The 55,702-nt window shown below is 60.0% G+C and carries 57 protein-coding genes and 5 tRNA genes (2 of these 62 cut by a window edge); 16 read left to right on the forward strand and 46 right to left on the reverse strand.

Annotated features, from left to right (window positions below; all coding sequences use genetic code 11):
* Together C4J89_RS17115 and C4J89_RS17120 are read right to left on the reverse strand one after the other, a co-directional pair.
* Positions 1-1,343: the 5' portion of an ATP-binding protein gene (locus tag C4J89_RS17115; protein ID WP_124415115.1), read on the reverse strand. The gene continues 3,001 nt to the left of window position 1, outside the view; the window shows 1,343 of its 4,344 coding nt (coding positions 1-1,343); it begins with the start codon at positions 1,341-1,343; the stop codon falls past the left edge of the window.
* A 300-nt stretch (positions 1,344-1,643) separates the two neighbouring features.
* Positions 1,644-2,468, reverse strand: a complete 825-nt coding sequence (locus C4J89_RS17120) for a TM0106 family RecB-like putative nuclease (protein ID WP_124415116.1) — start codon at positions 2,466-2,468, stop codon at positions 1,644-1,646.
* Between the two features lie 214 nt (positions 2,469-2,682).
* On the opposite strand from C4J89_RS17120, the gene C4J89_RS17125 reads away from it, so the two are divergent.
* Positions 2,683-3,588: a hypothetical protein gene (locus C4J89_RS17125; protein WP_038859127.1), complete on the forward strand. Its 906-nt coding sequence runs from the start codon at positions 2,683-2,685 to the stop codon at positions 3,586-3,588.
* 256 nt (positions 3,589-3,844) lie between these two features.
* On the opposite strand, the gene C4J89_RS17130 is transcribed toward C4J89_RS17125, so the two are convergent.
* From C4J89_RS17130 to thrS, 9 genes are all read right to left on the reverse strand, one after another.
* Positions 3,845-3,921 (reverse strand) — tRNA-Pro (locus tag C4J89_RS17130).
* Positions 3,922-4,011: 90 nt separating this feature from the next.
* A complete protein-coding gene (locus tag C4J89_RS17135; RefSeq protein WP_003219935.1) occupies positions 4,012-4,368 on the reverse strand; it encodes a MerR family transcriptional regulator in 357 nt (118 codons plus the stop codon).
* Positions 4,349-4,651 (reverse strand): integration host factor subunit alpha, encoded by a 303-nt coding sequence (gene ihfA, locus C4J89_RS17140; protein ID WP_002553164.1) that lies wholly within the window; start codon positions 4,649-4,651, stop codon positions 4,349-4,351. Before ihfA ends, C4J89_RS17135 begins: the two co-directional genes overlap by 20 nt.
* 3 nt (positions 4,652-4,654) lie before the next feature.
* Complete coding sequence (pheT, locus tag C4J89_RS17145; protein ID WP_124415117.1) at positions 4,655-7,033, reverse strand: phenylalanine--tRNA ligase subunit beta; 2,379 nt, start codon at positions 7,031-7,033, stop codon at positions 4,655-4,657.
* Positions 7,034-7,059: 26 nt separating this feature from the next.
* Positions 7,060-8,076 (reverse strand): phenylalanine--tRNA ligase subunit alpha, encoded by a 1,017-nt coding sequence (gene pheS / locus C4J89_RS17150; RefSeq protein WP_034099107.1) that lies wholly within the window; start codon positions 8,074-8,076, stop codon positions 7,060-7,062.
* A 109-nt stretch (positions 8,077-8,185) separates the two neighbouring features.
* Positions 8,186-8,542 carry a 50S ribosomal protein L20 gene (gene rplT, locus C4J89_RS17155; protein WP_005789679.1) on the reverse strand — a complete coding sequence of 119 codons (357 nt, stop codon included), beginning with the start codon at positions 8,540-8,542 and terminating at the stop codon, positions 8,186-8,188.
* 29 nt (positions 8,543-8,571) lie between these two features.
* Complete coding sequence (rpmI, locus tag C4J89_RS17160; protein WP_002553160.1) at positions 8,572-8,766, reverse strand: 50S ribosomal protein L35; 195 nt, start codon at positions 8,764-8,766, stop codon at positions 8,572-8,574.
* Between the two features lie 60 nt (positions 8,767-8,826).
* Complete coding sequence (infC, locus tag C4J89_RS17165) at positions 8,827-9,378, reverse strand: translation initiation factor IF-3 (protein WP_015884933.1); 552 nt, start codon at positions 9,376-9,378, stop codon at positions 8,827-8,829.
* Complete coding sequence (thrS, locus tag C4J89_RS17170) at positions 9,378-11,300, reverse strand: threonine--tRNA ligase (protein ID WP_124415118.1); 1,923 nt, start codon at positions 11,298-11,300, stop codon at positions 9,378-9,380. Before thrS ends, infC begins: the two co-directional genes overlap by 1 nt.
* A 364-nt stretch (positions 11,301-11,664) precedes the next feature.
* Here thrS and C4J89_RS17175 point away from each other — a divergent pair, with 364 nt between their 5' ends.
* Positions 11,665-11,979 carry a hypothetical protein gene (locus C4J89_RS17175; RefSeq protein WP_124415119.1) on the forward strand — a complete coding sequence of 105 codons (315 nt, stop codon included), beginning with the start codon at positions 11,665-11,667 and terminating at the stop codon, positions 11,977-11,979.
* Between the two features lie 289 nt (positions 11,980-12,268).
* Positions 12,269-12,481, forward strand: coding sequence for a cold-shock protein (locus tag C4J89_RS17180; RefSeq protein WP_003234260.1), 213 nt, complete (start codon positions 12,269-12,271; stop codon positions 12,479-12,481).
* Between the two features lie 72 nt (positions 12,482-12,553).
* Here the strand turns inward: C4J89_RS17180 and C4J89_RS17185 are convergent, their stop codons facing one another.
* Both C4J89_RS17185 and C4J89_RS17190 read right to left on the reverse strand, forming a co-directional pair.
* The gene (locus tag C4J89_RS17185) at positions 12,554-12,874 is read right to left on the reverse strand and encodes an I78 family peptidase inhibitor (RefSeq protein ID WP_124363571.1); all 321 of its coding nucleotides are present in this window, start codon (positions 12,872-12,874) and stop codon (positions 12,554-12,556) included.
* A gap of 144 nt (positions 12,875-13,018) precedes the next feature.
* Positions 13,019-13,324, reverse strand: a complete 306-nt coding sequence (locus C4J89_RS17190; protein ID WP_124404693.1) for a hypothetical protein — start codon at positions 13,322-13,324, stop codon at positions 13,019-13,021.
* 156 nt (positions 13,325-13,480) lie between these two features.
* On the opposite strand from C4J89_RS17190, the gene C4J89_RS17195 reads away from it, so the two are divergent.
* Positions 13,481-13,687: a hypothetical protein gene (locus tag C4J89_RS17195; RefSeq protein WP_124363573.1), complete on the forward strand. Its 207-nt coding sequence runs from the start codon at positions 13,481-13,483 to the stop codon at positions 13,685-13,687.
* A gap of 33 nt (positions 13,688-13,720) precedes the next feature.
* Here C4J89_RS17195 and C4J89_RS17200 read toward each other — a convergent pair whose 3' ends face one another.
* The 7 genes from C4J89_RS17200 to C4J89_RS17230 are packed head-to-tail and all read right to left on the reverse strand — an operon-like array spanning position 13,721 to position 20,688.
* Positions 13,721-14,749 carry a nucleoside hydrolase gene (locus tag C4J89_RS17200; RefSeq protein WP_124415120.1) on the reverse strand — a complete coding sequence of 343 codons (1,029 nt, stop codon included), beginning with the start codon at positions 14,747-14,749 and terminating at the stop codon, positions 13,721-13,723.
* A gap of 26 nt (positions 14,750-14,775) precedes the next feature.
* Positions 14,776-15,180: a D-ribose pyranase gene (gene rbsD / locus C4J89_RS17205; protein ID WP_124363575.1), complete on the reverse strand. Its 405-nt coding sequence runs from the start codon at positions 15,178-15,180 to the stop codon at positions 14,776-14,778.
* On the reverse strand, positions 15,177-16,094 hold the full coding sequence (gene rbsK, locus C4J89_RS17210; RefSeq protein WP_124415121.1) for a ribokinase: 918 nt from the start codon (positions 16,092-16,094) through the stop codon (positions 15,177-15,179). The genes rbsD and rbsK overlap by 4 nt, the downstream gene beginning before the upstream one ends.
* A 23-nt stretch (positions 16,095-16,117) precedes the next feature.
* On the reverse strand, positions 16,118-17,140 hold the full coding sequence (locus C4J89_RS17215) for a LacI family DNA-binding transcriptional regulator (protein WP_124363577.1): 1,023 nt from the start codon (positions 17,138-17,140) through the stop codon (positions 16,118-16,120).
* 3 nt (positions 17,141-17,143) lie between these two features.
* Positions 17,144-18,121: an ABC transporter permease gene (locus tag C4J89_RS17220; RefSeq protein ID WP_003174987.1), complete on the reverse strand. Its 978-nt coding sequence runs from the start codon at positions 18,119-18,121 to the stop codon at positions 17,144-17,146.
* Positions 18,118-19,671 (reverse strand): sugar ABC transporter ATP-binding protein, encoded by a 1,554-nt coding sequence (locus tag C4J89_RS17225; protein WP_124415122.1) that lies wholly within the window; start codon positions 19,669-19,671, stop codon positions 18,118-18,120. The genes C4J89_RS17220 and C4J89_RS17225 overlap by 4 nt, the downstream gene beginning before the upstream one ends.
* Positions 19,672-19,728: 57 nt before the next feature.
* Entirely contained in the window at positions 19,729-20,688 is a 960-nt protein-coding gene (locus C4J89_RS17230) for a sugar ABC transporter substrate-binding protein (RefSeq protein ID WP_124415123.1), read from the reverse strand.
* 450 nt (positions 20,689-21,138) lie between these two features.
* Here C4J89_RS17230 and C4J89_RS17235 point away from each other — a divergent pair, with 450 nt between their 5' ends.
* The 3 genes from C4J89_RS17235 to C4J89_RS17245 all read left to right on the forward strand — a co-directional run bounded on the left by C4J89_RS17235 (position 21,139) and on the right by C4J89_RS17245 (position 23,338).
* A complete protein-coding gene (locus tag C4J89_RS17235; protein ID WP_124415124.1) occupies positions 21,139-22,227 on the forward strand; it encodes an asparaginase in 1,089 nt (362 codons plus the stop codon).
* Between the two features lie 165 nt (positions 22,228-22,392).
* Entirely contained in the window at positions 22,393-22,644 is a 252-nt protein-coding gene (locus tag C4J89_RS17240) for a DUF1654 domain-containing protein (RefSeq protein ID WP_124404699.1), read from the forward strand.
* Positions 22,645-22,648: 4 nt separating this feature from the next.
* On the forward strand, positions 22,649-23,338 hold the full coding sequence (locus C4J89_RS17245) for an endonuclease (protein WP_124371242.1): 690 nt from the start codon (positions 22,649-22,651) through the stop codon (positions 23,336-23,338).
* Between the two features lie 26 nt (positions 23,339-23,364).
* On the opposite strand, the gene C4J89_RS17250 is transcribed toward C4J89_RS17245, so the two are convergent.
* On the reverse strand, positions 23,365-23,730 hold the full coding sequence (locus C4J89_RS17250; protein WP_124408649.1) for an SPOR domain-containing protein: 366 nt from the start codon (positions 23,728-23,730) through the stop codon (positions 23,365-23,367).
* A 260-nt stretch (positions 23,731-23,990) separates the two neighbouring features.
* Between C4J89_RS17250 and csrA the strand changes: the two genes are divergently transcribed.
* On the forward strand, positions 23,991-24,185 hold the full coding sequence (gene csrA / locus C4J89_RS17255) for a carbon storage regulator CsrA (RefSeq protein ID WP_003192511.1): 195 nt from the start codon (positions 23,991-23,993) through the stop codon (positions 24,183-24,185).
* A gap of 203 nt (positions 24,186-24,388) precedes the next feature.
* Complete coding sequence (locus C4J89_RS17260) at positions 24,389-24,652, forward strand: hypothetical protein (RefSeq protein ID WP_124415125.1); 264 nt, start codon at positions 24,389-24,391, stop codon at positions 24,650-24,652.
* On the opposite strand, the gene C4J89_RS17265 is transcribed toward C4J89_RS17260, so the two are convergent.
* Entirely contained in the window at positions 24,634-25,329 is a 696-nt protein-coding gene (locus C4J89_RS17265; protein WP_124416043.1) for an HAD family hydrolase, read from the reverse strand. The genes C4J89_RS17260 and C4J89_RS17265 overlap by 19 nt on opposite strands.
* A gap of 201 nt (positions 25,330-25,530) precedes the next feature.
* Between C4J89_RS17265 and C4J89_RS17270 the strand changes: the two genes are divergently transcribed.
* From C4J89_RS17270 to C4J89_RS17280, 3 genes are read left to right on the forward strand one after another with little or no spacing between them, the layout of a single operon-like run.
* On the forward strand, positions 25,531-25,791 hold the full coding sequence (locus C4J89_RS17270; protein ID WP_124415126.1) for a DUF2790 domain-containing protein: 261 nt from the start codon (positions 25,531-25,533) through the stop codon (positions 25,789-25,791).
* A 42-nt stretch (positions 25,792-25,833) separates the two neighbouring features.
* Positions 25,834-26,505 (forward strand): heavy metal response regulator transcription factor, encoded by a 672-nt coding sequence (locus C4J89_RS17275; protein WP_124367657.1) that lies wholly within the window; start codon positions 25,834-25,836, stop codon positions 26,503-26,505.
* On the forward strand, positions 26,502-27,902 hold the full coding sequence (locus tag C4J89_RS17280) for a heavy metal sensor histidine kinase (protein ID WP_124415127.1): 1,401 nt from the start codon (positions 26,502-26,504) through the stop codon (positions 27,900-27,902). Before C4J89_RS17275 ends, C4J89_RS17280 begins: the two co-directional genes overlap by 4 nt.
* 12 nt (positions 27,903-27,914) lie before the next feature.
* Here C4J89_RS17280 and C4J89_RS17285 read toward each other — a convergent pair whose 3' ends face one another.
* From C4J89_RS17285 to C4J89_RS17300, 4 genes are all read right to left on the reverse strand, one after another.
* The gene (locus C4J89_RS17285) at positions 27,915-28,361 is read right to left on the reverse strand and encodes an anti-virulence regulator CigR family protein (RefSeq protein ID WP_124415128.1); all 447 of its coding nucleotides are present in this window, start codon (positions 28,359-28,361) and stop codon (positions 27,915-27,917) included.
* 64 nt (positions 28,362-28,425) lie between these two features.
* Positions 28,426-29,055, reverse strand: coding sequence for a pyroglutamyl-peptidase I (pcp, locus tag C4J89_RS17290; protein ID WP_124415129.1), 630 nt, complete (start codon positions 29,053-29,055; stop codon positions 28,426-28,428).
* Between the two features lie 7 nt (positions 29,056-29,062).
* Positions 29,063-30,013 (reverse strand): DUF979 domain-containing protein, encoded by a 951-nt coding sequence (locus tag C4J89_RS17295; protein ID WP_124415130.1) that lies wholly within the window; start codon positions 30,011-30,013, stop codon positions 29,063-29,065.
* Positions 30,010-30,726, reverse strand: coding sequence for a DUF969 domain-containing protein (locus tag C4J89_RS17300; RefSeq protein WP_124415131.1), 717 nt, complete (start codon positions 30,724-30,726; stop codon positions 30,010-30,012). The genes C4J89_RS17295 and C4J89_RS17300 overlap by 4 nt, the downstream gene beginning before the upstream one ends.
* A 156-nt stretch (positions 30,727-30,882) precedes the next feature.
* Here C4J89_RS17300 and C4J89_RS26950 point away from each other — a divergent pair, with 156 nt between their 5' ends.
* Positions 30,883-31,245 carry a hypothetical protein gene (locus C4J89_RS26950; RefSeq protein WP_164487599.1) on the forward strand — a complete coding sequence of 121 codons (363 nt, stop codon included), beginning with the start codon at positions 30,883-30,885 and terminating at the stop codon, positions 31,243-31,245.
* A gap of 35 nt (positions 31,246-31,280) precedes the next feature.
* Here C4J89_RS26950 and C4J89_RS17305 read toward each other — a convergent pair.
* Positions 31,281-31,357, reverse strand: a tRNA-Val gene (locus C4J89_RS17305).
* A gap of 184 nt (positions 31,358-31,541) precedes the next feature.
* On the opposite strand from C4J89_RS17305, the gene C4J89_RS17310 reads away from it, so the two are divergent.
* The gene (locus tag C4J89_RS17310) at positions 31,542-32,825 is read left to right on the forward strand and encodes an FAD-binding oxidoreductase (RefSeq protein WP_124415132.1); all 1,284 of its coding nucleotides are present in this window, start codon (positions 31,542-31,544) and stop codon (positions 32,823-32,825) included.
* 158 nt (positions 32,826-32,983) lie between these two features.
* Here C4J89_RS17310 and C4J89_RS17315 read toward each other — a convergent pair.
* The 19 genes from C4J89_RS17315 to leuC form a co-directional block, all read right to left on the reverse strand.
* Positions 32,984-33,060, reverse strand: a tRNA-Asp gene (locus tag C4J89_RS17315).
* 106 nt (positions 33,061-33,166) lie between these two features.
* Positions 33,167-33,243 (reverse strand) — tRNA-Asp (locus C4J89_RS17320).
* A 56-nt stretch (positions 33,244-33,299) separates the two neighbouring features.
* Positions 33,300-33,375 (reverse strand) — tRNA-Val (locus C4J89_RS17325).
* A gap of 100 nt (positions 33,376-33,475) precedes the next feature.
* Positions 33,476-34,240, reverse strand: a complete 765-nt coding sequence (locus C4J89_RS17330) for an SDR family oxidoreductase (protein ID WP_124367667.1) — start codon at positions 34,238-34,240, stop codon at positions 33,476-33,478.
* An 11-nt stretch (positions 34,241-34,251) separates the two neighbouring features.
* Positions 34,252-35,463 (reverse strand): O-succinylhomoserine sulfhydrylase, encoded by a 1,212-nt coding sequence (locus C4J89_RS17335; RefSeq protein ID WP_124363593.1) that lies wholly within the window; start codon positions 35,461-35,463, stop codon positions 34,252-34,254.
* 66 nt (positions 35,464-35,529) lie between these two features.
* Entirely contained in the window at positions 35,530-37,035 is a 1,506-nt protein-coding gene (gene purF, locus C4J89_RS17340; RefSeq protein WP_124363594.1) for an amidophosphoribosyltransferase, read from the reverse strand.
* A 40-nt stretch (positions 37,036-37,075) separates the two neighbouring features.
* The gene (locus tag C4J89_RS17345) at positions 37,076-37,633 is read right to left on the reverse strand and encodes a CvpA family protein (protein ID WP_003192538.1); all 558 of its coding nucleotides are present in this window, start codon (positions 37,631-37,633) and stop codon (positions 37,076-37,078) included.
* A gap of 247 nt (positions 37,634-37,880) precedes the next feature.
* Positions 37,881-38,540 carry an SPOR domain-containing protein gene (locus tag C4J89_RS17350; RefSeq protein WP_124363595.1) on the reverse strand — a complete coding sequence of 220 codons (660 nt, stop codon included), beginning with the start codon at positions 38,538-38,540 and terminating at the stop codon, positions 37,881-37,883.
* Positions 38,524-39,831 carry a bifunctional tetrahydrofolate synthase/dihydrofolate synthase gene (gene folC, locus C4J89_RS17355; protein WP_124415133.1) on the reverse strand — a complete coding sequence of 436 codons (1,308 nt, stop codon included), beginning with the start codon at positions 39,829-39,831 and terminating at the stop codon, positions 38,524-38,526. Before folC ends, C4J89_RS17350 begins: the two co-directional genes overlap by 17 nt.
* On the reverse strand, positions 39,828-40,748 hold the full coding sequence (gene accD, locus C4J89_RS17360) for an acetyl-CoA carboxylase, carboxyltransferase subunit beta (RefSeq protein WP_005789754.1): 921 nt from the start codon (positions 40,746-40,748) through the stop codon (positions 39,828-39,830). The genes folC and accD overlap by 4 nt, the downstream gene beginning before the upstream one ends.
* Positions 40,749-40,993: 245 nt before the next feature.
* Positions 40,994-41,626, reverse strand: coding sequence for a phosphoribosylanthranilate isomerase (locus tag C4J89_RS17365; RefSeq protein ID WP_124415134.1), 633 nt, complete (start codon positions 41,624-41,626; stop codon positions 40,994-40,996).
* Positions 41,627-41,690: 64 nt separating this feature from the next.
* Complete coding sequence (truA, locus tag C4J89_RS17370) at positions 41,691-42,515, reverse strand: tRNA pseudouridine(38-40) synthase TruA (protein WP_124416044.1); 825 nt, start codon at positions 42,513-42,515, stop codon at positions 41,691-41,693.
* Between the two features lie 167 nt (positions 42,516-42,682).
* Positions 42,683-45,208 (reverse strand): FimV/HubP family polar landmark protein, encoded by a 2,526-nt coding sequence (locus C4J89_RS17375; protein ID WP_124415135.1) that lies wholly within the window; start codon positions 45,206-45,208, stop codon positions 42,683-42,685.
* Positions 45,209-45,369: 161 nt separating this feature from the next.
* Entirely contained in the window at positions 45,370-46,380 is a 1,011-nt protein-coding gene (locus C4J89_RS17380; protein ID WP_124404722.1) for an aspartate-semialdehyde dehydrogenase, read from the reverse strand.
* Between the two features lie 240 nt (positions 46,381-46,620).
* Positions 46,621-47,733, reverse strand: a complete 1,113-nt coding sequence (gene asd / locus C4J89_RS17385; RefSeq protein WP_124363600.1) for an aspartate-semialdehyde dehydrogenase — start codon at positions 47,731-47,733, stop codon at positions 46,621-46,623.
* A gap of 64 nt (positions 47,734-47,797) precedes the next feature.
* A complete protein-coding gene (gene leuB, locus C4J89_RS17390; RefSeq protein WP_124415136.1) occupies positions 47,798-48,880 on the reverse strand; it encodes a 3-isopropylmalate dehydrogenase in 1,083 nt (360 codons plus the stop codon).
* Between the two features lie 53 nt (positions 48,881-48,933).
* A complete protein-coding gene (locus C4J89_RS17395) occupies positions 48,934-49,698 on the reverse strand; it encodes a class I SAM-dependent methyltransferase (RefSeq protein WP_124415137.1) in 765 nt (254 codons plus the stop codon).
* A gap of 124 nt (positions 49,699-49,822) precedes the next feature.
* Complete coding sequence (leuD, locus tag C4J89_RS17400) at positions 49,823-50,464, reverse strand: 3-isopropylmalate dehydratase small subunit (RefSeq protein ID WP_124415138.1); 642 nt, start codon at positions 50,462-50,464, stop codon at positions 49,823-49,825.
* Positions 50,465-50,475: 11 nt separating this feature from the next.
* Positions 50,476-51,894: a 3-isopropylmalate dehydratase large subunit gene (gene leuC, locus C4J89_RS17405; protein WP_124363604.1), complete on the reverse strand. Its 1,419-nt coding sequence runs from the start codon at positions 51,892-51,894 to the stop codon at positions 50,476-50,478.
* 140 nt (positions 51,895-52,034) lie between these two features.
* On the opposite strand from leuC, the gene C4J89_RS17410 reads away from it, so the two are divergent.
* Together C4J89_RS17410 and C4J89_RS17415 are read left to right on the forward strand one after the other, a co-directional pair.
* The gene (locus tag C4J89_RS17410) at positions 52,035-52,925 is read left to right on the forward strand and encodes a LysR family transcriptional regulator (protein ID WP_124363605.1); all 891 of its coding nucleotides are present in this window, start codon (positions 52,035-52,037) and stop codon (positions 52,923-52,925) included.
* 65 nt (positions 52,926-52,990) lie between these two features.
* Positions 52,991-55,702: the 5' portion of an EAL domain-containing protein gene (locus C4J89_RS17415; RefSeq protein ID WP_124415139.1), read on the forward strand. The gene runs 567 nt beyond the window's last position; only the first 2,712 of its 3,279 coding nucleotides appear in the window; it begins with the start codon at positions 52,991-52,993; its stop codon lies off the right edge, out of view.

A 55,702-nucleotide genomic window follows, 5' to 3' on the forward strand; every position in this document is an offset into this window, starting at 1 on the left:
GATTCGGGGTCAGCGTGGTCCAGCAATACGTTGGGCTCGCGATCACGAACTTCGGAAAAAATAGTTGGCTGTGATGCAGCTAGCCATGCCGCGACCGGACGCATTGTCGGCCGGACTACCTTATAGTTCTGTTGAGTCTCAGCGAAGAGCAGTCGCTTGACCGCCTTGATTGGCATTCCCTGGCTCAATCGACGGTCAAGATACTGTGCCGCAAGAAATTCGAGCACCGAGCGGTGATGGAACCGGACTCGACCGTAGCTCGCAAAACCGAACAGCGCTCGCTCCAGCAATGTCTCCCGCTCCTGCGGAGTCCAGTCATGTAGTAGCACTTCGGGTTCTAGCGCCCCACCAGGCTCCCCGCCACGATCTGCCTCCACACTGAGGCGTATGGTCAACTTCCGGGTAAGCAGAGCAGCGAGCGCAAGCCGGCTTGCTCCCTCCAATGCCTTGTCGGGTGAGAGTTGCGCGGGCTCACCACGATCGGTACGAGGCTTGAGTTTGATGCGGATATTTTGCTCCACCTGCTCTCGATGGGTGCGAATGCGGCGGTGCTCGCGCCAATCAGAGCAAAGCTCGACAAGGTCCTGCGGTCGGCGTGCAAAATCCTCCGCGTTCCGCTTACGAATGTCCGCAAGTAGGACATCGGCATCGTTGACCCCCTCAATTACCGCCATCTCACGAATCTGCTGGTCGGACAACGGCATCAATGCGACGTTACGCCATACAGGAGCCACGTCCTCCTTCTTGGCGGAATCACGCCGCAAACGGCCCGTCGCGATGTCTGCGAAATTATCTCCGCTCGATACCAGTTCAACCTGATCAGGGACTGGTAAATATCGCTGGATCAGTTTCTGATCCACAGCGACCGGTCGGGTTGTTATAACAATCTGAACCCTTCCGAGCTGACTGCCAATGGCCTTACCCAAGCGCTTGAGAGCAACCTCAAAAGAACCGAGGGTCAGTTTCAACTCATCAATCGAATCCAGAAAAAACGTGGCAATTTCTGATTGAGCAGCCTGCCAAGCCTCAAGCCGCTCCTCCTCTTCTAGCGACAGTAAGTCCGGTAGATTGGCTGTTGCGAGCTGCGATAGCTCCAGAAAGAACGCAGGCTCGCCTTTCTCCCACAATGCCTGCTGCTGTGCTCGACACTCATAGGTCTTTCCGGCGCCGGCTTCTGAAACAATCAGAACACGCTGCGATTCAAGCAACGTTTCCCAGCCAACATCTTTCGCCCACCCCAATCGCGACAGCAGTGATGCCTGCTCAATGTCGGCGATCTCCTCCTGAGATAGATTGCGGAAGGTACGCTGAATACGCGGGTTGGATTTGTGTGGTGATTGCATCAGCGACCTTTAGCCATTTCAGTTGTACCTGCACGTTTCTGCCAAAAGGTATCGTATTAAATACGAAGACACATTGATGCTAGCCACGATAGTCGGCTGGCAGCGATCTACTGTCATTCACGCGTTCGGCATTTTTCGATTTTCGGTTCCAAGGCGAAGCTCAAGCATCGATTCCAGCGGCGACGCCGCTCCTGGCCCAAAAGCTCACCACTTTTGTCATTTCTGTTAGTCATAAACATAGTCGTTTGACTATCCCTCATCGTAAGAGAGAAACGGTGTCCTGTCTTTCATGGGGCTCATTCATGCCCCGCGCGACGGCCTCCATGGAAGCGGAACCGGCATTGCTGCTAGATCCGTCATGGTTTCTATGCCGTGCCGTTTTAACTCATCGATATGGACTTTGGTGATCCCGGCCACAAGCGAGAGATAGTCATCCTCTCGACGTTTCCGGTCGCAACGACTCTGCCAACGACAGATGTCGCAATGCTCCTTCGGTTCAGGATAGATCACCTCCCCCGCGTGCTCGATAGCAGCTACAAGGCTGCTTTTGACTCGTCGGAAGTACGTTGCGTAATCGTCCATTCGATACATCTGTGGCTCATACCCAGACCATGGGGCAACTACATAGCTATGCGTCGGGCAACCCCCTTGGATGGTGCCGACTAGATCCGCATACAAGCAAAGCTGCAAGACAGTTCCACCTTTGGTCTCACGAGCGAGCTTGGTATCAATCACCTCATAAGACCATGCTCCGAGATCGCTCTCGGCCTCTATTCGCCTGAGGACATCCGTGCGACCCAACCAACCATTCGCGCGAAACGCGCCTTGTACTATGATCTCGTCCCCAGCGACCATGGCGCTCCTTGTGCGCTCGACCGATTCGTCATCAACTCCGACACCATCAATGATTGTGACGGATAGACCTTGAGATCGTGGGTGCTCGACAAAGCCTTGTTCATGTCGCGCGCCACGCTCCCAAAGAATCTGCAGCAATGGGTCCCAGATAGCGGGGCGTTCTAGCTCGCCATTTACCACCGCTAAGTCAAGGCTCGTTAAGTGCCGGCAGTTAAGATGTCCAACCAAGTCAGAAGCACTAAGAAAAATCGAATCGCCTAGCCTTTGCATTTGATTCCGACCTCATCAAAAGTCCATTCAGATGCTCTGTCGTCCAAATGCCAGCTCTAGTGACTTTTAGGATTAGCCAAAGCGAATGCCCGCTCGTCGAGTGTAGTCAATAGTGAAAGATCCACTGCGGATCGAAAAACAGGCACTCAAACATACCCCGTCGTGCGCTACCTTAGAGCTTCATCCTCATCACGACGCGGCTAGGAACCATGGAATGAATCGCAAGCAGTTTCTCGAGCAACCGGACGTGCTCGGCCTCATCGAGTGGCTAATCGAAAACCTCCCCACTCTGCCAGTGCATCTGAAGGTCGCGCGCAGCAGGTTCGTGCGCAAAGCGATCGACTGCAAGGTTCAAGGTATTGAAGCGGTTCAGGCGGAATACCAGTGGGGCGGGAACTGGGAGACGGTCAAGGCGGAGCTGCGCCGGCTGCGCATCCGCTTGCGCCTTGCGGTTCGAGCCCGCGATGAGTTCGCCACGCATGAGGCCTGCGAAGCGATCCTAGCGTGGGGAAATGTCGATGGCGCCGTCGGATTCCTCAAAGAGCAAATGCACGACAAGAACTTGGTGAATTACCTAAAGCAGTGCCAGGCGCTTCTCGCGCTGGACCGCAAGCAGCAGCTCAACCACCTCACCAAGCAGAACATCCTAAGATTCGACTCGGGCATGACTAAGATCCATGCCCTGCTCGACACCACTGGCTCTCCCATCTATGACGGCCGGGTCGGTGCCGCCATCGCGCTGCTCTACCGCCTGTACCGCCAAGGCACCGGCACCACTGCGCCGCAGGCACTGGACTTCGCCTGGGGGCCAGGGATCGGCGACCAGATTCGAAACCCAAAACACTTAAAGCTTGGCTACAACGGTACACCGCAACTCTCCACCACCAGTCGCCACCTTTGGGCACGGCGCCAGCTCCAATTAGGTTGGATCATCCGCGCGGTACTAGAAGGGTCCGAACTATTCGCCAAGCAGCCTCAGCTGGTAGACCGCTGCCACGCCTTTGAAGCTGGATTGTTCATGATGGGCTATGACCTACGCAGTCTAGTCCCCGACGGCTATACGATCCCAGTGCCGCCCAAGCCTAACTACCGGGTACGTAGGATGACCCGAGCGACCTGAGATAAACAAGCTGATGGTTGACCTGTATGTAGTTCTCAATACGCAGGAAAATAGTCTTAAACACTCAAAAACGTCAGGACCTGAAGAGAAAGACCAATCAACATTGGTAAAGAGACCACGCGTGAGCGCCGGAGCCTGCGTCCGCCCACGCGGAAGCCGTGAGGATTCCACCCAGAGCCGGTGGTTTTGTAGGGGTAAAAACGACCAAACATAAAAAAGGGTCGCGAGATAAAATCTCGCAACCCTTTGAAAAATATGGTCGGGACGGAGTGATTCGAACACTCGACCCCTAGCACCCCATGCTAGTGCGCTACCGGACTGCGCTACGCCCCGACTAGGCGTGTTACTGGGTTTGCTTCTTAACGAAGCGAACCGGAATATACCGCAAGCTTTTGAAATGTGGAAGTATTTTTAAAGCCTGAATCACTTCTTCAGCACCACCAGCACATCTTCGAGTTCGGAGATCATCTGGCGGATCATTTGCTTGTATTGGGTGGTGTCGTCTTTGGCTTCATCACCGGACATGCGCTGGCGTGCGCCGCTGATGGTGAACCCCTGGTCGTACAGCAACGCGCGGATCTGCCGGATCATCAGCACATCCTGGCGCTGATAATACCGGCGGTTCCCAGTGCGTTTGACGGGGTTGAGTTGAGGAAACTCCTGCTCCCAGTAGCGCAGCACGTGCGGTTTTACCGCACACAGCTCGCTGACTTCACCGATGGTGAAGTAGCGTTTGCCCGGGATGACGGGTAGTTCGTCGTTATGACTTGGTTCCAGCATAAGCCTCAACTCGGGCCTTCAACTTCTGCCCTGGACGAAAGGTGACCACACGGCGAGCCGTGATCGGGATTTCTTCTCCCGTTTTTGGATTGCGGCCAGGCCGCTGGCGTTTGTCCCGCAGGTCAAAATTGCCGAAACCGGACAATTTGACCTGTTCGTTGTCTTCCAGAGCGTGCCTGATCTCTTCAAAAAACAGCTCGACCAATTCCTTGGCCTCGCGCTTGTTCAGACCCAACTCTTCGTACAGACGTTCCGCCATCTCAGCTTTCGTCAAAGCCCCCATACGTCACTTCCTTAACGTGGCGTTCAACCTTTGTTCGAGCGAGGTGAGGATATTTTGTGTCGTGGTATTCACCTCATCGTCATTAAGAGTGCGCGATGGATGCTGCCAGGTCAAGCCAACCGCAAGGCTTTTTCTATGCGGATCAATGCCTTTACCCTGATAGACGTCAAATAGCCTGAGGTCTGTCAGCCATTCCCCTGCATTTTCTCGGATTACATCCAGAACGGCAGAGGCGGCGACTTCACGGTCGGCGATCAGGGCCAGGTCGCGGCGTACTTCAGGGAAGCGCGAAAGCTCGCTGAATTTGGGCATTTTGCCCGACGCAACTTCAGCCAGGACCAGTTCAAAAACGAAGACTGGACGGTCCAGGCCCAGGGTTTTCGACAGCTCCGGGTGAATGGCACCGACAAAACCGACCAAACGACCTTCGCGCTCGATACGCGCCGTCTGGCCTGGGTGCAGCGCAGGGTGTTTGCCCGGCAGGAACGTGAAGGCGTCCAGCGCACCGGCAAAGCCCAGCACTGCTTCCACGTCAGCCTTGACGTCAAAGAAGTCCACGGCATCGCGGCCTTGTGCCCAGCCTTCCGGCAGGCGGCTACCGCAGACCACACCCGCCAGCATCGGCTCTTGTTTCAAGCCATCGAGCTGACCGACAAAGCGCAGGCCGCTTTCGAACATGCGCACGCGATCTTGCTGACGGTTCAGGTTATGGGACAACGCCTTGATCAACCCTGGCCACAGCGACGAGCGCATGGCCGCCATGTCGTTGGAAATGGGGTTGGCCAGCAACAGCGGCTCGACGCCTGGGTTGAACAGTTCGAACTGTTTTGGATCGATGAAGCTGTAAGTCACTGCTTCCTGATAACCACGCGCAACCAGCAGGCGACGCAGTTCCGGCAGATGTGCACGGGCTTCAGCTTTCGGCTGCGGGGCCAGACGCGCTTGCGGGTAACGAACCGGCAGACGGTTGTAGCCGTACAGGCGGGCCAGTTCTTCGATCAGGTCAACTTCCAGGCTGATATCGAAGCGATGGCTTGGCACTTCAACGTGCCACTGCCCTTCCCCATCCGTCGAAATGGCGAGGCCAAGGGCTGACAGCAGTTGCTCGATCTCGGCAGGCTCGATCACCAGGCCGAGCATTTGCTCAACGCTTTTGGCGCGCAACGTGATTGGCGCAACGGACGGCAGGTACTGTTCGCTGACAGTCTCGGTGATCGGGCCGGCTTCGCCACCGGTGATTTCCAGCAGCAGGCCGGTGGCGCGCTCCATGGCTTCACGGGCCAGTTTCCAGTCCACGCCACGCTCATAACGGTGCGACGCATCGGTGTGCAGGCCGTATGAACGGGCCTTGCCGGCGATGGCGATCTGGTCGAAGAACGCGCTTTCAAGGAATATGTCGCGAGTGGTCGCCGATACGCCACTGTGCTCGCCGCCCATAACGCCGGCAATTGCAAGGGCACGGGAGTGATCGGCGATGACCAGCGTGTCCGCACGCAGGCTGACTTCCTGGCCGTCGAGCAGTACCAGCTTCTCGCCTTCTTCTGCCATACGCACGCGGATGCCGCCATTGATTTCGGCGAGGTCAAACGCGTGCAGCGGCTGGCCTAGCTCCAACATCACGTAGTTGGTGATATCGACGGCTGCATCGATGCTGCGTACGTCAGCGCGGCGCAGGCGTTCGACCATCCACAGCGGAGTCGGCCTGGACAGGTCGACGTTACGGATCACGCGCCCCAGATAACGTGGGCAGGCGTTTGGCGCCAGCACTTCAATCGAGCGCACGTCGTCGTGCACGGCAGGCACGCTGGCAATCACCGGGCGCGTAACAGGCACGTTGTACAGCGCGCCCACTTCACGGGCCAGACCGGCCAGGGACAGGCAGTCGCCACGGTTTGGGGTCAGGTCGACCTCGATGCTGGCGTCTTCCAGCTCCAGGTAAACACGGATGTCCTGGCCCACTGGCGCGTCGACCGGCAGTTCCATCAAGCCGTCGTTACCCTCGCCTACCTGCAGCTCGGCCTGGGAGCACAGCATGCCGTTGGACTCGACGCCGCGCAGCTTGGCCTTCTTGATTTTGAAGTCGCCCGGCAATTCGGCACCGATCATGGCGAACGGAATCTTCAGGCCCGGGCGCACATTGGGCGCTCCGCACACGACCTGGAAGGTTTCGGCGCCATTGCTGACCTGGCACACCCGCAATTTGTCGGCATCCGGGTGCTGCTCGGTGCTCAGCACCTCGCCCACTACCACGCCGCTGAATACACCGGCGGCCGGGGTAACGCTATCGACCTCAAGACCGGCCATCGACAGACGAGCAACCAGCTCGTCGCGATCTACCTGCGGGCTTACCCAGCCACGCAGCCATTGTTCACTGAATTTCATCCTGCTCTCCTAAAGATTCGTTACGACTAGCGAAATTGCGCGAGGAACCGCAAGTCGTTGTCGAAGAACAGACGCAAGTCGTTCACGCCGTAACGCAGCATGGCCAGACGCTCAACGCCCATGCCGAAGGCAAAGCCCGAAAACTCTTCCGGATCGATCCCGGACATGCGCAGCACATTGGGGTGGACCATGCCGCAGCCCATCACTTCCAGCCAGCCAGTCTGCTTGCACACGCGACAGCCTTTACCGCTGCACATCACGCATTCCATATCGACTTCAGCGGACGGCTCGGTGAACGGGAAGAAGGACGGACGGAAACGCACCGCCAGTTCTTTCTCGAAGAAAACCCGAAGAAACTCTTCGATGGTGCCTTTGAGGTCGGCGAAGTTGATATCGCGATCAACCAGCAGGCCTTCGACCTGGTGGAACATCGGCGAGTGGGTAATATCGGAGTCGCTACGGTACACACGGCCTGGGCAGACGATGCGGATCGGCGGCTTGTTCGCTTCCATGGTGCGGACCTGTACCGGCGAGGTATGGGTGCGCAACAACATGTTTGCGTTGAAATAAAAGGTGTCGTGCATCGACCGGGCCGGGTGGTGGCCTGGGATGTTGAGCGCCTCGAAATTATGATAATCGTCTTCGACCTCAGGGCCTTCGGCAATGCCGTAGCCAATGTGGGTGAAGAACTGTTCGATACGTTCCAGAGTCCGGGTGATCGGGTGCAAACCGCCCGAGGCCTGGCCACGGCCAGGCAAGGTCACGTCAATGGACTCGGCGGCGAGCTTGGCCGCAAGATCGGCCTCCTCGAGCGACGCCTTGCGCGCATTGAGAACCTCGGTGACGCGCTCCTTGGCAACGTTGATCAGCGCACCGACCTGCGGGCGCTCTTCAGCCGGCAAATTCCCCAGGGTCTTCATCACCTGAGTCAATTCACCCTTTTTACCAAGGTAGTGAACCCGGATTTGCTCCAGGGCATTGATATCTTCAGCGCTTTGCACAGCCTCAAGAGCTTGAGCGACGAGCGCGTCCAGGTTTTCCATGTACAGACTCCAGATACAAAATAGGGGAAGAGCTTGAAGGCTCTTCCCCTATTTATGACGTTTACCACCTTGGGCTACAGGAGTAACCCAGGGTGACTGTCGGGGGTACTTAAGCCAAAGAGGCTTTAGCTTTCTCGACAATCGCAGCAAACACCGCTTTTTCGTTCACGGCCAGTTCAGCCAGAACCTTACGGTCGATTTCGATGGACGCTTTTTTCAGGCCAGCGATGAAACGGCTGTAGGACAGACCGTTAACACGTGCACCAGCATTGATACGAGCGATCCACAGGGCGCGGAACTGACGTTTTTTCTGACGACGGTCACGGTAGGCGTATTGGCCTGCCTTGATTACCGCTTGCTTGGCAACACGGAATACGCGTGAACGCGCGCCGTAGTAGCCTTTAGCAAGTTTCAGAATTTTTTTGTGACGCTTACGGGCAATGACGCCACGCTTTACACGAGCCATGAGTTACTTCCTCTATTCTTGATCCAAAATTAACGAAGGCGCAGCATGCGCTCGACTTTTGCCACGTCAGACGGATGCAGCAAGCTGCTACCGCGCAGTTGACGCTTACGCTTGGTCGACATTTTGGTCAGGATGTGGCTCTTGAAAGCGTGCTTGTGCTTGATACCGTTAGCAGTTTTCAGAAACCGCTTAGCAGCACCACTTTTAGTCTTCATCTTTGGCATGTTCGGATACTCCGCATTCAGTTGATAAACATAATCAGAAGGCCTGCCGTGCCCTGTTGATTACTTCTTCTTTTTCGGGGCGATGACCATGATCAGCTGGCGTCCTTCCATCTTAGGATGCTGTTCGACCGAACCGTACTCGAGCAAGTCAGCTTCAACCCGCTTGAGGAGTTCCATCCCCAGCTCCTGGTGGGCCATCTCACGGCCGCGGAATCGCAAGGATACCTTGGCCCTGTCCCCATCACTCAGGAAACGTACCAGGTTGCGCAGTTTTACCTGGTAATCCCCTTCCTCCGTCCCTGGACGAAACTTGATTTCTTTTACTTGAATCTGCTTCTGGTTCTTCTTCGCTGCGGCAACCTGTTTCTTCTTCTCGAAGATCGACTTGCCGTAGTCCATCACCCGGCAAACGGGTGGGATTGCATCGGCGGAAATTTCCACCAGGTCCAGCTTGGACTCTTCTGCAATACGAAGCGCTTCATCAATCGAGACGATGCCAATCTGCTCGCCATCAGCGCCAATTAACCGAACCTCGCGTGCCGAGATATTCTCGTTGATCGGGGCTTTCGGTGCAGCTCGTTTATCTTGTCTCATTTCACGCTTAATAATAATTACTCCGAATCTGGGCGACCACGCCGGGAAACCGCTTGCGCGAGGAACTCAGCGAACTGGGCGACGGGCATCGAGCCCAGGTCAGCACCTTCACGAGTACGCACAGCGACAGTCTGCATCTCGACTTCCCGATCTCCGATAACCAAAAGATAGGGAACCTTGAGCAAAGTATGCTCGCGGATTTTAAAGCCGATCTTTTCATTTCTCAAGTCGGACTTGGCACGAAATCCGCTTTCGTTGAGTGTTTTTTCAACTTCAGCGGCAAAATCTGCCTGTTTATCAGTGATATTCATGATCACTGCCTGAGTCGGAGCCAGCCACGCCGGGAATGCACCCTCGTAGTGCTCGATCAGGATCCCGACGAACCGTTCGAACGAGCCGAGGATCGCCCGGTGCAGCATAACCGGGTGTTTACGGCTGTTGTCTTCGGAGACGTATTCGGCTCCCAGACGGATCGGCAGGTTAAAATCGAGCTGCAGGGTACCACACTGCCAGACGCGGCCAAGGCAATCTTTCAGCGAGAACTCGATTTTGGGACCGTAGAACGCGCCCTCTCCCGGCTGCAGGTCGTACGCAAGGCCCGCGCTGTCGAGTGCGGCGGCCAGTGCAGCTTCGGCGCGATCCCAGAGTTCGTCGGAGCCGACGCGCTTTTCCGGACGAGTGGACAGTTTCATCTCGACCTCGGTGAAACCGAAATCGCGGTAAACGTCCATGGTCAACTTGATGAACGCGGCGGACTCGGCCTGCATCTGCTCTTCTGTGCAGAAGATATGGGCGTCATCCTGGGTGAAGCCGCGCACACGCATGATGCCGTGCAGCGCACCCGATGGCTCGTTGCGGTGGCAGGCACCGAATTCGGCCAGGCGCATCGGCAACTCGCGGTAGCTCTTCAGGCCCTGGTTGAACACCTGCACGTGGCATGGGCAGTTCATCGGCTTGATGGCGTAGTCGCGGTTTTCCGACTGGGTGGTGAACATATTGTCGGCGTAGTTGGCCCAGTGCCCGGATTTCTCCCACAGACTGCGATCAACCACCTGCGGGGTCTTGATCTCCAGGTAACCGTTTTCACGCTGAACCTTGCGCATGTACTGCTCGAGCACCTGGTAGAGCGTCCAGCCGTTCGGATGCCAGAACACCATGCCCGGCGCTTCTTCCTGGAGATGGAACAGGTTCAGGCGCTTGCCGATCTTGCGATGGTCGCGTTTCTCGGCTTCTTCGATACGCTGGATATAGGCGGCCAGCTGCTTCTTGTCGGCCCAGGCGGTGCCGTAGATCCGTTGCAGCTGCTCGTTCTTCGCGTCGCCGCGCCAGTAGGCGCCGGACAATTTGGTCAGCTTGAACGACTTGAGAAAGCGCGTGTTCGGCACGTGCGGGCCACGGCACATGTCGACGTATTCTTCGTGGTAGTACAGGCCCATGGCCTGCTCGTCCGGCATGTCTTCCACCAGGCGCAGCTTATAGTCTTCGCCACGGGCGGTGAACACATCGATCACTTCGGCACGCGGGGTGACTTTCTTGATGACGTCGTAATCTCTTTCGATCAGCGCGTGCATGCGCTGCTCGATCGCCGCCAGGTCGTCCGGTGTAAAAGGACGCTCATAGGCGATGTCGTAATAGAAGCCTTCGTCGATGACCGGGCCGATCACCATTTTCGCGGTGGGATACAGCTGCTTGACCGCATGGCCAATCAGGTGTGCGCAAGAGTGGCGAATGATCTCCAGCCCCTCTTGATCCTTGGGCGTGATGATCTGCAGGCTGGCATCGGCGGTGATCAGGTCGCTGGCGTCAACCAGCTTGCCATCAACCTTGCCGGCCACGGTGGCCTTGGCCAGGCCGGCACCAATGGATGCGGCGACCTCGGCTACGGAAACCGAATGATCGAACGAACGTTGACTGCCGTCGGGTAGAGTAATAGTTGGCATGGCGCCTCCTCTCCTAGTGGTGACCCCTACCAAAGGTCACGTGGGTTGGGATGAGCCAGTACAAGATCCAACACCAGGCCGCTCAATGCTGAACGCCTGCCTTACAGCGGCAGGAGCCTTTCGGCCAACCGATAATCGAACCAGAGTGACTGGATTAAAAAAAATAACTTGGCAAGGCGGCAAATGGCGCACCTGGAAAAAGCCAAGCCCAGGATGCTAGCACAGATGAACGGTCATCGCGCCGACACGACCTGCGGTAGAAGTAAATTCGATGCCTTATGGTCGCAAAAGTGAACTTGAGCTGTACGTCACGCCTCAAACACCCCGAGAATCGCCGTTCGTCCTCGACCCAAAGGAGCATCCCATGATGCGTTTTACCTCGACACTCGCCCTCGCCGCTTCCCTGGCGTTCCTTTCGTTTGGCGCGCAAGCCGCAGCACCATCGAACTGGCCGGAAGGCGCCCGTGACGCCTTCGTCAAAGACTGCAGCGCTGCGGCCAGCCAGAACGTGGACGTCAAAACTGCCAAAGATCATTGTGAATGTGGCGCCGACAAGATCAACGCCGAATTGAGCACTGCGGAAATCAAAGAATTGATGACCAACCAGAACGCCAGCCCAGAGCTTAAAAACAAAGCGGTTGCGGCTATTTCGTCCTGCAAAGTGGTCAAGAAAAAGTAAGAACGCTCACTGATCGGGCGTCTTTTTTGCCAGAAAAACAGCCTGAAAACGGCTGTTTCTCACAAATTACGTAGCTTTTACGGCTTTTTTTAACAGCTGATATTTCGCTCCAAAGCCCCGTAGAACGGGGCTTTCAGCCAAAACAGGCACGCAACGCAACGCGATTGATTAGCAAACAATGCCTTGGGGGGGCTCCCAAGCCGAACATTTCGACTATGATAGCCCTGTGTGCCCAGTTGGCCTGAGCAGCACAGCACTACTGAAAATATATGTTTCTTGGAGATACACCATGTCTAATCGCCAAACCGGCACCGTTAAATGGTTCAACGATGAAAAAGGCTTCGGCTTCATCACTCCTCAAGGTGGCGGTGACGACCTGTTCGTACACTTCAAAGCTATCGAAAGCGACGGTTTCAAAAGCCTGAAAGAAGGCCAAACCGTTTCCTTCGTGGCTGAGAAAGGCCAAAAGGGTATGCAAGCTGCACAAGTTCGCGGCGAGTAATTCTCCGCTGAGCTAAAAAAACCCCGTCCATGTGACGGGGTTTTTTATGGATGCTGCAAAAGCCAGAGGCTATCAGCCGCAATTGACCCGCGTAATCACCAGGTTATCGTCGGTGTTCAGGTTCAGGCGGTCGGAGCGATACTCCAGCGTGATCATGTCGTTGGGTTTGAGGATGCGTGCGTTCTGCGCACCGGCACGCGTACGTGCCTGCTCCAGCAGTTGAGGCGAGGCTTTCTGGCCGATCGTGAACTCGGCAGCCTTCGACTCACAGCGGCTATGACCAGCATCGGTCACGGTGGCATCTTTGCCTGGCTCAGAGGCACCCGGGGTGCTGCAACCCGCCAACGCGAGCGCTGCCAACAAAGTACCGAATGATGCGAGCTTCCAAGGCATGAAGCCTCCTATGATTAAAAATGGACAGAGATCGTGCGACAGCGAGTGAGCCGATTGGTTTCAAGACGTTAACGCCTGACGCCCAAGTCTGCCTGAGTCACGCCCGGCAAGCGCCCCGTCAATCGTGACTAGATATGAACATGCTCAGTAGATATCGATGTAGTCAGATGACGGCGTTGGCCAATTCTGCTTGAGCGCGTTGAAAATCTGCATCACCCAGACTTCGTCGTTTGCGGCCACGTTACCCACATAACCGGAACCCTTTGCCCAGGTCTCCAGGCGAAACAGCAAACCACCTATATCAGCGCCCCCGACCACGCCTGAAGAAATGTAGGCAATACCCGCCTTGCTGACCCGCAGCTGGGTGTGCTCATCGTCACTGGCGCTGGCCAGCAGTTGGCGCACAGCGGCCAGCGTAAGACTCTCGGGGTTATTCAAATCGATCTGCACGCAGTGTTTCCCGGCCAATAAACAGGCGGACAGTGTCGCACACCCCCTTCCTCATGCCTAAGTAGCAGTGCCAACTTGCGCGCAAAATGGTTAACTGCGCCCGCTGCAGCCACACGCCAGCGCATTGCCCAGTACCTACAGCCCGCGAGATTTCCCATGACCACCGTAACGCTCCAAGCCGATATCAAAGCCAAATGGCCCCAAGGGCAAAGCTCCTACAGCCCCGGGAGTCCGGAGGAATTGGCGATCATCGGTATCGACCTGCTGGTCAAGGAGCTCGGCACCAAGGGCGCGCAAGCATTCATCAGCCAGGTATTCGAGAAATACCCGGCCGACCACATGGGCGCACCCGAGCGCGAATAAGAACCGGCCGGCGAACGCCGACCGGTAAGGGGGTTACTTCAAACGCGCCAGGCGCTCGGTCAAGAGATCGAAGAAGCCCTGGGCGTCGCCGTTTTCGACCCAGAATGCATTCTTGTCCTGCTTCAGGCCGTCGTACCAATCGACAATGGTCTGGCCGAAGGTCGGGCCTTCCCGGCTGTCGACAACCACATTGACCTGGCGACCGCTGAACAGCGACGGCTTGAGCAGGTAGGCGACCACCGTGGCGTCATGCACCGGCCCGCCAGGAATGCCGTAGTGCTCCATATCGCCTTTGACGTATTCGTTAAGAATATTGCTCACGACCTTGCTTGCGTTGTTGTTCAGGTCGGCAATTTTCTTCAGGCGAGCCTCGCTGGTCAGCACCTTATGGGTCACGTCCAACGGCAGGTAGGTCAACTTCACGCCGCTTTTAAGCACGATCTCAGCGGCCACCGGGTCAGCGAACAGGTTGAACTCGGCCACCGGCGTGATATTGCCGCCATTGAAGTGCGCACCGCCCATCACCACCACTTCCTTGATGCCCTGGGTGATTTCTGGTGCCTGGGTTAATGCCAGGGCCAAGTTGGTCTGCGGGCCGAGCATGGCAATAGTGATGCTGTGGGGCTTGGCGGCCGTCAGGGTCTTGATCAGGTAATCCACGGCGTTGCCGTCCGCCAGGCCTTGTTTCGGCTCGTGCACGGTCACACCGGAAATCCCTTCCTTGCCATGGATATTCTCGGCATAGATCGGCTTGCGCAGCAGCGGTGCCGGAGCTCCCGCGTATACCGGGATGTCCTCGCGCCCTGCCCACTCGCGCGCCAGGCGTGCATTGCGCGAGGTTTTGTCCAGGCGCACGTTGCCGGCCACGGTCGTCAGCGCGCGGATGCTCAGCTCTTCCGGCGACGCCATGGCGAACAGCAAGGCAACCACGTCATCAGCACCTGGGTCGGTATCGATGATCAGGTCGATTTTTTCTGCCGCCTGGGCGCTTGCAGCGGTAAGTGCGGACAAAAGCAGAACACTCCGAAACAGGTTTTTCACGGATGGAAGACCACGTTGCATAAAACACTCCTTGTCGTAGGGGGACTCTAGAAGGTTACGCCGGAGACCAGCGCGATATTGCAGTACGGTTGACATTCGCCGGTGCGCACCACGGCGCGCGCCTTGCCACTCAGTTGCTTGAACGCGTCATGGCTGAGCAGGCGTCGTTCGCCCAGCGCGGCCTGTGCGGTCAACGCATTGAGCTCGGTCAGCGCCGGCGGCTGCTTGAGCAGGATTTCTTCAGCCAGTACGTGGCTTTCCACCTGCATTTCGCTGAGCACAACGCGCAGGGTGCTGATGAAATCCGGGATGCCCTGGGTCAGCGCCAGGTCGATCAACTCGACGCCAGGTGGCACCGGCAGGCCGGCATCACCGATGACCAGGATGTCGCCGTGCCCCAGTGACGCGATCACGCGCGACAGGGCGATATTGAGCAGAGGGGTCTTTTTCATGAGGGCACAAAACCTTGTACGTCGTGCAGGGTAGGAATAGAAGGTTGGGCGCCGGCACGGGTCACCGACAACGCTGCCGCAACCTGGCCAAACCGGATCGCCTCGGCTTCGCTCTTGCCTGCGGCCAATGCCGCAGCAAAACCACCTACGAAGGTATCGCCGGCAGCCGTGGTGTCCACCGCCGTGACCTTGGGCGCGACCAAGTGTTCGAAGCTGTTGCCATCGGCAAACAGTGCACCCTGGGCGCCCAGGGTGATGATGACTTTAGCGGCGCCAGCCTTGATCAGCGCGGTAGCCGCGAGCTTGGCGCTGTCGAGCGAATCAACCGTCACGCCGCTCAAGGCGCTGGCTTCACTTTCATTGGGGATCAGGTAGTCAATCGAGGCATACCACGCGGCCGGCAAGGGCCCACTGGCGGGCGCTGGATTGAGGATCACCGTCTTGCCCAGCCCGCGGCCGCGCTTGAGCGTATGCCCGACGGTTTCCATCGGTACTTCAAGCTGGCAGATGATCACGTCGGCGGCCTGCAACACTGCATCGCAGGCCGTCATCGAGTCCGGCGTCAACTGACCGTTACTGCCCGCCACAATCACAATCGCGTTCTGGCTGCTGTCATCCACCACGATCAGCGCGACACCACTGGAGCCTTCGACGGTGCTGACGGCCTGACAATCGATACCTTCGACCACCAGTGCATCACGCAGTTGGCCGCCGTAGGCGTCAGTGCCGACACAACCGATCATCGCCACATCCGCCCCCAGGCGCGCCAGGGCTACGGCCTGGTTGGCGCCCTTGCCACCGGGTACAGTGGAAAACGTCTGGCCGATCAGTGTTTCACCGGCACGCGGCAAGCGACTGGCGCGGGTGACCAGGTCCATGTTCAAGCTGCCTACTACCACTACTTTTGCTGGCATACATCAGTACTCATCAATTCGGTTCAGCGGTATTGGGCGAACACACCGGCCAATGGCGCCGTCGACTCACGCAAGACAATACTCGGCGTCACGATACGTTGATCGATCGGGCGTTGGGGTGTCGCTATACGTCGCAATAATAATTCAGCCGCTGTCTCGCCCAGTTGCAGGATCGACTGCCCGACCGTGGTCAGCGCCGGATAAACATACCGGCCCATTTGAATGTCATCGAAACCAATCACCGACAGCTCGCCCGGCACGCGGATATTCTGCTCTGCCGCGGCGCGCAGCACGCCGAAACCGATCATGTCGTTACAGGCAAATATCGCACTGGGGGGTTGCTGCGCAAGCAATTGCACAGCGGCGGCATAGCCGCCGGTGCTGGTGAAATCACTTTCCCGAATGCGCTCAGCCGCTATTTCAACCCCGGCTTCGCGCAGCGCACGCCGATACCCTGCCAGACGCATTTGCGCCACGCGAGTATGGGCCGGGCCGGCGATGCAGGCGATGTCGCGATGGCCCAATTCAAGCAAGTGCCGGGTCGCCAGGTAAGCCCCCTCTTCATGATCGATACGCACCAGGTCGACGTCGATACCGTCCAGTGCCCGGTCGACTATCACCATGGGCGTGCGCACCGCACTCAAGCCAGCGGCGAGGCCACTGTCATCGCCGCCCACCGAGGTCACGATCAAGCCATCGACGCGTTTCTCCAGCAACACGCGCAAATAGCTGCGCTGCTTTTCGGCATTGTCGTCGGAGTTGCAGAGGATCACGCAGTAGCCATTGCGCTCGCAATAGTCCTCAATGCCCCGGGCCAGTTCGGCGAAATACGGGTTGAGGCTGTTGGGCACCAGCAGCCCGATCGTCGCGGTGGTTTTGGCCTTGAGTGAGCGCGCGACCGCACTTGGCACGTAGTCCAACTGCTTGATCGCCGCCTCGACCTTGATGCGCACCGGCTCGCTGACCGGGCGCGTCTTGTTCACCACATGGGACACCGTGGTGTAGGAAATCCCCGCCAGCGCTGCCACATCCTTGATCGTTGCCATGGTTCAGCCCCGCCGACTGGCGCGCTGGCTGCGGTAAGTATCAAGGACCACGGCGATCACGATCACCGCACCGGTAATGATGCGCTTGGTCGGTTCTGTCGCGCCGATCTGCGCCAGGCCCGCAGCCAATACCGAAATAATCAGCACACCAAAAAAGGTACTGATGACCGAACCGCGCCCGCCCATCAGGCTGGTACCGCCGATCACCACAGCAGCGATCACTTGCAGTTCCAGGCCCGAGCCGGCATTCGGATCCGCCGCTTCCAGGCGCGAGATCTGGAACAGCGCGGCCACGCCGGCCAGCAGGCCCATCAGGCTGAACACCAGGATCTTGTAGGGCTTGGGGTTGATACCGGCCAGGCGCACCGCTTCTTCGTTGGTACCGATACCGATCAGGTAGCGACCAAACACGGTGCGGGTCAGCACCAACTGAGCGGCGATGATCACCAGCAACGCAATGATGAACGACGGCGAGATCCCGAACGCAATCGGGTTGGACAGCCAGGCAAACGAGTCACCGATATAAGCGGTGCGTGAGCCGGTCATCTGGTAGGCCACGCCCCGGGCCATCTCCAGCACGCCGAGGGACACGATAAAGGAAGGGATCCGCCAGGCCACGGTGATGGAGCCGGTGAGTGTGCCGGCCAATGCGGCGCAGCCCATGCCCAGCACGGCGGCCGGCAATACGCTCCAGCCCCAGCTCAGAATCGCCACGCTGACCGCCGACGCCGCCAAGGCCAGTACCGAGCCCACCGACAGGTCGATGCCACCGATGATCAGGATGAAGGTCATGCCCACCGCCAGTACCATCAGGTCTGGAATCTGGTTGGCCAGGGTGCTGAATGTGTCGTAGGACAGGAAGTGATCGCTGAGCACCGAGAACAGCGCAATCATTGCCAGCAACGCACCTGCCAGCCCCAGGTAGGTACCCAGGCCGTAGAAGTTGCCGCCAGTCTTACCGGGGGAAGTGGTTGTTTTCATGGGGTATTCCTAGGCGCTGCATCGTTGAGCAGCGCATCACGTTTCTGATAGCCGGCAAAAGCGGCGGCGAGCAATTCGTCCTGGGTCCAACTGTCGCGCTCGAAAGTCTCGATCAGGCGCCCGGCGGACAATACGCCGATGCGGTCACAGATCAGCATCAGCTCGCGCAGGTCACTGGAGACCACGACCAGCGCTTTGCCCTGGCGCGTCAACTCGCCGAGCAAGGCATAAATGTCGAACTTGGCACCGACGTCGATGCCTCGGGTGGGCTCATCGAACAGCATCACCGAACAATTACGCTCCAGCCAGCGGCCAATCACCACCTTCTGCTGGTTACCGCCCGACAGTTCGGAAACCAACTGCGCCGGGCTGGAACTGCGGATACGCATGGCGTCGATCTGGCGCTTGGCCAGGGCGGTTTCATCGCGCCTGTTCACCATCCCGCCAGCGGAGATTTCTGGCATGTTGCCCAGAGCGATGTTGGCGCTGATCGACTGGGTCAGCAGCAGGCCTTCACCCTTGCGGTCTTCGGTGATCAGGGCAATGCCATGACCGACCGCATCGACCGGGGAGCGAATGCTCACCACATTGGCATGCGGCCCCAGCGCCACGGTGCCGCTGTCGGCCGGGTCGGCGCCGAAAATCAGGCGCAGCAACTCGGTACGACCGGCGCCGATCAGGCCGGAAATACCGTAGATTTCACCGGCGCGCACCTGGAACGACACGTCACGGACCTTGTCCGAGCGCGTCAGGCCTGTGACCGTCAGGGCCGGTCCGCCGATGGTGCGCGGGCCCAGGTCGATATGCTCGCCCAACTCGCGCCCCACCATCAGCGTCACCAATTGTTCGCTGTTGTAATTGACCATCGGCTCGACACACACCAGCTTGCCATCGCGCAATACCGCAATGCGCTGGGCCACACGGGCCAACTCTTCCAGCCGGTGCGAAATATAAATGATCGCCACGCCTCGGGCCTGCAGGCGAGTGATTTGTTCGAACAGCATCTCGACTTCACGGGCAGTGAGCATCGCCGTAGGTTCGTCGAGAATCAGTACGTGGCAGTCGCCGATCAGGTTGCGGGCAATCTCGACCATTTGTTGATGGCCAATGCCCAGGCTGCCCACCAGCGTGTCCGGGTCGATGGCGTCCAGGCCAACCTGGGCCATGGCTTCGGTCGCGGCTTTGCGCAGCTGTTTGCGGCTGATCCAGCCACCACGGCTGGGCAGGTTATGCAGGAACAGGTTTTCAGCCACCGTCAGCGTTGGCAGCAGGTTGAGTTCCTGCATGACCATGCGCACACCCAGCGCTTCGGCCTGGGTGCGGCTGGCGGGGTGATAGGCCTGGCCATTGAACTGCATGTTCCCGGTGGTTGGCGTGACCAATCCGCCGATGATCTTCGACAAGGTGCTTTTGCCTGCGCCGTTTTCACCGGTCAACGCCAGCACTTCACCGCGATTGAGCGTGAGCGTGATGTCGGACAGAACCGGTTGGGCATAGGTCTTACCGATACCGCTGACCGAGAGGACAGCGTTCGGGGCGGAAGATGACATAGGAAAATCTCCAGGCGCCCGCTCAGGACGAGCGGGCGCTGTTGGCTACTGCCGGGATTACTTCTTGAGGACGAGTTCGACCGGGGTTTCGATCACGCCGTCGATGGAGTCGACCTTCTCGCCCTTGACCAGCTTGAGTGCATTCTGGATGCCGAACACGGCTTGCTGGGCAGCGGCCTGGTCGGCGGTTGCGAGCACGCGACCGTCCTGCAGCATCGGCTTGATGGCTTCGATGTTGTCATAGCCCACCACCAGCACTTTACCGGCCTTGCCTGCCGCACGGACGGCGGAGACCGCGCCCAGGGCCATGTTGTCGTTACCGGCCAGCAGTGCCTTGAGGTCCGGGTATTCGCTCAGCATCGCCGATGCGACTTTCTGGCCCTGGTCGATTTCCCAGTTACCGGATTGGGTGGAGACGATCTTCATGCCGGCGGCATCCATCGCATCCTTGAAACCTGCGGTGCGCTGCTGGGCGTTGGTGGTGGTCGGTACACCTTCGATGATACCGACCTTGTCACCCGCGGCCAGTTGCTTGGCCAGGTAGTCACCGACCAGCTTGGAGCCTTTGCGGTTGTCCGGGCCGACGAAGGGAATGTCGAGTTTTTTGCTTTTCAGCACGTCCGGGTCCAGACGGTTGTCGATGTTGACCACCTTGATGCCGGCATCCGAGGCTTTCTTCAGTACGGTGACCAGCGCTTTGGAGTCGGCGGGTGCAATGACAATGGCGTTGACCTTGGCCAGAATCATCTGATTGACGATATCGATCTGCGCGCTGGTGTCGGTTTCGTTCTTGATGCCGTTGGTGATCATGTCAAAGTCAGCGGCGTGGGATTGCTGGTAATCCTTGGCGCCCTCTTGCATGGTCACGAAAAATTCGTTGGCAAGGGACTTCATCACCAGGCCAACCTTGGGTTTGGCGGCGGCGTCGTCAGCGAAAGCAGAAGAGAGAGGCAGGGCAGCGGATGCGGCGGCAAGCACAGCGACAGCGAGAAGACGTCCTGCAAATGGCAGCTTCATGGGTGTACTCCGATCTTATGATTATTGTGAGCAACGCTCGCGTCGAAGAAACATCTCGCAAACGTTTGCGTTATCAGAACTATGAGAACCTTGTCGAGATTTGTCAACGGCAGTCATTCACCTTTCATCCTGAACACACCCTGCCCTTTCCCCGTTGGTTGAAACGGCAGGCGCAACGACGATCTCATACATAACCTGCGCCAACCCGACCCGGCTTTCGGACAACCGAACAGCGAAGCGCCTTCCGTTCGGAAAGCCGGACGGCGTCGCATCAGCTCAGACTGAAAACTCCAATTAAATTGTTTTAAATCAATAGCTTATTTTATCGATCCGAGCATGATTGGCTTGGTACAAATCCTGCTCTTTCTCAGCACCTCGAGGCGTTCAGAGTCGCCCGGGTGTTCTGGATGAACCTGCTACCGCACTCATCAAAAACCAGAGAGAAAAATAATGAAATCTGCATTGAAGACCTTTGTTCCTGGGGCGCTGGCCCTCCTGCTGCTGTTCCCGGTTGCCGCTCAGGCAAAAGAAGTCGACACCAAGACCAAGCTTTCCAACGTGGTGATCCTCGCCACTGGCGGCACCATTGCAGGGGCTGGCGCCAGTGCGGCCAACAGCGCCACTTACCAGGCCGCCAAAGTCGGCATCGAACAATTGATCGCGGGTGTTCCTGAGCTTAGCCAGATCGCCAATGTACGCGGCGAACAAGTGATGCAAATTGCTTCGGAAAGCATCAACAACGACAACCTGCTGCAACTGGGTCGCCGCGTCGCCGAATTGGCCGACGACAAGGATGTGGATGGCATCGTGATCACCCACGGCACCGACACCCTTGAAGAAACCGCCTACTTCCTCAACCTGGTTGAAAAAACCGACAAGCCTATCGTGGTGGTCGGTTCCATGCGCCCTGGTACCGCCATGTCGGCAGACGGCATGCTCAACCTGTACAACGCCGTTGCCGTCGCAGGCAGCAAGGACGCCCGGGGCAAAGGCGTGCTGGTGACCATGAACGACGAGATCCAGTCGGGTCGCGACGTGAGCAAGATGATCAATATCAAGACCGAGGCTTTCAAGAGCCCATGGGGTCCGCTGGGCATGGTCGTTGAAGGCAGATCCTACTGGTTCCGCCTGCCGGCCAAGCGTCACACCATGGATTCGGAATTCGACATCAAGACCATCAAGAGCCTGCCCGACGTCGAAATTGCCTACGGCTACGGCAACGTGAGCGACACTGCCTACAAGGCCCTGGCCCAAGCGGGCGCCAAGGCGATCATCCATGCCGGCACCGGCAATGGTTCGGTCTCGTCCAAGGTCGTTCCCGCGCTGGTGGAATTGCGCAAGCAAGGCGTGCAGATCATCCGCTCTTCCCACGTCAATGCCGGCGGCATGGTGCTGCGTAACGCCGAGCAACCAGACGACAAATACGACTGGGTCGCCGCCCTTGACCTGAACCCGCAGAAAGCGCGCATCCTGGCGATGGTCGCCCTGACCAAGACCCAGGACAGTAAAGAGCTGCAACGGATGTTTTGGGAGTATTGATTCCAGGCTTTATCTGTAGGAGCGAGTTCGCTCCTACAGTTCCTCGCAAAAAATCCCAGCAAATTTCCAAATTCGCTGTCAGACGGAGTTCTTTGAATTTAAGCAGTTGCGAAATTACCTACAGTTAAATACTGTATGTGCGTACAGCTTACTAAGGAATACTCCGTGGCAAAGCCCTCCTCCGCAGCACCCGCACCGCCAGATGCCTACCAGCGCCTGGCTATTCGCGTCCAAAAAATCATCAACTCGACCAACGCGCAGAAGGCCAAGGCGGCGCTGATCTTCCGCCTGCCGGATGAGCCCGAAGACGAATGGGCGCGCTTGCTTGAAGAGATTGCGGAAAACGACAACGTCACCCTCGCCTACAGGGATGACGGCGGCGTGCAGATTTTCTGGGTTGTGCCGAAGGAAGATTGATTGAATGAGTGTCCGTTTTTTTGCTGTGTGCTGCCTGTTGTTTGCTGTCACCGCCAACGCCCAAGCCCCCCGAACCTTCAGTGAAGCGAAAAAAATCGCCTGGAAGCTCTACGCTCCGCAGTCCACCGAGTTCTATTGCGGCTGCAAATACACCGGTAACCGCATAGACCTGAAAGCCTGTGGCTACATCCCGCGCAAGAACGCCAACCGCGCTGCACGCATCGAGTGGGAACACATCGTGCCCGCCTGGCAGATCGGCCATCAGCGCCAGTGCTGGCAAAATGGCGGGCGTAAAAACTGCACGCGCCATGACGACGTATTCAAGCGCGCCGAAGCGGACCTGCACAACCTGGTGCCGAGCATCGGCGAGGTGAATGGCGACCGCAACAACTTCAGCTTCGGCTGGCTGCCGGTGCAAAGCGGGCAATACGGTTCATGCCTGACGCAAGTAGACTTCAAGGCCAAGAAGGTCATGCCGCGTCCGTCCATCCGTGGAATGATCGCGCGCACCTATTTTTATATGAGCAAGCAATACGGCCTGCGCCTGTCGAAACAGGATCGCCAGCTGTATGAAGCCTGGAACAAGACCTACCCGGTGCAAGCCTGGGAGCGCCAGCGCAACCAGACGGTGGGCTGTGTGATGGGCCGTGGCAATGAGTTCGTCGGCCCGGTGAACCTGAAGGCCTGTGGCTGAAGGTGGGCGCACACCCACCCGGCTCGTTACTGGGTGGCCTTGTGTTCGATGACCTCTGACACGGTGTCGTTTTTCTTGGCCCGCGCCATCTTTTCGTTGAGCAGGGTCTGCTTGGCCTCAGCCTCGGCCTTGCTCGCAAACGGGCCCAGCAGTACCTGATCCTTGCCGTCGACCTTGACGATATAAAAATTGAAACCATGCTCAAGCAACCAGGCGGTCAAGTCCGTGATCGCCTGCAGCTTGTGATCCGGCGGGCCCACCCATACATCCCATTCTTGAGCGGCAATCGCACCGGTTTGTGGCTGGCTTTGGGTCACGACAGGCTTGGCCTTGGGCGCATCGACAGGTTTACCTTCGCCGCATCCGGCCAACGCCAACACCGCAATTGCCATCGCTACTTTACGCACTGCCCTGCTCCTTTGAAGATAAAGAGGCGACTTTACCATTCACTGTCTATTCTGGCCGTCATAAACATTGGCTTAAACAATGCGAATGATGTATCGCGACCTGTATGATGCCGCCATGGGAATTAATGTCGCCTCTATGCGTCCTAAAAGAGGCAGTCACAGGGAAGCGCTTCGCAGTAAGCTACGCACATCCGACACCTGCCCTGTCTGAACATGTGTCCTTAAAAGTAATCAAGGAGAAGTCCATGCTTATACTCACCCGCAAAGTTGGTGAAAGCATAAACATCGGTGATGACATTACGATCACCATCCTGGGCGTTAGCGGCCAGCAAGTACGAATCGGCATCAACGCCCCCAAGGATGTTGCCGTGCACCGCGAGGAAATTTATCAGCGCATCCAGGCCGGCCTCACTGCGCCGGACAAAAACCAGACGCCTTGAAGCACCTCCAGTAGCCAGCCTTTTGCTTCACCGTAACGGCTGGCGAAAACCTGATTGACCCGTTCTTTTTCTACCCGAGCTGTGCGCCTCGTACATCGGCCTGCGCTGCAAGATGAAACTGCCATGCTCCCCGGAACTTGTTGCATCATTTGCAGCCAAATCCCACGTCATCCTGCGGTCCAAGTGCATTCAGGAGCACGTCGATGAGGCCAACCGTTACGCAGCCCATGGTTTCCCTTTCCTGGACGATCGCCTTACTGATAGGGCTGGTCTTTCTGGCGCTCGGGTATGGCCTCCGATTGGAAGTCGAGGCGACGGTCGACACCGCAGACCACTCTTGGCTGGACCTCGCCTTACTCTTGTGTGCCTACCTGTTTGCGTTCTGTCTCAAGCCGCTTCAGAAGACTATTTTGCGTAAGCTGTGCCAGCGCGAGGCGCATCGCGCCCATCAAAAAACCACACGCTGACTGTCTATCTTTTCTCGCAGCGTCAGCAGGCCATCCGCTTCTCGCACCACTTGCAACCCCTCATATCCTCCGATACAGGCATGTTCAGTCGCCATAGGCGCCAGGTGCGTCGAGGTCACTACCATCACGTCCGCTCCCGCCGCTTCTGCTGCTCGAATACCTACCGTCGCATCCTCGAACACCAGGCAATCCTGCACCGGCACGCCCAGGCGCTGAGCGCCAAGCACGTAACACGCAGGATCCGGCTTGCCGCTGGCGACATCTTCGGCCGTCACCATTACCGCCGGCATGGCAATACCAGCCGCTTGCATTCGGCGCAACGCCAGTGCCTTGGGCGCAGACGTGACCAGTGCCCACTGATCGGCCGGCAAGCGGTTCAGGAACGCGACCGCACCGGCAAGCGCCACGACACCCTCGACGTCGTTCAATTCAGCCTCGGTAATCCACGCCGCCTCCGCCTCGGGATCCACACCCGGCAACGCCTGGCGCGTGATCGTATCAATCGCGCGAGCGCCATGAATGGTCGTCAGGAAAGCCTGCACATCCAGCCCATGGCGTTCAGCCCAGCGGCTCCATACACGCTCGGCAGCGGCGATGGAGTTGAGCAGGGTGCCGTCCATATCGAACAGGAAGGCACGGTAACGCTGACTGAATACGGCTGGATTTCGACTGGACACTACGCGGCTTCTCCATGGGTTCAAGCAATGATCGACCCATGCAATCTACGGTTCACCTCGGCACTTGTAAACGCTGCGAGGCGCCAGCGTTAAACCTTGAATGACGAACTTGTCATCATCCTGTTGGTTAGCTGTTCGGGTCGCCTGGTTACTGTGAACTCACTGCCAACCCCGGCAGCCACTTTAAACAGAGATCTCGCCATGAAACGCTTTGCCCTCGCCTTTGCTGCGTTGCTCGCCACCGGCTCGGTATTCGCTGCCGACACCGCTTCAACCGCGCCCGTGATCCATGATCAGACCGGCTTCTTCGTCCACCTGGATGTCGCCAAGATTTTGTCCAGTACCGACTCCTACGGCCAATGCGGTATCGTCCCGGCACAACTGCGCTACCTGGACCACCAGGACCGTGAGCATGTGCTGGACTACCGCGTGCAGGGCACAGGTTGCGCCAGTGACAATTGATCAGGCTAAACTTGCGCAACCCATCGAACCAGGGCTTTTCCCATGAACATCCTCGTAGTCGAAGACGAACCCAAGGCCGGTAATTACCTGCTCAATGGCCTGCAGGAGCTGGGCTACAGCGTGAGCCTGGCCCGCGATGGCGTGGATGGTTTGCACCAGGCCCTGGAAACGCCGTTCGACGTGATCGTGCTCGACGTGATGATGCCGAAGATGGATGGGTGGGAAGTGCTGCGCCGCTTGCGCAAGGAAGCCGACACGCCGGTACTGTTTCTCACCGCCCGCGATGACATCGCCGACCGCATCAAAGGCCTGGAGCTGGGCGCCGACGACTACCTGATCAAGCCCTTCTCCTTCGCCGAGCTGGTCGCACGCCTGCGAACCCTGACCCGACGCGGCCCGACGCGAGAAGAAGAACACCTGCACATCGCCGACCTGCAAATCGACGTGCTCAAGCGCCGCGTCACCCGCGCCGGCACGCGCATCACCCTGACCAATAAAGAGTTCGCCCTGCTGCACCTGTTCGCCACCCACCAGGACCAGGTGCTGTCGCGCTCGTTGATTGCCTCGCGGGTATGGGACATGAATTTTGACAGTGACACCAATGTGGTCGACGTGGCCGTGCGGCGCCTGCGCTTGAAAATCGACGACCCATTCCAACTCAAGTTGATCCACAGCGTGCGTGGCATCGGCTACCGCTTCGATACCCAGCCATGAGCCGCGCTCGCCATTATTCGCTGACCCTGCGCCTGGCACTGATATTCGCCTTGCTCGCCTTTGCCCTGCTGGCCACCCTGGGCGTGGCCCTGTACCGCGAGCTGGAGCGCGAACTGGTGCGCCGCGACGACACCGCGCTGATATCCCGAGTGGATCAACTGCGCAACCTGCTCAACGACAGCAATACCCTGGGCCTGATCCAGACAAAGCCCGAGTTGTTCCAGAACATGCTGGGCAACCGCGAATCCGTATTGAGTATCGGCGCCCCCGGCCAACAACCGTTGCTGTTGGTGAACCCGGCGAATATCGAGCTGCCGTCGATCAAACCGGTGCCCAAGGATCACGTACTGGCGCTGAGCGATGTGCAGCATCTGCCGGGGCTTAACGGCATTCCTTTTTCAACCGTGGCCGCGACCATCGACTCCGGCGATCTGGGCAGCCTGCAAGTCACCAGCGGCCGCCTGATGACCGAGCGCACCGCCGTACTCGCCAGCTATCGGTTGAGCGTTTATATCCTGGCGAGCATCGCTGCGATAGTCCTCGCGTTGGCCGGTTACCTGCTGGTGCATCGCGGCTTGCTGCCCTTGCGCCGCCTCGCCCGCCACGCGCAAGGGATCGGCGTCGGCAACCTGGCCGAGCGCCTCGACGGCCAGGGCGCACCCAAAGAATTGCTGCCAATGATCGAGTCGTTCAACACCATGCTTGAACGCTTGTCCAAGGGCTTTGTGCAGTTGGGCCAGGTCTCCACCGACATGGCGCATGAACTGCGCACGCCAATCAATAATCTGCTCGGCGAAACCCAGGTTGCCCTGCAACAGCAGCGCAGTATCGAAAGCTATCAGCAGCTATTGGCCTCCAATGTCGAAGAACTCGAACGCCTGGCGCGAATGCTCGACAATATGCTGTTTCTGGCGCGCACCGACCCTGCCAGCGCATTGCGTCAACGCCAGGCGCTGGACGCTGCGGATGAAGTGGAACGCATCGCGGATTATTTCGAAGGGCTGGCCGCTGACGCGGGCATGCACATCGTGGTCGAGGGCGAAGGCGTGATCTGGGCAGAGCCGATGCTCCTGCGGCGCGCCTTGGCCAACCTGTGCGCCAACGCCATCAAGTATGGCTCGCCGGGCTCGGCGCTGCGCATCCAGGCCATTGCAAATGACGAGGGCGTCAACCTGAGAGTCAGTAACCAAGGTGAAACCATTCCCGCCGAGCACCTACCGCGGTTGTTCGAACGGTTTTATCGGGTGGATGAATCCCGCGAACGGTCCTCCCAGTCCAATGGGCTGGGGCTGTCGATCGTGGCAACCATCATGCAATTGCACAACGGGCAGTATGGCGTCAGCAGTGAAGACGGCGTGACGCGGTTCGAGCTGTTTTTTCCCGCACGGGAAGCGTGAGGCACCGCGCGGTCAATCAAAAGCCCCGTTGAGCACTTCGTAGATGATACCGGTGGCGATGGCTACCAGAATCAAGTCAGTGCCGGCTTGCTGCCATTCATACCCGTCGTAGTGAGGCAGGCGCCCCGCCAGGCGACCATCGAGTTTCTTGGCGATACCGGGCGGCAGCGGCTTGCCGCGCGCCAGATTTTTCTGAATACCCGGAGGCAACGCAGGCCCAGGGCTCCAGTAATCGCGGTTACCGCCCACTAGGCTCAGCACACTGCCCCGATCAACGCTAGGGCCGTGATTACCCGCCGAACCTTTGCCACCAGGTTTGCCGTGGCCCTGCCCCGCCTGGTTATTCCCTTTGTTATTGCCCTGGCCTTTGCCATTGCCGGGATCAGCCAAGGCAATACTGCTGCCTGCAAACAATGCGAGCGACAACACTACGGACACACACTTCGGGCACTTGATCATGATGTAGTTTTTCCAGGGGGATACCTGATCAACTGTAGTCGAGGTTATGCCACCGAGCACGGCATCAGCTCACCCGCCCGCCTGTTTCCACAATATCCACCTGAGTCTGCCAGGCCGCCGCGACCGCCAGACGCAAGCCTTCCACCAACATCGGCAGCGCCATCGACGGCTGACCCGACTCAGGCAAGCCCGGCACATGGATAAAGCCACTGCGGACCTCAGAACCCGCCAGCGCATGCTGCAATCGATAAAACACCTGATTACACACGAACGTGCCCGCCGTCTGCGAAACCGAGGCAGCAATACCCGCGTCCCGCACCGCCCTGACCATGCGCTTGATCGGCAATGTCGAGAAGTAAGCGGCCGGGCCACCCTCTACCACCGCCGTATCAATCGGCTGGGCGCCCAGGTTATCCGGGATGCGTGCGTCATTGACATTGATCGCGACCCGCTCGATCGAAATGTCACTGCGCCCAGGGCCCAACCCCGTGGCGATGACCATGACTGGATGTAATTCGTCGATCAACGCCATCAAGGTTTCGGCAGCAGTGGCAAAGGCACAGGGCAACCGGCGCGCGACGATCCGCACGTCATCGCTCAGTTGCATTCCCTCCAGCTGGCGCACCGCTTCCCAGGATGGGTTGACGTCGTCGTGATCGAAAGGCTCGAAGCCTGTCAGCAATAGGGTATTCATCCTGGCCTCACATCAACAGATAAAGCAGCACAATATTGACCACCAGCATCATCAATGCGGTGGGCAATTGGGCCTTGATCACCGCGTTCTTGTCTGGCAGCTCAAGCAGCGCGGCCGGCACGATATTGAAGTTGGCCGCCATCGGCGTCATCAGCGTACCGCAGTAGCCGGAGAACATGCCGATCGCCGCCATTACCGCCGGGTTGCCGCCGTAGATACCCACCAGCACCGGCACGCCGACGCCACCGGTCATCACCGGAAAAGCGGCAAAGCCGTTACCCATGATCACGGTAAACAAGGCCATGCCCAGCACATACACCATGACCGCCACCAACTTGAAATCCAGGTTGATGTAAGTGGTAGTGACATGAGCAACCGCCGTGCCTACCCCGGCTTCATTGAACAACAGCCCGAGCATCGCCAGCATCTGCGGCAGCACCATGGCCCAGCCGAGCGCTTCGGTCAGGCGACGCGATTCGCGCAAGGCTTGCACCGGCGTATCGCGGGTCAGCCAACAGGCCAGGCCCAGGGCGATCAGGCAGCCGATGCCGAGCGAGACGAAGGTGGTGTTCTTCGGATCAAGTAGCGGTACACCGCCAATTTCGGTGTGCTTGAGCAATACCGAGCCAATCACCGTGGTCAGCGGAATCGCCAGCGCCGGGATAAACAGCTTGTGACCCAGGCGACCGGCACTGGCACGCGAAGCCTTGACGTGCAATTCGGCGTGCTGGCCGCGACCAACGCCGCCCAGGCCCGCAATCAACGCCATCACCACAACGCCGACACCGATGGCTACCGAGGGCAGGCGCTCCCCCACCAGAAACGGAATGGCAAACAGCAGCCAGAACAGCGCGCTGGACCAACGCTTGGGATGGGTGCGATCCAGCACGATCATGCCGGCGGTGATCAGCAACAGCACGCCGGCCAGCCAGTACAGGTATTGAATGGAAATAATCATTGCGCGGCCTCCACCGACGGGGCGGCGGCGGTCATCTCACGGGTCAACCTGCGATCGAACCGATGCAGACGGATGGCGTGAATGATAAAGGCACAGATCGCCGTCGGGATGCCCCACACCGCAATATGCAGCGGATCTACATCAATCCCCGAGCCGAGCAGGAAGGTGTGCATCAAGGCGATCGCACCAAAGGCGACGAAGATGTCCTCGCCAAAAAACAACCCCACGTTGTCGGTGGCGGCGCACATGGCCAAAACCTTGTGGCGCAGCTTGTCCGGCAGCTTGCCATAGCGTTTTTCCGCCGCACCTTCGGCCATCGGTGCCAGCAATGGCCGTACCATCTGCGGATGCCCGCCCAGGCTGGTCAGCCCCATGGCCGCGGTAGACTCACGAACAAACAGATAGATGATCAGCAAACGCCCGACCGTCGCGCGCTCGAAGCGGGCGATCCAGTTCTGCGCATGCAGACGCAGGCCATGACGCTCCAACAGGCCAATCACCGCCAGCGGTAATAACAGGATCAATTGCAACGCACGGGTTTGAAGGAAGCCATCACCCATGGTTGCGAGAATTTTTTCCAGCGGGAAATGAGCGGCGAGCCCGGTAGCGATAGCGGCGGCGGTAACCACCAGCAACGGATTGAAGCGCAATACAAAGCCGACCACGATGACAAGTACGCCGATCAACGGCCATAAGTTCACAACAGTTTGCATGGCGGAGAGGTCCTTTAGTGCGCGCTGCGGCGCCATTACAGCAGGATGTGAGCAAAGGGCTCACAGCATGAAAGTGGCGTGCAGTCGGCTCGGTTTTTTTATTGTTGACCCGGAAGGTCGAGCAGTGGCGGCAACTTTGCTGCCTTGAGGTGGGAGGTGTCCAACAAGAAAAACTGTTGCTGCAGACCAATAAATTTTGTGGATATTGGCAGCGCAGGCCCCGGCAACTGGAGGGAATCGGGATTGGCCCTATACTCAGCCATGATGGTCCTGCGGATCATCCACGGTGCGATTGCCGACAATGAGGGCTCCAGCTATGTATGCCGGTCAAATGAGCAGTATGGCGACAACGATTGGCGAGATACGCTGCCAGATGGCGGTCCAGATCATTTGCCTGCTGTCGGTGGCTACGCTTTTCTGTTGATCGAGATGCGTAGCCCTCAAGTGCGCCGCGAGGTGTCACTTTGGCAAGGTATTGCCCGAATTCCGAGCAACAAAAAAGGGCCCACCTTTCGGTGAGCCCTTCTAGACCGCCCAGCAGAGCGGATTTTGTTTGGTAGGCGCGATTGGACTCGAACCAACGACCCCCACCATGTCAAGGTGGTGCTCTAACCAACTGAGCTACGTGCCTGCTGTGAGGCGGCATTCTACGGAATTCCGTAGGGGTGTCAACATCTTTTTTGCAGCTAAGCCTATGAATATGCGAATTTTTTATTCGCGGGCGACACGCCCGTGATTTACGGGCGGCTGGCAGGCAATTTTCAACTCAGGTAGGATCGCCGCACTCGTAAAAAATATAAAACAGAGGTTCCAGGATGGCGAACACCCCCTACCCCCAGTCCTATTACGCCGCCTCCGCGAACGCGGTTCCGCCGCGCCCGGTGCTGCAAGGTGAGATCGAAACCGATGTCTGTGTGATCGGTGCCGGTTACACCGGCCTGTCCAGCGCGCTGTTTCTGCTCGAGAACGGCTTTCGCGTGACGGTGCTGGAAGCCGCCAAGGTAGGTTTTGGTGCGTCCGGCCGTAATGGCGGGCAGATCGTCAATAGCTACAGCCGCGACATTGATGTCATCGAACGCAGCGTCGGGCCCAAACAGGCGCAATTGCTCGGCGAGATGGCATTCGAGGGCGGCAGGATCATTCGCGAGCGCGTGACCAAGTATCAGATCCAGTGCGACTTGAAGGACGGCGGTGTATTCGCCGCCCTCAACAGCAAGCACATGGGCCACCTGGAATCACAGAAGCGCCTGTGGGAGCGCTACGGCCATACACAACTGGAACTGCTGGACGAGCGCCGTATCCGCGAAGTAGTAGCCTGTGACAACTATGTAGGCGGCCTGCTGGACATGAGCGGCGGGCATATCCACCCGCTCAACCTGGCCTTGGGCGAGGCGGCGGCCGTTGAGTCCCTGGGCGGCACGATCTATGAGCAATCGGCAGCGGTGCGCATTGAGCGTGGCGCCAATCCGGTGGTGCATACCGCCGAAGGTAAAGTCAGGGCCAAGTTCATCATCGTCGCGGGGAATGCCTACTTGGGCAACCTGGTGCCGGAGCTGGCGGCGAAATCAATGCCGTGCGGCACCCAAGTCATCACTACCGCCCCCTTGGGCGATGAACTGGCCAACACGTTGTTGCCCCAGGACTACTGTGTCGAAGACTGTAACTACCTGCTCGATTATTACCGCCTCACCAGCGACAAGCGCCTGATCTTCGGCGGTGGCGTGGTATATGGCGCGCGCGACCCGGCGAATATCGAAGCGATCATCCGGCCAAAAATGCTCAAGGCCTTCCCGCAGCTCAAGGACGTAAAGATCGACTACGCCTGGACCGGCAATTTCCTGCTGACCCTGTCGCGCTTGCCTCAGGTTGGCCGCCTCGGCGACAACATTTATTACTCACAGGGCTGCAGCGGCCATGGCGTGACCTACACACACCTGGCGGGCAAGGTATTGGCCGAAGCCCTGAGAGGCCAGGCAGAACGCTTCGATGCGTTTGCCGACCTGCCCCACTACCCGTTTCCGGGTGGCCAGCTCCTGCGCACGCCTTTTGCCGCAATGGGTGCGTGGTATTACGGGCTGCGGGATAAGCTGGGCTTTTGACGCACAACGGGGAGCCGGTTCGCCGGCTCCTTGCCTGGAAAGCCAAATCGCAGACACAAAAAACCCCGGTCTTTCGACCAGGGTCTTTGCTATCGGATCAAAGTCAGCCAATGGCTTTCCTTGTGCTTCAAGGCGTTCAGTGGGCCTTGAGGCAGATATGGCGCAGCGGACGGGACTCGAACCCGCGACCCCCGGCGTGACAGGCCGGTATTCTAACCGACTGAACTACCGCTGCGTATCGCTTGGCTGACTGAGACTAAAACCCTCAATCACCTTTAAACATCTGACTGATCAGCTTTTGCTGTTCAATCTCAAGCCCGATACATCGGACCTGGAAAATATGGCGCAGCGGACGGGACTCGAACCCGCGACCCCCGGCGTGACAGGCCGGTATTCTAACCGACTGAACTACCGCTGCGCGTCGGTGCAACCTTTAACGTTGCGTCTTGCCACAAGGGCAAAACTCTCAAGAAGTGGTGGGTGATGACGGGATCGAACCGCCGACCCTCTGCTTGTAAGGCAGATGCTCTCCCAGCTGAGCTAATCACCCTTTGCTTCGTTGAGGCCGCGAAATTTACGCAGGTAGCGGACCTAAGTCAATAGCCCGCTTGAAGTTTTTCTGAAAAAGACAAAAAAGCTTCAAGACCGCCCTACTCGCTGTAAATCATCTTCTTGCTCATGCCACCGTCCACCACGAACTCTTGCCCGGTGACAAACCCGGCCTGGCGCGACAGTAGCCACGCCACCATGGCTGCTACGTCCTCCACCGTGCCTACCCGGCCCGCCGGATGCTGGGCATGATCGGCATCGGTGAGCGGTTCGGCACGCCGCGCAGCGGGATCACGCGCATCGATCCAGCCAGGGCTGACCGCATTGACCCGCACTTCCGGGCCCAAGCTCATCGCCAGCGCGTGAGTCAGCGCCAGCAGGCCACCCTTGCTTGCCGCGTACGCTTCGGTGTCCGGCTCCGATTGGCGGGCCCGTGTCGAGGCCAGGTTGACGATAGCGCCACCGTGGGCGCGCAGGTACGGCGCACAGTGCTTGGCCAGCAGCATCGGCCCACTGAGGTTCACCGCCAGTACGCGGTTCCAGTACGCCAGGTCGAGGCTTTCCAGGGTGATATTGCGCGGATCGGCCACCGCCGCATTGCACACCAACGCATCCAGGCGCCCGAACTGTCCCAATACCTCAGCGACCCCTTGAGCCACCTGCTTCTCGTCGGCCACGTCCATGCTGATAAACCAGGCATTCTCGCCCAGCACCTTGGACACCTTGGAACCGCGCTCGCGATCCAGGTCGGTCAACACCACCTGCCAACCTTCGCTGATCAGCCACGCCGCGATCCCGAGGCCAATGCCCCGCGCCGCGCCGGTCACCAGCGCCACGCGCCCGTTACTGGCCGTTGCGGCCTCCATGGACCACTCGATCACAAGGCCGCCAGCCCGCGGGCCAGGTCGGCCTGCAAGTCAGCCACGTCTTCCAACCCGACTGCGATGCGAATCAGGCTGTCACGGATGCCTGCCGCTTCGCGCTCCTGCGGCGCCAGGCGCCCATGGGATGTGGTGCTCGGGTGCGTGATGGTGGTTTTGCTGTCACCCAGGTTAGCGGTGATCGAGATCAGGCGCGTGGCATCGATAAAGCGCCAGGCGCCCTCTTTGCCGCCCTTCACTTCGAAACTCACTACCGCGCCGAACCCACGCTGCTGGCGCTGCGCCAATGCGTGCTGCGGGTGGCTCTTGAGGCCGGCGTAATGCACTTTCTCGATCCCGTCCTGCTGCTCCAGCCACTCAGCCAGCGCCTGGGCATTGGCGCAATGGGCCTTCATGCGCAGGCTGAGGGTTTCCAGGCCTTTGAGGAAAATCCACGCGTTGAACGGGCTCAGGGTCGGCCCGGCGGTGCGCAGGAAGCCCACCACTTCCTTCATCTGCTCGCTGCGACCGGCCACCACACCGCCCATGCAACGGCCCTGGCCGTCGATGAACTTGGTGGCCGAATGCACCACGATGTCCGCGCCCAACTTCAACGGCTGTTGCAGAGCCGGGGTGCAGAAGCAGTTGTCGACAACCAGCATCGCGCCCTTGGCATGCGCTACTTCGGCCAGCGCGGCGATATCCACCAGTTCAGCCAGCGGGTTGGACGGCGACTCAACGAACAGCAGCTTGGTATTGGCCTTGATCGCCGCCTCCCAACCGGACAAATCCGCCAGAGGCACGTAGTCCACTTCGATACCGAAGCGCTTGAAATACTTCTCGAACAGGCTGATGGTCGAACCGAACACGCTGCGCGATACCAGCACATGGTCGCCAGCGCTGCACAGGCTCATCACCACCGCCAGGATCGCCGCCATGCCAGTCGCCGTGGCCACCGCCTGCTCAGCCCCCTCCAGGGCGGCGATACGCTCTTCGAACGCACGCACGGTCGGGTTGGTATAGCGCGAGTAGACGTTGCCCGGCACTTCACCGGCAAAGCGCGCAGCAGCGTCGGCCGCCGTGCGGAACACATAACTGGAGGTGAAGAACATCGGATCACCGTGCTCCCCTTCCGGGGTACGGTGCTGGCCGGCGCGCACAGCCAGGGTATCGAAAGCTACGCCATCGAGGTCGCTGTCCAAACGACCGGCATCCCATTCCTGACTCATGCTGCGACTCCTTACTCGAATTCTTTATTTAAGATACAAAACCGGCCCCTCAGGGCCGGTGTTCACTCAGTTGTTGTACAGATCGATGATCGCGCTGACCGCCTGGGTCTTGATCTTCGACGAGTCGTTGCGCGCCTGCTCGATCTTGTTCAGGTAGGCCTCATCGACGTCGCCGGTCACGTACTTGCCGTCGAACACGGCGCAGTCGAACTGGTCGATCTTGATCTTGCCGCCGCCGACCGCTTCGATCAGGTCAGGCAGGTCCTGGTAGATCAACCAGTCGGCACCGATCAGGTCGGCCACGTCCTGGGTCGAACGATTGTGGGCGATCAGTTCGTGGGCGCTCGGCATGTCGATACCGTACACGTTCGGGTAGCGCACGGCAGGCGCGGCGGAACAGAAGTACACGTTCTTCGCACCGGCTTCACGGGCCATCTGGATGATCTGCTTGCACGTGGTGCCGCGCACGATGGAGTCATCCACCAGCATCACGTTCTTGCCACGGAACTCAAGCTCAATGGCGTTGAGCTTCTGGCGCACCGACTTCTTGCGCGCCGCCTGGCCGGGCATGATGAAGGTACGGCCGATGTAGCGGTTCTTGACGAAGCCTTCGCGGAACTTGACGCCCAGATGGTTGGCCAGTTCCAGCGCAGCGGTACGGCTGGTGTCCGGGATCGGGATCACCACGTCGATGTCGTGCTCGGGACGCTCGCGCAGGATCTTCTCGGCCAGCTTCTCACCCATGCGCAGGCGCGCCTTGTACACCGAAACACCGTCGATGATCGAATCCGGACGCGCCAGGTAGACGTGTTCGAAGATGCACGGCGTGAGTTTCGGCGCAACGGCGCACTGGCGGGTGTGCAGCTTGCCGTCTTCGGTGATGTACACCGCTTCGCCCGGTGCCAGGTCGCGAATCAGAGTGAAGCCCAGTACATCCAGGGACACGCTTTCGGAGGCGATCATGTACTCGACGCCTTCGTCGGTGTGACGCTGGCCGAACACGATCGGGCGGATGCCGTGCGGATCGCGGAAACCGACGATGCCATAACCGGTGATCATCGCCACGACGGCATAGCCGCCCACGCAACGGTTATGCACGTCGATCACGGCGGCAAACACGTCTTCTTCGGTCGGCTGCAGCTTGCCGCGCTGGGCCAGCTCATGGGCGAACACGTTGAGCAGCACTTCCGAGTCGGAACTGGTGTTGACGTGGCGCAGGTCAGATTCGTAGATCTCCTTGGCCAGTTGCTCAACGTTGGTCAGGTTACCGTTGTGCGCCAGGGTAATGCCGTAAGGCGAGTTGACGTAGAACGGCTGAGCTTCGGCCGACGTCGAGCTACCCGCAGTCGGGTAACGCACATGGCCAATGCCCATGTGGCCGACCAGGCGCTGCATGTGACGCTGGTGGAACACGTCGCGCACCAGGCCATTGTCCTTGCGCAGGAATAACCGGCCGTCGTGGCTGGTCACAATACCGGCAGCGTCCTGGCCGCGGTGCTGGAGGACGGTTAGGGCGTCATACAGCGCCTGATTGACGTTCGACTTACCGACGATACCGACGATGCCACACATGCGACGCAACCCCTACTTAATGGATCTTGACTGAACACTCTTACTGAGGCGTTTTGGCCGGCAAGAGGTGTTCCTTGAACGGAAGATCAGCGGGTACGCTGATTCCGCTGGCCAGCCACTGACTGCTCCACCCCAATATGAGGTTCTTGGACCAATCTGCAACCAATAGAAATTTTGGCACGAGCACCGACTCCTGCCACCACGAATCCTGCTGTACCGGCCCCAGGCTCAACAGCCCGACCGCCACGACCACCAGCAACGCGCCACGCGCGGCGCCGAAGGCCATGCCGAGAAATCGATCGGTCCCGGAGAGACCGGTAACACGTATCAACTCTCCAATAAGATAATTGACCATTGCCCCCACCAGCAGCGTGGCGATGAACATGATGGCGCAGCCCGCGATGACGCGAGCCGAGGGTGTCTCTATGTACCCGGCCAGGTAGACCGACAGTGAACCACCGAACATCCAGGCTACGACTCCTGCGATGATCCAGGTCAGCAACGACAGTGCTTCTTTTACGAAGCCGCGGCTCAGACTGATCAAAGCGGAGATGGCGACGATTGCAACGATCGCCCAATCAACCCAGGTAAATGGCACAGTGCAGCCTACGTACGGATAAGGCGGCGCATTTTAGCAGAGCGCCGGGCTATCGGTAAGCGGTGATTGCGGGTGCTTTGCAAATCAATAGATTGGGCAGTGCGAAAGCTATTTCAAGACCGCCGAAGACCAATGTGGGAGGGGGCTTGCTCCCGATGGCGGTGGTTCAGTGTCAGATGCACTGACTGACCCACCGCTATCGGGAGCAAGCCCCCTCCCACACTTGACTGCATTTCAAGTCTCGAAATCAGCCGCGCTCAGGCTGAAAGCGAGTGACGAAACCCTTGAGGTTCTGCTGACGATCCAGTAGATCCCGCAGGCGGTCGGCTTCGGCGCGCTCGATCAGCGGCCCGATAAACACGCGGTTCTTGCCGTCGGCGCTACGGATGTAGGCGTTGTAACCCTGGGCGCGCAGCTTTTTCTGCAAGGCGTCGGCGCCTTCGCGGTTGCCCAGGCTGGCCACTTGGATCGACCAGCTGATCGGCAAGCCATTCGGGTCGATACGGCTCTGCCCCACGTCAGGCTTGCCCGGCGCGGCAGGCTGTGGCGCTACCGGTTTGGGTGCAGGCGCTGGCGTCGCCGGCTTGGCGGCAACAGCCGGAGCGGGTGTCGGCTTGACCACCGGCACGCTTGGCTGCACCGGCATGGACGGCGCCTGTTGCGCGGCGACCTCTTCGTCGCTCGGCACCGGCTCCTCTTCAGGCAGCGCCTGCGGCTCAGGCACCACCACCGGTTCAACCTGGACCTGAGGCACCACCGGTGCCTGGGGCGCAGCCGGAGCCTCGACGACCACCTGGCGCTGCTCGTCCTGACGGGAAAACAGCATCGGCAAGAAAATCACCGCCAATGCCACCAACACCAGGGCTCCGACCATTCGCTGCTTGTATGCGCTATCCAGTAATGCCATGTGCAGCTTCCTCCGTGGAGCGCCGGGCCAGCCATTCGAGCGCCTCGGCAACACAATAAAATGATCCGAACAACAGAATCTCGTCCTCGGCCGTCGCTACCGCACACTGCGCCTCGAGGGCCGCGGTGATGCTTGCATACGACGTCACCGATGCACCAAGGTTCTGCAAGGCAGTTTCCAGCTCAGTTGCCGGACGGCTGCGCGGCGTATCCAGCGGTGCAACGGCCCAGGACTGGACCCCGCTCAGCAACGGCGCAAGCACGCGGTCGAGATCCTTGTCGGCCAGCAGGCCAAACACCGCCAGGCGGCGGCCGGACGGCGGCGTGCGCGCCAAGCGCTGCGCCAGATACTCAGCGGCGTGGGGGTTATGGCCCACGTCCAGCAGCAGGTTCAGGCGCTTGCCCTGCCACTCCACTGCGCGCCGATCCAGGCGCCCTACTATGCGCGTTGCCAGCAAGGTTGCGGCAATTTGCCCGGCATTCCACGGCAGACCCAGTAACAGATAGGCTTGCAGCGCCAGCGCGGCATTCTCCATCGGCAGGTTCAGCAGCGGCAAATCGCGTAACACTACCGGCTGGCCCCGCGCATCGCGCCCGGACCATTGCCAATGCTGATCGCCGATCTCCAGGTTGAAGTCGCGCCCGCGCAGGAAGAACGGGCAGTCGAGCTCACGTACCTTGTCCAGCAAGGGTTGCGGAGGGTCAAGATCGCCGCACAAGGCAGGTTTGCCCCGGCGAAAGATCCCGGCCTTTTCGTATGCCACGGATTCGCGGGTGTCACCCAGGTAATCGACATGATCGACGCCGATGCTGGTGACCAGCGCCATGTCCGCATCCACCACGTTGACCGTGTCCAGACGCCCGCCAAGGCCCACTTCCAAGACGACGACATCGAGTTGCGCACGCTCGAACAGCCACAACGCCGCCAGGGTGCCCATCTCGAAATAAGTCAGGGAAATCTCGCCACGCCCTGCATCGAGGGCGGCGAAGGCTTCGCAGAGCTGCTCGTCGCTCGCTTCGCGGCCATTGAGCTGCACCCGCTCGTTGTAACGCAGCAGGTGCGGCGAGCTGTAGACGCCGACGCTCAGCCCTTGAGCCTGCAGCAGCGCCGCGACAAAGGCACAGGTGGAGCCTTTGCCGTTGGTGCCGGTGACCGTGATCACACGCGGTGCCGGCCGCCCCAACCCAAGGCGGGCCGCTACCTGTTGCGAGCGCTCCAGGCCCATGTCGATGGCGGACGGATGCAACTGCTCAAGGTAGGCGAGCCATTCGCCCAGGGTACGTTGGGTCATAGGTTTGCTGGCACCGGTGGCACGACGATCGGCTCGACCTTGGGCGCGACGTAGACAGGCGTCGGCAGGCCCATCATTTGCGCCAGCAGGTTACCCAGGCGTGGGCGCAGCTCACCGCGCGGGATGATCAGGTCGATGGCGCCGTGTTCCAGCAGGAACTCGCTGCGCTGGAAACCTTCCGGCAGCTTTTCACGCACGGTCTGCTCGATGACGCGTGGGCCGGCAAAGCCGATCAGGGCTTTTGGCTCACCGACGATCACATCGCCGAGCATCGCCAGGCTGGCGGAAACGCCGCCGTAGACCGGGTCGGTCAGTACCGAGATGAACGGAATGCCTTCTTCGCGCAGACGCGCCAATACCGCCGAGGTCTTGGCCATTTGCATCAGGGAAATCAGCGCTTCCTGCATACGCGCGCCACCGGAGGCGGCGAAGCAGATCATCGGGCAGCGGTTTTCCAGGGCATAGTTGGCGGCGCGCACGAAACGCTCGCCGACGATGGCACCCATGGAGCCGCCCATGAAGGAGAACTCGAACGCCGAAACCACCACCGGCATGCCCAGCAGCTTGCCGCTGACGGAGATCAGCGCGTCTTTCTCGCCGGTCTGCTTCTGCGCACCGACCAGACGGTCCTTGTACTTCTTGCTGTCGCGGAACTTGAGGCGGTCGACCGGCTCCAGGTCAGCGCCCAGCTCGTTGCGGCCGTCGGCGTCGAGGAAGATGTCGATACGGGCGCGTGCGCCAATACGCATGTGGTGGTTGCACTTGGGGCAAACGTCCAGGGTCTTTTCCAGCTCCGGGCGATACAGCACCGCGTCGCAGGACGGGCACTTGTGCCACAGACCTTCAGGAACCGAGCTTTTCTTCACCTCGGAACGCATGATCGAAGGGATCAGTTTGTCTACTAACCAGTTGCTCATGCTTTCTTTCTCCAGTACCGGTGGCTTGAACACAGCCCCGCGTATGCCCTTGAGCTAAATTCATATGTGGCGATGAGGCCGGCGGGACGGGGTCAGAGGTTCGACCAGCCATTTCCCGCCTGCATCCTCAGCCTTCCAGACAACCTGCCAGCGCAGGGTTGCCACTTCGTTTCCGGGCCTCCCGCAGGCGGCGCCGGTGCTGTTTTACACAGTGGTAGTTATGGACGGCGGCAGACTGCCAGCCGTCACATAACACCACTGCTGTTGCGCACGGCCTGCAGGAATGCGCGAATCTTGTGGTGATCCTTGATGCCCTTGCCCTGTTCCACCCCGCCGCTGACATCCACGGCATACGGCCGGACCTGCTCGATGGCGGCGCCGACATTCATCGGGTTGAGCCCCCCGGCCAGGATGACCGGCTTGCTCAGGCCCGCCGGGATCAGCGACCAGTCGAAGGCTTCTCCAGTGCCGCCAGGAACACCTTCGACGTAGGTGTCCAGCAGAATCCCGCGCGCGCCCGCATAGGCGGCACAGGCGGCGGCGATGTCATCGCCGGCCTTGACGCGCAACGCCTTGATATAGGGGCGCTGATAGCTGTCGCATTCGTCCGGGGTTTCGTCGCCATGAAACTGCAGCATGTCCAGCGGCACGGCATCCAGGGTTTCATTGAGTTCACAACGGCTGGCATTAACGAACAAACCCACGGTGGTCACGAACGGTGGCAGCGCGGCGATGATGGCCCGCGCCTGCGACACATTCACCGCCCGCGGGCTCTTGGCATAAAACACCAGGCCAATGGCATCCGCCCCCGCCTCGACCGCCGCCAACGCGTCTTCGATGCGGGTAATCCCGCAAATCTTGCTGCGAACGGCTGACATATCGTAGAAACCTCAGGGATTGAACCGAGAAAGTCCCGGATGGTAACAAAAGCTTTTCCAGGCGTCAGCCGCCAAGTTCACTGAAACCTGTGAGGAAGTGTGGCCCGATAAAACGCTGCGGCAGCTCGAACTCGTCGCGGTACTCCACATCCACCAGATACAGGCCGAACGGATGCGCCGTAACCCCACCGGTACGACGGATGCGGCTTTGCAGCACTTCCCTGGCCCATTCCACCGGGCGCTCGCCGGTGCCGATGGTCATCAGTACGCCCGCAATGTTGCGCACCATATGGTGCAGGAACGCCCCGGCACGGATATCCAGCACAATCATCTTGCCATGCCGGGTCACGCGCAGATGGTGGACTTCCTTGATCGGCGATTTGGCCTGGCATTGGCCGGCACGGAACGCGCTGAAATCATGCACACCCACCAGATGCTGCGCAGCCTCGGCCATGCGTTCGGCATCCAGCGGGCGGTGGTTCCAGGTGATTTCCTGGTTCAGGTGCGCCGGGCGGATCTGATCGTTGTAGATCACGTAGCGGTAGCGTCGGGCGATGGCCTTGAAGCGCGCATGAAAATGCGCCGGCATCACCTTGGCCCAGGTGACGCTGACGTCATGGGGCAGATTGATATTGGCGCCCATCACCCACGCCTTCATCGAGCGTTCGGCCTGGGTGTCGAAATGCACCACCTGGCCACAGGCGTGCACGCCGGCGTCGGTACGCCCGGCACACATCAGCGATACCGGCGAGTCAGCGACTTTCGACAGAGCGTTTTCCAGGGTTTCCTGCACCGTCAGCACACCGGAGGCCTGGCGCTGCCAGCCGCGATAGCGCGAGCCTTTGTATTCCACGCCGAGGGCGATGCGGTGAAAGCCTGCGGCCGCCATTTCGGCGGCCGCGTTATCTATATTTGCCAAGAACTGAGAGCCTGATGAGTTGCGCAAAGACGGGGATTATAAAGGCGTCGGCTGCGCGACGGGCGCTTTTGTTGGGGGAACGCCGCGCCAACGGTGGCAGGGAGTAAGCCCTCTCCCCGTTGGGCGCGTATCAGCCTTCAGATTCGGCCGAGCATTTCCTTGGCCTCGCCGCGCTGGGTCTCGTTGCCCTCGGTCAGCACTTCGGAAAGGATGTCCTTGGCGCCATCGGCGTCGCCCATGTCGATATAAGCCTGGGCCAGGTCCAGCTTGGTGGCGACTTCATCGGAGCCCGACAGGAAATCGAACTCGGGCTCGTCGTCACCGAGCGCCGCATCTTCAGCCGTGAAGGACGGCTCGATGGAAGGATGCTCCAGGCTCTGGGACAGACGGTCCAACTCGGCGTTGACGTCGTCCAGTTCCGAAGCGAAGGCATCGGGCTTGGCCGTCGAGTCGGGCTCGTCCGCCAGGGAGAGGTCGAAATCTTCCGGCAAGTCGAAGTCGTCCAGTGCCGCCGGGGTCAAGGTCGGCGGCTCGGCGGCCGGTACGTCCTTCATCTGTTCTTCGAGACCGGACAGGAAGTCGTCATCGGACTGCGCGGACGCCGGCGCATCCAATTGCAGATCCAGGTCAAAATCCGACAGGTCATCTGCGCTGGCGTTGGCGGCCGTCTGCTGCTCAAGAAGCGCCTCGAATGACTGATCACCCTTGACCTCTGCCGGCGATGCCGCCTCCAGGTCGTCCAGGCTCAGGTCAAAATCGGTATCCAGAGGCTCTGGCTGCGGCGCAGCCGGCTTGTCTTCCAGCAGGTCCTTGACGTACTGGGCGTCCAGGGCGGCGGCGGCCACTGCGGCACTCACGCCCGCCGCCAACACCGCCATGGCCGGGAAACGGCCCTTGAGCTGCTCGACCTGGGCGTGGTTTTCACCCGTGGCCACCAGCTGACGCTCCTGGCTGACAAAACCGTTCTTGTCATTCTGCAGGCCGTAGACTTCCATCAGCTTCAAACGCAGGTCGCTGCGCTTGGGCTCCTGCTTGATCGCTTGCTCAAGCACATCCGCCGCCTGGTTCAGGTGGCCCCGGTCGATATGGGACTGGGCTTGGGAGAGCGCGTCGCTGGAAGTCGGGGCGACGGCAGCCGCCAGCGGTGCCAGCACGGAGGCGACGGTGGGCACTGCAGGCTCAGCCACGGGAACGGGTGCAGGCGCGGGGGCCCGCGTGACGCTCGGCGGCGGCACTTCCAGGCCTTCGAAACTGTCGGGTGGCAGGTCGCGATCGATATTCGACGTGAATTCCGGCTCTTCAGCCAGCGCGCGCGCCATGCGCAGGTGCTTTTCTTCTTCAAGACGGGCGTTGCGATGGCGCACCCACAGCAACAGGAGCAACAGCGCCAGAATCACGGCCGCGCCACCGAGCACACCGAGCACCACAGGATTGGTCAGCAGCTCATTGAATTTGCCTTCGGTGGTTGCAGGCGCGGCAACCGGTTTGGCCGGCTCGGGAGCAGGTGTCGCTACCGGAGCTGCCGGGGCCGGGGCTGGCGCCGGTTCATCAGCCAACTGCGCAGGCGCTGCTGCCGCTGCCGCGGGCACAGCCGCATCACCCTTCTCGGCCTGCAGACGGGCCAACTGATCATTCTTCAGTTGAATCAGCTTTTGCAGCTTGTCCAACTGGCTTTGCAGATCTGCCGCACGGCTTTTGAGCTCTTCATTGTCCCGACGGGTGGTGTCCAACTGTTCTTGGGTCATCGCCAGCTTGTCGTTCAACGCGCGGCTATCACCGGCCTTGCCTGCTGCACCTTTTTTAGCAGACTCGGCCGACACCAGGCTCAAGTTGTCCTTGGCGCCGGTGCTCGACGGGGCATTGCCAGTCTCGGTGCGCTTGGTAGCATCCAGCTGGGCCTTACCCGCCACTTGCTGGGCGGCAGTGCGGCGGCCCTGACGCCAGGCGGCGTTCTGCGCCGTCACTTCGGCGATCGCTTGCGGCTGCCCGAGCGCGGTGCTTTGCACGGTGTCTGGCAGGCGCAGGACCTGGCCGGTTTTCAGGCGGTTGATGTTGCCATCGATAAACGCATTCGGGTTGAGCGCCTGAATGGCCAGCATCGTTTGCTGCACAGAGCCACCATTGCGGTTTTTCTCGGCAATTTCCCACAAAGTATCGCGAGCAGTGGTGGTATGTTGCGCTGGCTTGCTGACGGCGGTCGCGGTACCGGCCGGCGCACTCAAGCGCGGCGCTGGCGCACTGGCAGCCGGTGTGGACTGGTCGAATTTGGCGGGATCGAGCAGCACGCTGTAGTCACGCATGAGTCGGCCGTTCGGCCACTGCACCTGCAACAGGAAGCGCACATAGGAATCGGGCAACGGTTTGCTGGAGGTGACACGCACCACGCTGCGGCCGTTGGGATTGACCACCGGCGTGAAGGTGAGGTCGTCGAGAAAGGCCTGGCGATCGACACCGGCATCGACGAATGCCTGGGACGAGGCCAGGCTCGGGGTGATCTCGGACGCCGTAAGGCCGCCGACGTCGAGCAATTCGATTTCCACCGACAGCGGCTGGTTCAACTTCGACTTGAGGGTCATCTCCCCGAGTTGCAGCGCCTGCGCCATACCGGAGGACAGCGCCGAGGCGGCCGCTATTGCTAACACCAGTTTGCGAACTTGAACCATAGCCTCATCCTTTGTCTGAACACTCCCCGGCTTTCGAGAAGGTTGGTAACCGCTGCCATAAGGCATGGCGAGCCGATAGGTCACCGACGCGCTTGTGTTCCGCTTTTGGCCAAGCATAGCGCTTGGTGAGAATCAATCTACAAATTGGCGCCAAGTATCTTTTACGCAAGGTCTTTTATCAACAACCGCGCCAGCTGCACGGCATTGAGCGCAGCGCCTTTGCGTACGTTATCTGACGTCAGCCACACATTTAGTTCCGCCGGGTCGTCCACACCTGCGCGCACTCGCCCTACATAAACAACGTCCTGCCCCACCGCATCGCCTACGGCCGTTGGGTAGTCGCCCGCCTCGACCAGCTCGATACCCGGCGCCGCATCGAGTACACGGTTCACCTCAACCAAATCGGCCGGCGCCCCTAACTGCAGCGACACAGTCAGGCTATCGCCAAAAAACACCGGGGCTTGAACGCAGGTTGCGGAAATCTTCAGCAACGGAGTTTCCAGCACGGCCCGCAGTTCATGTACGAGACGTTTCTCCAGGGCTGTGTGACCTTGGGCGTCTGGCGTGCCGACTTGTGCCAGCAGGTTGAAGGCCACCTGCCGATCAAAGAAGGTCGGCTCCAACGGACGTACATTCAACAGCTCGGCCGTCTGGCGGGCCAATTCGCTGACGGCTTCGCGGCCCAGGGCCGACACGGCCAGGTTGGCGGTGACGCTCACGCGCTGGATATCCAACAAACCGCGCAACGGCGCCAGCAGCACCGCCAGGTTGGTGGCGGACGGGCTCGGGCTGGCGATTTGAAAGGGTTTTTTCAAGCCCTTGAGCACATGGGCGTTGGCTTCCGGCACCACGGGCGGCGCCTGTTCGGCAGGTAATGCGCCAGACAAGTCGATCACCGAGCAACCGGCGGCGATGGCACGTGGGGCGAAGCTCAGGGTCACCGCCGGGCCAGCCGCGAAAAAGGCCAACTGCGCCTTGCTGAAGTCGAATTCATCGACTTCCTTGACCCGCACGTTCTTGCCCCGGAACGGTACCGATGCACCGGCGGAGTTGTTGCCAGCCAGCAAATACAGGGTGCCTACCGGGAAGTCCAGCTCTTCGAGAATCTGCACCAGGGTTTCGCCAACGGTACCGGTGGCGCCGATCACGGCGATTTCAAAGGTCTGGGTCATGGGGCTGCCTCGGGCATTGCGGGGGGAGCGGCACTTTACCGGGTGGTTGGGGGTGAGGCAATTAGCCTGGGGGGTTGTGGTGCTGCTGAGGGCCCTATCGGGGGCAAGCCCCCTCTCACACTTGAATGTGTTCACAGGTCAAAATGTGGGAGGGGGCTTGCCCCCGATAGCGTCCGAAAGAACAATAAAAAACCCCGCGCCTGTCACCAGAACGCGGGGCTCTTCAAAGCCTGCAAGCGATCAACGCTCCAGCAGAATCCGCAGCATGCGACGCAACGGCTCAGCCGCGCCCCACAACAGCTGGTCGCCCACGGTGAACGCACCGAGGAACTGGCTGCCCATGTTCAGCTTGCGCAGGCGGCCCACCGGTACATTCAGGGTGCCGGTAACCTTGGTTGGGCTCAGCTCCTGCATGCTGATCTCACGGTTGTTCGGCACCAGCTTGACCCAGGGGTTGTGCTGGCTGATCAGCCCTTCGATATCGGCAATCGGCACGTCTTTGTTCAGCTTGATGGTCAACGCCTGGCTATGGCAGCGCATGGCGCCAATGCGTACGCAGATGCCGTCCACCGGGATCGGGTTCTTGAAGCGCCCGAGGATCTTGTTGGTCTCGGCCTGGGCCTTCCACTCTTCGCGGCTCTGGCCGTTCGGCAGTTCCTTATCGATCCACGGGATCAGGCTACCGGCCAACGGCACGCCGAAGTTTTCGGTCGGATAGGCGTCGCTGCGCATGGCTTCGGCCACGCGGCGGTCGATATCGAGGATCGCACTGGCTGGGTCGGCCAGTTGATCGGCCACCGCTGCGTGGGTTGCGCCCATCTGCTTGATCAGCTCTCGCATGTTCTGTGCACCGGCGCCGGAGGCCGCCTGGTAGGTCATGGCGCTCATCCACTCGACCAGGCCGGCTTCGAACAAGCCACCCAGGCCCATCAGCATCAGGCTGACGGTGCAATTGCCGCCGACGTAGTTCCGGGTGCCGGCATCCAGTTGCTGGTCGATGACCTTGCGGTTGACCGGGTCGAGGATGATCACCGCATCGTCCTGCATGCGCAGGCTCGACGCGGCGTCGATCCAGTAGCCCTGCCAGCCGGCTTCGCGCAGCTTGGGGAAGACTTCGCTGGTGTAGTCGCCGCCCTGGCACGTCAGGATCACATCGAGGGTCTTCAGCTCTTCAATGCTATAGGCGTCTTTGAGCGGGGCAATGTCCTTGCCCACGGACGGCCCTTGGCCACCTACGTTCGAAGTGGTGAAAAACACCGGCTCGATAAGATCGAAATCCTGCTCTTCCAGCATCCGCTGCATGAGCACGGAACCGACCATACCGCGCCAACCGATCAGACCTACACGTTTCATCGCAACTACACCTTGTTAAAAAGTGGGCCGCCTTGCAGCGATAACTGCAAGCGGGCCCGAGAGATTACAGATTCCGCAGCGCGGCGACTACAGCGTCGCCCATTTCTTGCGTGCCGACCTTGGTGCAACCCTGCGACCAGATGTCGCCGGTGCGCAAACCCTGGTCCAGCACCAGACTCACGGCCTTCTCGATCGCGTCGGCCGCGTCAACCAGGTTGAAGCTGTAACGCAGCATCATCGACACCGACAAAATGGTCGCCAGCGGGTTGGCAATACCTTGGCCGGCAATGTCCGGCGCCGAGCCGTGGCAAGGCTCATACATGCCTTTGTTGTTGGTATCCAGGGACGCCGACGGCAGCATGCCGATGGAGCCGGTGAGCATCGAGGCCTGGTCGGACAGGATGTCGCCGAACAGGTTGTCGGTGACGATCACATCGAACTGCTTCGGCGCACGCACCAGTTGCATGGCGGCGTTGTCGACGTACATGTGGCTCAGTTCGACGTCCGGGTAGTCCTTGGCGACTTCTTCAACGATTTCCCGCCACAGTTGGCTGGAGGCCAATACGTTGGCCTTGTCCACCGAGCAGACCTTCTTACCGCGCACGCGGGCCATGTCGAAACCGACACGGGCGATACGGCGGATTTCGCTCTCGCTGTACGGCAGGGTGTCGTAGGCCTGGCGCTCGCCATTTTCCAACTCACGCACACCGCGAGGCGAGCCGAAATAGATACCGCCAGTCAGCTCACGCACGATCAGGATGTCCAGGCCCGCCACCACTTCCGGCTTGAGGCTCGACGCCTCGGCCAACTGCGGGTAGAGAATCGCCGGACGCAGGTTGCCGAACAGGCCCAGTTGCGCGCGGATTTTCAACAGGCCGCGCTCAGGGCGGATATCACGCTCGATCTTGTCCCACTTCGGCCCGCCCACGGCGCCCAGCAGCACGGCGTCGGCGGCGCGGGCGCGTTCCAGGGTCTCGTCGGCCAGGGGCACGCCGTGCTTATCGATGGCTGCGCCGCCGATTACGTCGTGGCTCAGCTCGAAGCCCAGGCTGTACTTGCTGTTGGCGAGCTCCAGGACCTTGACCGCTTCGGCCATGATTTCCGGACCGATACCGTCGCCAGGGAGAATCAGAATCTGCTTGCTCATGGGTTCCTCATTTCATCGAGCGACCTGCCCTTGGGCAGGTCGGAAAAAATCAATCAGCGTTCGGCCCACGCCACCAGCACGTCGGTGCTGAAGGTGCCGTCGGCTTGAATTTCGTAATAATCGCGCACTTCCTGGCCCATCGCCTGTTGCAACTCCAGGATCGCCGCGCGCAAGGCCGGCGGGGTGCGCATGCGCTCGACCCACGAGGTGTATTCCAGGCGCAGGCGTTGGCGGCTGCTGTTGCGTACATGCAAACCGGCTTCGCTGAGCTGGCGCATCCACTCGGCGGCAGAATAATCGCGCACATGGCTGGTGTCGCGCAGCACTTCAACGGTTTGCAGGTAAGTGTCCAGCAACGGGCTGCCCGGTGACAACACATCCACGAACGCCGCCACGCCACCGGGTTTGAGCACCCGACGCACTTCGCGCAGGGCCAGGCCGAGGTCGCTCCAATGGTGGGCGGAGTAGCGGCTGAACACGAAGTCGAATTCGCCATCGGCAAACGGCAGGCGTTCAGCCGCGCCGTTGACGGTGCTGATATTGGCCAAACCGCGATCTTGCGCAGCGGCGGCGACCACATCAAGCATCTGCTGAGACAGGTCATAGGCCACCACTTCCTTGACCAGCGGGGCAACCTGGAAGCTCACATGCCCGGCACCGCAGCCCAAGTCCAGCAGTCGCGCCGCGCCCTGCCCGACCAGTTCGGCCTGGAGCAGTGCGAATTCGGTGCCCTGGGCGTGCACGGCACTGCTCAGGTAGGCCGAGGCTTGCTCGCCGAATTGTTTTTGCACGACTTGGGTGTGGGCAGTGCTGGTCATGGGGGCTTTCCTTGGGTTTTGTGGTGTTAACACTGGCCTCATCGGGGGCAAGCCCCCTGCCACATTTGAAATGCGTACACCTGTGAGAGGGGGCTTGCCCCAGATGGCGGCGGTCCTGCCTGCATCAATCGCGAAACAACCAGGGCTGGCTCGCCCGGTGCCTGGTTTCAAACGCTGCAATCGCGTCGCCGTCCTGCAAAGTCAGGCCGATATCGTCCAGGCCATTGATCAGGCAGTGCTTGCGAAAGGCATCCACCTCGAAGTGGTACACCTTGCCGTCCGGACGGGTCACGGTCTGCGCGGCCAGGTCCACGGTCAGTTGGTAGCCCACATTGGCTTCCACTTGCTGAAACAGCTCATCCACTTCGGCGTCGCTCAAGATGATCGGCAGCAAGCCGTTCTTGAAGCTGTTGTTGAAGAAGATGTCGGCGTAGCTCGGCGCGATGATGCTGCGAAAGCCATATTCTTCCAGGGCCCACGGCGCGTGTTCACGGCTGGAGCCGCAACCGAAGTTTTCCCGGGCCAGCAACACGCTGGCGCCCTGGTAACGCTCGGCGTTGAGCACGAAATCCTTGTTCAGCGGGCGCTTGGAGTTGTCCTGGTAGGCATAGCCCACGTCCAGGTAGCGCCATTCGTCGAACAGGTTGGGGCCAAACCCGGTGCGCTGGATCGACTTCAAGAACTGCTTGGGGATGATCTGGTCGGTGTCCACGTTGGCACGGTCCAACGGCGCTACCAGACCGGTATGCTGGGTAAAAGCTCTCATCGGGTTTTCCTTTAGATCAATTCGCGAACGTCGATGAAACGACCGTTGACGGCAGCGGCGGCAGCCATGGCCGGGCTGACCAGGTGGGTACGGCCACCGGCGCCCTGACGCCCTTCGAAGTTACGGTTGGAGGTCGATGCGCAATGCTCGCCGGATTCCAACCGGTCCGGGTTCATCGCCAGGCACATGGAGCAGCCCGGCTCACGCCACTCGAAACCGGCTTCGAGGAAGATCTTGTCCAGGCCTTCGGCTTCGGCCTGGGCTTTGACCAACCCCGAACCTGGCACCACGATTGCCTGCTTGATGGTCGAGGCCACCTTGCGGCCCTTGGCGATCACGGCGGCGGCGCGCAGGTCTTCGATCCGCGAGTTGGTGCAGGAGCCGATGAACACGCGATCCAGCTGGATGTCGGTAATCGCCTGGTTGGCCTTCAGGCCCATGTACTTGAGGGCGCGCTCGATGGAGCCGCGCTTGACCAGGTCGGTTTCCTGGGCCGGGTCCGGCACGTTCTGGTCGACGGCCAGCACCATTTCCGGTGATGTGCCCCAGCTGACTTGCGGTTTGATCTGGGTCGCGTCGAGCTCGACCACGGTGTCGAACACCGCATCGGCGTCGGACACAAGGTCTTTCCAGGCGTGCACCGCTGCGTCCCAATCGGCGCCTTTGGGCGCGAATGGGCGACCCTTGACGTATTCGATGGTTTTTTCGTCCGCTGCCACCATGCCCACGCGGGCACCGGCTTCGATGGACATGTTACAGATGGTCATGCGGCCTTCGATGGACAGGTCGCGAATGGCGCTGCCGGCGAACTCGATGGCATGCCCGTTACCGCCGGCGGTGCCGATCTTGCCGATCACCGCCAGCACGATGTCCTTGGCCGTCACGCCGAACGGCAACTGGCCTTCGACGCGTACCAGCATGTTCTTCATCTTTTTGGCGACCAGGCACTGGGTAGCGAACACATGTTCCACCTCGGATGTGCCGATGCCATGGGCCAAGGCACCAAAGGCACCGTGGGTCGACGTGTGCGAGTCACCGCACACCACCGTCATACCCGGCAAGGTCGCGCCCTGCTCCGGGCCGATCACGTGGACGATGCCTTGACGCACGTCATTCATCTTGAATTCGGTGATGCCATATTCGTCGCAATAGTCGTCGAGGGTCTGCACCTGCAAGCGCGACACGGTGTCGACAATGGCGTCGATCCCGCCCTTGCGCTCCGGGGTGGTCGGCACGTTGTGGTCCGGGGTGGCGATAATGGAGTCGACGCGCCATGGCTTGCGCCCGGCCAGCCGCAGGCCTTCGAACGCTTGGGGCGAGGTCACTTCATGGATGATGTGACGGTCGATGTAGATCAGCGACGACCCATCATCGCGCCGTTTCACTTCATGGGAATCCCAAAGCTTGTCGTAAAGCGTTTTGCCGGCCATCAGTCGGTCCTCATCAGCGGTGTTTCTTTGCGCCGGGCTTTTCTATAACCCTTTGGCTTGTGAGGCTGATGGTATGGCGCTAGATTAAATAACTCAAATTCATATTTTTCATGCTTTGGATTACCAACTGGAATACCACCATGGACCTGGCCAACCTCAACGCCTTTATCGCCATCGCCGAGACCGGCAGCTTCTCCGGCGCCGGTGAGCGCCTGCACCTGACCCAACCGGCCATCAGCAAACGCATCGCCGGCCTGGAGCAACAATTGAAGGTGCGCCTGTTCGATCGCCTCGGCCGTGAAGTGGGCTTGACCGAAGCCGGGCGGGCTTTGCTGCCGCGTGCTTATCAGATCCTGAACGTGCTGGACGACACCCGTCGCGCCCTGACCAACCTCACCGGAGAAGTCAGCGGGCGCCTCACCCTGGCGACCAGCCACCATATCGGCCTGCATCGCCTGCCGCCGGTCCTGCGTACCTTCACTCGGCAGTACCCGAACGTCGCGCTGGATATTCAATTCCTCGATTCAGAAGTGGCCTACGAAGAAATCCTCCACGGTCGCGCCGAAGTGGCAGTGATCACCCTGGCGCCCGAGCCGCATAACCTGGTGCGCGCGACGCCGGTATGGGACGACCCGCTGGATTTCGTGGTGGCCCCCGAACACAGCCTGATCAGCAACGGCTCCGTCAGCCTGGCCGATATCGCCGGGCACCCTGCGGTGTTTCCCGGAGGGAACACCTTTACCCACCATATTGTCAGCCGTCTATTCGAGGCCCAGGGGCTGACGCCGAACATCGCCATGAGCACCAACTACCTGGAGACGATCAAAATGATGGTGTCCATCGGCCTGGCCTGGAGCGTGTTGCCACGCACCATGCTCGACGCCCAGGTGGCAAGTATTGCTTTGCCGGGCATACAGCTCAGTCGCCAGCTAGGCTATATCGTGCACACCGAAAGGACGCTGTCGAACGCTGCGCGGGCTTTCATGAGCCTATTGGATGCACAGGTCGATCTGCCAGGGATACCGGCATGACATTGTGCGGCCTCGGGTTTCAGGTAAACCGCGCTGTCTTCCATCGAGCCAAGGCCCTTTGAATAATGCCCAACCCCGTTGATTCCGTGCCACCGCTGCCCCGCATCTACGCCCTGGACCCTCAAGAGGCGGAACAACGCTGGGACAGCGCCCCGCAATTGCTGTCGGCACTCAATGCCGCGCGGCTGGGCGCATGGTGCTGGGAAATCGACACGGGCAAAATCAGCTGGTCGCGAGGCACTCAGGCATTGTTTGGCTACGACCCGCGCCAGCCGCTGCCCAACGACCTCAATTACCTCGACCTGCTGGCACCGGAAGACCGTGCCCGCGTGGTACGGGCGTTTCATGCGGTGCTGGCCGGCGAACCGGTCGAACAGGCCATGCATCACCGCATCCAGTGGCCCGATGGCAGCCTGCACTGGCTGGAAATCAATGGCAGCCTGGTGCCGGACAAAAACGGCAGGCGTCGGATGATCGGGGTGATCCGCGAGATCACTCACCAGCGCGAGCGGGAACAGGCGCTCAGCCACTCTGAAAAGCGCTTCGCCACGCTCTTCCACCTGTGCCCGAACATGGTGCTGCTGACGCGTCAGGCCGACGGCCTGATCAGCGAGGCCAACCAGCATTTCGAGATGCTGTTCGGCTGGCCGGTAGCTCAAGCCATCGGCCGCACCACTCTGGAGCTGGGCCTGTGGCGTGACCCGGAGCAGCGCGCGCACCTGGTCAAGGCCACCCAGCGCAAAGGCGAATCCATCACCATGGAAGTGCAGTTCTGCGCCAGCAACGGCCAGATCCACGATGGCACGCTCAGCGCGCAAAAGGTCGAACTGGAGGGCGAGGCCTATCTGATCAGCACCTTCCTCGACACCACCGAGCGCAAAAACGCCGAGCAAGCGCTGAAAGACAGTCAGGAACGCCTGGATCTGGCGCTGGACTCGGCGCAGCTGGGCACCTGGGACTGGCACATTCCCACCGGCATGCTCTACGGCTCGGCCCGCGCCGCCCAACTCCACGGCCTGCCGTGCGAACCCTTCCACGAGTCCTTCGATGCGTTTTTTGAAGGCATGTCCGATGCGGACCGCGAGGGCATGCGCCATGCCTACCGCAACCTGCGTGAAGGCCCGGGTGACAATTACCAGCTGACCTATCGCGTGCCGGTCGAGGACGGCAGCTCGCGCTATCTGGAAAGCCGCGCACGCCTGTATCGCGATGAATCCGGCAAGCCCCTGCGCATGGCGGGTACCTTGCTCGATATCACCGATCAGGTGGAGCGCGAACAACGCCTGAGTGCTTCCGAGGAGAAATTCGCCAGCCTGTTCCAGGCCAGCCCCGATCCAATCTGCGTCACCTGCCTGGACAGCGGCGCGTTTATCGAGATCAACCCGGCATTCACCCAGACCTTTGGCTGGACCGCCGCGGAAGTGTTCGACAAAAGCGCCGAGCAGATCGGCTTGTGGGATGAGTCGAGCAAGCGCCTGCAACGCATCGAGCGGGTGATTCGCGAGCAGTCATTGAGCAATGTGGCCATCGTGGTGCATGCCAAGAACGGCCAGAGCCTGACCTGCGTGATTTCCAGCCGCCTGGTCAAGGTCAATGAGCAGCCGTGCATCGTCACCACCCTGCGCGACATCACCCAGCAGCAACGCTCGGAGGCGGCGCTCAAGGCCAGTGAGGAGAAATTCGCCAAGGCCTTCCATTCCAGCCCCGATGCCATTTCGATCACCGAGCGCGACACGGGTCGATATGTGGAGGTCAATGACGGGTTTTGCCGCCTGACCGGCTATCGCGCCGAAGAAGCCATCGGCCTCACCCTGTACCAGATTGGCATCTGGGCCGATGAAAACCAGCGTACCGCGCTGTTGGCCGAGCTGCAGATCAAGGGACGTATCCATCATCTGGAAATGCTATGGCACAACAAACTGGGCGACGTGCTGGCGGTGGAGGTGTCGGTCGAACCGATCACCTTGAATGAAACGCCGTGCCTGCTACTGACCGCGCGTGACGTGAGCCTGTTGAAAAATGCCCAGGCCCAGATCCGCCACCTGGCTTATCACGACCCGCTGACCAACCTGCCCAACCGTGCGCTGCTGATGGACCGCCTGAGCCAGCAGATCGCCCTGCTCAAGCGCCACAACCTGCGCGGCGCCTTGCTGTTTCTCGACCTCGACCACTTCAAGCATATCAACGACTCCCTCGGCCACCCGGTGGGCGACACCGTACTGAAAATCGTCACCGCACGCCTGGAAGCCAGCGTGCGCATGGAAGATACCGTGGCGCGCCTGGGCGGTGATGAGTTCGTGGTGCTGCTCAGCGGCCTGGAGGGCTCACGCACGCAAGTCAGCGGCCAGGTGCAGGAACTGGCCGATACCCTGCGCGAATTGCTCTCTGAGCCGATGTTCCTCGACGGCCACCGCCTGCAAGTAACGCCAAGCATCGGCGTGGCGTTGATCCCCGACCATGGCACCACGCCCGCCGATTTGCTCAAGCGCGCCGACATCGCCCTGTACCGCGCCAAGGATTCCGGGCGCAACACCATTCAGATGTTCCACAACAGCATGCAGAAAACCGCCAGCGAGCGCCTGCGCATGGAAACCGACCTGCGCCTGGCCTTGTCCCGCGGGGAGTTCAGTGTGCATTACCAGCCCCAGGTGGATGCGCGCGGCAACAAGATTGTCGGCGCCGAGGCTCTGGTGCGCTGGCAGCATCCCCAACTGGGTGCGCAATCGCCGGCCGAATTTATCAAGGTGCTGGAGGACAGCGGCTTGATCCTGGAGGTC

This window comes from Pseudomonas sp. R4-35-07, assembly GCF_003852235.1.
GTDB lineage: Bacteria > Pseudomonadota > Gammaproteobacteria > Pseudomonadales > Pseudomonadaceae > Aquipseudomonas.

Bases quoted from the DNA above. Each gene is read 5' to 3' on its own strand.
- C4J89_RS17120 (WP_124415116.1), bottom strand. From the start codon at position 2,468: ATGCAAAGGCTAGGCGATTCGATTTTTCTTAGTGCTTCTGACTTGGTT.
- C4J89_RS17125 (WP_038859127.1), top strand. From the start codon at position 2,683: ATGAATCGCAAGCAGTTTCTCGAGCAACCGGACGTGCTCGGCCTCATC.
- C4J89_RS17135 (WP_003219935.1), bottom strand. From the start codon at position 4,368: ATGCTGGAACCAAGTCATAACGACGAACTACCCGTCATCCCGGGCAAA.
- ihfA (WP_002553164.1), bottom strand. From the start codon at position 4,651: ATGGGGGCTTTGACGAAAGCTGAGATGGCGGAACGTCTGTACGAAGAG.
- pheT (WP_124415117.1), bottom strand. From the start codon at position 7,033: ATGAAATTCAGTGAACAATGGCTGCGTGGCTGGGTAAGCCCGCAGGTA.
- pheS (WP_034099107.1), bottom strand. From the start codon at position 8,076: ATGGAAAACCTGGACGCGCTCGTCGCTCAAGCTCTTGAGGCTGTGCAA.
- rplT (WP_005789679.1), bottom strand. From the start codon at position 8,542: ATGGCTCGTGTAAAGCGTGGCGTCATTGCCCGTAAGCGTCACAAAAAA.
- rpmI (WP_002553160.1), bottom strand. From the start codon at position 8,766: ATGCCAAAGATGAAGACTAAAAGTGGTGCTGCTAAGCGGTTTCTGAAA.
- thrS (WP_124415118.1), bottom strand. From the start codon at position 11,300: ATGCCAACTATTACTCTACCCGACGGCAGTCAACGTTCGTTCGATCAT.
- C4J89_RS17175 (WP_124415119.1), top strand. From the start codon at position 11,665: ATGATGCGTTTTACCTCGACACTCGCCCTCGCCGCTTCCCTGGCGTTC.
- C4J89_RS17180 (WP_003234260.1), top strand. From the start codon at position 12,269: ATGTCTAATCGCCAAACCGGCACCGTTAAATGGTTCAACGATGAAAAA.
- C4J89_RS17185 (WP_124363571.1), bottom strand. From the start codon at position 12,874: ATGCCTTGGAAGCTCGCATCATTCGGTACTTTGTTGGCAGCGCTCGCG.
- C4J89_RS17195 (WP_124363573.1), top strand. From the start codon at position 13,481: ATGACCACCGTAACGCTCCAAGCCGATATCAAAGCCAAATGGCCCCAA.
- C4J89_RS17200 (WP_124415120.1), bottom strand. From the start codon at position 14,749: ATGCAACGTGGTCTTCCATCCGTGAAAAACCTGTTTCGGAGTGTTCTG.
- rbsD (WP_124363575.1), bottom strand. From the start codon at position 15,180: ATGAAAAAGACCCCTCTGCTCAATATCGCCCTGTCGCGCGTGATCGCG.
- rbsK (WP_124415121.1), bottom strand. From the start codon at position 16,094: ATGCCAGCAAAAGTAGTGGTAGTAGGCAGCTTGAACATGGACCTGGTC.
- C4J89_RS17215 (WP_124363577.1), bottom strand. From the start codon at position 17,140: ATGGCAACGATCAAGGATGTGGCAGCGCTGGCGGGGATTTCCTACACC.
- C4J89_RS17220 (WP_003174987.1), bottom strand. From the start codon at position 18,121: ATGAAAACAACCACTTCCCCCGGTAAGACTGGCGGCAACTTCTACGGC.
- C4J89_RS17225 (WP_124415122.1), bottom strand. From the start codon at position 19,671: ATGTCATCTTCCGCCCCGAACGCTGTCCTCTCGGTCAGCGGTATCGGT.
- C4J89_RS17230 (WP_124415123.1), bottom strand. From the start codon at position 20,688: ATGAAGCTGCCATTTGCAGGACGTCTTCTCGCTGTCGCTGTGCTTGCC.
- C4J89_RS17235 (WP_124415124.1), top strand. From the start codon at position 21,139: ATGAAATCTGCATTGAAGACCTTTGTTCCTGGGGCGCTGGCCCTCCTG.
- C4J89_RS17245 (WP_124371242.1), top strand. From the start codon at position 22,649: ATGAGTGTCCGTTTTTTTGCTGTGTGCTGCCTGTTGTTTGCTGTCACC.
- C4J89_RS17250 (WP_124408649.1), bottom strand. From the start codon at position 23,730: ATGGCAATTGCGGTGTTGGCGTTGGCCGGATGCGGCGAAGGTAAACCT.
- csrA (WP_003192511.1), top strand. From the start codon at position 23,991: ATGCTTATACTCACCCGCAAAGTTGGTGAAAGCATAAACATCGGTGAT.
- C4J89_RS17260 (WP_124415125.1), top strand. From the start codon at position 24,389: ATGAGGCCAACCGTTACGCAGCCCATGGTTTCCCTTTCCTGGACGATC.
- C4J89_RS17270 (WP_124415126.1), top strand. From the start codon at position 25,531: ATGAAACGCTTTGCCCTCGCCTTTGCTGCGTTGCTCGCCACCGGCTCG.
- C4J89_RS17275 (WP_124367657.1), top strand. From the start codon at position 25,834: ATGAACATCCTCGTAGTCGAAGACGAACCCAAGGCCGGTAATTACCTG.
- C4J89_RS17280 (WP_124415127.1), top strand. From the start codon at position 26,502: ATGAGCCGCGCTCGCCATTATTCGCTGACCCTGCGCCTGGCACTGATA.
- C4J89_RS17285 (WP_124415128.1), bottom strand. From the start codon at position 28,361: ATGATCAAGTGCCCGAAGTGTGTGTCCGTAGTGTTGTCGCTCGCATTG.
- pcp (WP_124415129.1), bottom strand. From the start codon at position 29,055: ATGAATACCCTATTGCTGACAGGCTTCGAGCCTTTCGATCACGACGAC.
- C4J89_RS17295 (WP_124415130.1), bottom strand. From the start codon at position 30,013: ATGATTATTTCCATTCAATACCTGTACTGGCTGGCCGGCGTGCTGTTG.
- C4J89_RS17300 (WP_124415131.1), bottom strand. From the start codon at position 30,726: ATGCAAACTGTTGTGAACTTATGGCCGTTGATCGGCGTACTTGTCATC.
- C4J89_RS17310 (WP_124415132.1), top strand. From the start codon at position 31,542: ATGGCGAACACCCCCTACCCCCAGTCCTATTACGCCGCCTCCGCGAAC.
- C4J89_RS17330 (WP_124367667.1), bottom strand. From the start codon at position 34,240: ATGGAGGCCGCAACGGCCAGTAACGGGCGCGTGGCGCTGGTGACCGGC.
- C4J89_RS17335 (WP_124363593.1), bottom strand. From the start codon at position 35,463: ATGAGTCAGGAATGGGATGCCGGTCGTTTGGACAGCGACCTCGATGGC.
- purF (WP_124363594.1), bottom strand. From the start codon at position 37,035: ATGTGTGGCATCGTCGGTATCGTCGGTAAGTCGAACGTCAATCAGGCG.
- C4J89_RS17350 (WP_124363595.1), bottom strand. From the start codon at position 38,540: ATGGCATTACTGGATAGCGCATACAAGCAGCGAATGGTCGGAGCCCTG.
- folC (WP_124415133.1), bottom strand. From the start codon at position 39,831: ATGACCCAACGTACCCTGGGCGAATGGCTCGCCTACCTTGAGCAGTTG.
- accD (WP_005789754.1), bottom strand. From the start codon at position 40,748: ATGAGCAACTGGTTAGTAGACAAACTGATCCCTTCGATCATGCGTTCC.
- C4J89_RS17365 (WP_124415134.1), bottom strand. From the start codon at position 41,626: ATGTCAGCCGTTCGCAGCAAGATTTGCGGGATTACCCGCATCGAAGAC.
- truA (WP_124416044.1), bottom strand. From the start codon at position 42,515: ATGGCGGCCGCAGGCTTTCACCGCATCGCCCTCGGCGTGGAATACAAA.
- C4J89_RS17375 (WP_124415135.1), bottom strand. From the start codon at position 45,208: ATGGTTCAAGTTCGCAAACTGGTGTTAGCAATAGCGGCCGCCTCGGCG.
- C4J89_RS17380 (WP_124404722.1), bottom strand. From the start codon at position 46,380: ATGACCCAGACCTTTGAAATCGCCGTGATCGGCGCCACCGGTACCGTT.
- asd (WP_124363600.1), bottom strand. From the start codon at position 47,733: ATGAAACGTGTAGGTCTGATCGGTTGGCGCGGTATGGTCGGTTCCGTG.
- leuB (WP_124415136.1), bottom strand. From the start codon at position 48,880: ATGAGCAAGCAGATTCTGATTCTCCCTGGCGACGGTATCGGTCCGGAA.
- C4J89_RS17395 (WP_124415137.1), bottom strand. From the start codon at position 49,698: ATGACCAGCACTGCCCACACCCAAGTCGTGCAAAAACAATTCGGCGAG.
- leuD (WP_124415138.1), bottom strand. From the start codon at position 50,464: ATGAGAGCTTTTACCCAGCATACCGGTCTGGTAGCGCCGTTGGACCGT.
- leuC (WP_124363604.1), bottom strand. From the start codon at position 51,894: ATGGCCGGCAAAACGCTTTACGACAAGCTTTGGGATTCCCATGAAGTG.
- C4J89_RS17410 (WP_124363605.1), top strand. From the start codon at position 52,035: ATGGACCTGGCCAACCTCAACGCCTTTATCGCCATCGCCGAGACCGGC.